This window comes from Streptomyces sp. ISL-43, assembly GCF_018614195.1.
GTDB lineage: Bacteria > Actinomycetota > Actinomycetes > Streptomycetales > Streptomycetaceae > Streptomyces.
This window is the reverse complement of sequence record NZ_JAGGOT010000042.1, coordinates 88,362-142,553: the sequence shown is the minus strand read 5'-3', so window position 1 is coordinate 142,553 and position 54,192 is coordinate 88,362. Positions and strand designations below refer to the sequence as shown.

Genomic DNA, 54,192 nt, shown 5'->3' with positions numbered 1-54,192 from the left:
TTGGGGAACGGCTCTCATGGGGCAAGTCTGGTCGCGGAGAGGGGGGACCCCCCTGGTGGGGGCGGGGTGCGGGGGGGGGGCGGGGGGGGGGGGGGCGCGGGGCCGGGGTGGGGGGAGCCCAGGCCGTGCAGGGCTGCCAGCACGGTGTGCGCCTCGGTCATGACGCGGGTGACGAGCTCCGCACACGACGGAAGATCGTCGATCACGCCCGCGACCTGGCCCGATGCCATGACACCGAGGTCCGTACGGCCCTCGACCATGGAAGCCTTGAGGAGCATGGGGGTGTTCGCGGCGAGCAGCACCTGGCTCCAGGACAGGTCCTTGCCGTGTTTCATCGCGAGGCCGTCGCGGACCATCTGCGCCCAGGACAGGCCCGAGAGCTTCTTGAAGCCGGCCGCGTGCCGCACCGCCTTGGCCAGCGCCTTCGCCCGGCCCGCCCGCTCCAGGGACGCGACCAGCTCGCTGCGGAGCATCCGGTGCGGGAGCCCGTCGACGGCCGTGGTGACGGTGACGTCCTTGACGCCGGCCTTCAGGTACTCGGCCTTGACCGCGTCCGGGACGGTCGAGTCGGAGGTCAGCAGGAACCGGGTGCCCATGGCGATGCCGGCGGCACCGTAGGCCAGCGCCGCGACCAGGCCGCGGCCGTCGCTGAAGCCGCCCGCCGCGATCACCGGGATGTCGACCGCGTCCACCACCTGCGGCAGCAGCACCGTCGTGGCCACGTCGCCGGTGTGCCCGCCGCCCTCGCCGCCCTGGACGATCACCGCGTCCGCACCCCACGCCGCGACCTTCTCGGCGTGCCGGCGGGCCCCGATCGAGGGGATCACGACCACGCCCGCGTCCTTGAGCCGCGCGATCAGCTCCTTGGACGGGGCGAGCGCGAACGATGCCACCCGGACGCCCTCGTCGATGATCAGCTGGGCGCGCTCGGCCGCGTCCCCGGCGTCCGCCCGCAGATTGACCCCGAACGGGGCGTCCGTACGGGACTTGACCTCGTGGACCGCGGCCCGCAGCTGGTCCATCGTCATCGTCGCCGAGGCCAGGATGCCGAGCGCGCCCGCGTCCGCCGCCGCCGACACCAGGCGCGGACCCGCCACCCAGCCCATGCCCGTCTGCACGATCGGATGCCGGACCCCGACCAGCTTGGTGAACGCCGTCTCCATCGGATCAGACCCGCACTTCCCGGTCGCGCAGCCCCTTGGGGTCGATGACCTCCCGGATCAGCCGCAGCTCCTCGGCACCCGGCTCCCGGGTGTACGGAACCTCGTCCGAGGCGGCCAGTTCGAAGCCGGTGGCCGCCCGGACCTGCTCCACCGTGACGCCCGGGTGCACGGAGACCAGGCGCATGGAGTGGTCCGGGCCGGTGAAGTCGAAGACGCCGAGGTCGCTGACCACCCGGGGGAGCCGGTGGAAGCGGGTCACCCCGGCCGCCTCGGCGCGGTCGTAGCCCACTCCGCTCACCATGTCGACGCGCTCGACGAACACCCGGGTCGAATGCCTGGGGATCCAGTAGCTCACCGGATTGTTCAGGGTGTTCACGGGAGCGCCGCGCACCCCGAGGAGCTGGCGGGCCGGCTGCTCCCAGTCGCCGATGCAGGAGATGTTCTGGTTGCCGAACCGGTCGATCTGGCTGGCGCCCATCATCACGTGCCGGCGCCCCCCGGTGACCATGGTCAGATGGCGGCGGTACGGAAGCCAGCCCTCGGCCGTCCCGTCGAGGCCGACCAGCATGGCTTCGCCGTCGGTCAGCAGCAGGTCGGGGGAGAAGGTCCGCTTCGCCAGCCGGGCCCCGAAGGAGGGCACCAGGCCCATCGGGCTGGCCAGCACCTCGCCGTTGTCGCGCCAGGCCTCGGCGCAGGCGATCACGCAGTACTCCGCTCGGCTGATGGTGGTGGTCGTGCCGCTCACTGCTGCTCCTCGTGCCAGGCCTGGACGGCCGACCGGTAGGCGTGCTCGCTGCCGCCGGAGAGGAAGCGCTCGGCGAACTCGGGCCAGGGGGTGGTCGCGTACAGCTTCTGGAAGGCCTCGTCCCGGTCGTAGTCGGGGACGCAGGAGGTGAAGTGGGCGCCGTTCGGCGTCTCCACGACCCCGGTGACCGAGTGGCGGCTGACCAGCAGGGACTGCGGGGGGCCGGCCTTGGAGAGCTCGGCGGTCTCGACGAGCTGCTCGCAGCTGACGTACGCGGCGTCGGCGGCCTCGCAGAACAGGTCGTCGAAGTACGGGTCCGGGCCCAGGTACTGGGCGTTGCCGTGCCGGTCGGCGCGGTTGAGGTGGACCAGGGCCGCGTCCATGCGCAGCGCGGGGACGGCGACGAACTCCTCGCCGTCGGCGTAGGGGGAGGTGACGGTGCGCAGCCCGGGATTGACGCGCATGACGTCGGAGCCGAGGCCGGCGCGGACGGGGAGGAAGGGCAGCCGGTTGGCGGCGGCGTGCAGGCCCCACATGAACATGGCCTCGTCGAGCTCGGTGAGGGGGAAGGCGCCGCTCTCGCGGGCAGCCCGGTAGTGGGGCTCCAGGGGGATGGAGTCGAGGGTGACGAAGGGGGTGACCAGCTTCGCGATCTTCCCGGCGGCCGCGAGCAGGCCGACGTCGGGGCCGCCGTACGAGACCACCGTGAGGTCCGTGACCTCGGAGCGCAGCAGCGCGCGCACCAGGGCCATGGGCTTGCGCCGCGAACCCCAGCCGCCGATGCCGATGGTCATCCCGCTGCTCAGCCGCCCGACCACCTCGTCGGCGGTCATCGTCTTGTCGCTCTGGCCGGTCATGCCGGTCCCTCCTTGCCGAAGGTGTCGCGGACCCGGTCGGCGACACCGCTGAGATTGGCCTCGAAGGTGAAGCCCTGTTCGAAGCGGTAGCTGCGGCGCACGTCCACGGGGTCGATGCCGTTGATGGCCGCCTTGGCGAGCCGGATGAGATAGCCGTCCTTCTTGGCGATCTCGGCGGCCAGCTCCAGGGCGGCCCCCCGCAGTTCTCCGCGCGGGACCACCTTCCAGACCGAGCCGTGCGCGTGCAGTTCGGCGGCGGTCGCGGTGCGCGAGGTGTAGTACAGGGTGCGCATCATGTGCTGCGGTACGAGCCGGGCCAGGTGGGTGGCGGCGCCGAGGGCGCCCCGGTCCAGCTCGGGCAGACCGAAGGTCGCGTCGTCGGAGGCGACGATGGCGTCGGCGTTGCCGACCAGGCCGATCCCGCCGCCGAGGCAGAAGCCGTTCACGGCCGCCACGACCGGCACTTCGCACTCGTACACGGCGGCGAAGGCCTCGTAGCAGCCCCGGTTGGCGCCGATGAGCGAGGCGTGGCCGGTGTCGCGCTGCATCTCCTTGATGTCGACGCCGGCGTTGAAGCCGCGGCCCTCGGCGGCGAGGACGACGCACCGGACCTCGGGATCCCGGCCGGCCGCGCGCAGGGCGTCGGCGAGGTCGTACCAGCCCTGCACGGGCAGTGCGTTGACGGGCGGGAAGTCGACTGTGACGAGTGCGATGCCCTTGTCGGGGCTTGAGGTGGAGACACCCATGAGCGGATCAGCTACCTTTCCACCAAACATTTGTTAGGTGAGGAAGGTAGCAGCCGATGGAGCTCAACGGGAGGGTTGTGGTCGTCACCGGCGGAACCCGGGGCGTCGGCGCCGGGATCGCGCGGTCGTTCCTCGCGGCGGGCGCCGAAGTCGTCGTCTGTGCGCGCCGGCCGCCGGAGGAACCGGTGGCGGTGGACGGCCGTTCGGCGTCCTATGCCGCCCTCGACCTGCGCGATCCGGCCGCCGTACAGGACTTCTTCGGATCGGTCGCCCGGCGCCGCGGCCGCCTCGACTGCCTGGTCAACAACGCCGGCGGGACCCCGTACCGGCTGCTCGGCGAGGGCGAGGCGGAACGCCACGCGAGGGTCGTCGAGCTGAACCTGGTGGCCCCGATGACCGCCTCGCTCGCCGCGTACCCGTGGCTGCGGGAGGCGCGCGGCTCGGTCGTGATGATCGGCAGCGTCAGCGGCACCCGGCCCTCGCCGGGGACCGCGGCCTACGGGGCGGCGAAGGCGGGACTGGAGAACCTGGCCCGCTCCATGGCCGTCGAGTGGGCCCCCGAGGTACGGGTCAACTCGCTGGTCCTGGGCATGGTGCGGACCGAGCTCTCGCACCTGCACTACGGCGACGAGAGCGGAATCGCGGCGGTCGGCGCGACCGTCCCGCTGGGGCGGCTGGCCGAGCCCTCGGACGTGGGCGACGCGGCGGTCTTCCTGGCCTCCGACCGGGCGGCGTACGTGAGCGGCGCGAGCCTGCTCGTGCACGGGGGCGGCGAGCGCCCGGCGTTTTTGGATGCGGCAACTGCGAACAAGGAGAGCTGACAGTGCGACACGAGGTCGCCGTAACAAGTAGGCCAGGAAAGGAGTCAGTTATGGCCTCCGGCCAGTGATCAAGGCCGGTTCCCACCCCCGGGTGCGTCGCTGGCAACGGCGGGGTGCTGAGCGCGGGGATTCAAGCCCAAGAGTTTGCGGGCCATCGCGAACCACAGGTGAGGGAAAGGTCGGAAGGAAGAACGAAAGTGAACCCCCATAGTTACGCATCGTTAACTCCACGTCGCGTCATGGTCTGCAATCGGCGGCGGAAAGGTCCCGCGTTGAGAGGCATGAAGCGGGTGCTGGGGCTTGTCACCTCAGCGCTGGATCACCGCTGACCTCGGTGCAAAGGGGGCTTCCTCACCGGCCGCATCTTGTTGCGGCGGAACGTGGAAACCCCGTAAGGGTCCGGCTTCGGCCGGTAAGCCGGAGGTAACGAAGGCCCACTTCCCTTGCGGGACAGGATGTTCCGGGAAGCGAATGCTGTCAGGTGAAAACCAAGAGGAAACGAGCGGACTACGGGGACTCCTCCACCGCCCATAACTCGACAGATACCGGCGAATGCCGGGCCCGAAAGGGAGCCGACGCGGAACAGGTAGGCCGAAGAAGTGGAACTTCTGGAAGCATTAACTGGGGCGCAAGTTAGATACTGGAGGTGGAATGGAAACGCTGGAAACTATCGGAGTGGCTATTCCTGAACCAGGGAACGGAACCTCAGACGAGTTCGATCGGTACTGGGCTGACATCGACTGGCCCGAGACCGAGCGGAACGTCGTGCGTCTGCGACAGAGGATCTTCAAGGCGTCTCAGGAGGGGGACCTCAAACAGGTTCGGAACCTCCAGAAACTCATGCTGCGCTCCCACTCGAACACGCTCTCCAGCGTGCGCAGAGTGACCCAGCTCAGCACGGGCAAGGCGACAGCCGGCATTGACGGCGAGCGTGCTCTGACCCATCGGGGCAGGGCGAAACTGGTTTCGGAGATTGCTGCCGAGTCTGGGCTCAGGGTCAAGCCGGTCCGCCGTGTGTACATCCCGAAGGCGAACGGGAAGGAACGGCCGCTCGGTATCCCAACGATCAGGGACCGGGTCCACCAGGCCAGGGCGAAGAACGCCCTCGAACCTGAGTGGGAGGCCCGTTTCGAGGCGCGGAGCTACGGCTTCCGTCCCGGGCGGAGCTGCCACGATGCCATCGTGACGATCTTCAACGTCTCTGCGAAGAAGCGCGCGCGGAGGCTGTGGGTCCTCGATGCGGATCTGTCAGCGGCCTTCGACCGGATCGACCATCGGCACCTGATGAGGGCGATTGGGGACTTCCCCGGTAGGGGCATGGTCCTGCGATGGCTCAAAGCGGGGGTCATGGAGGGCGGAGGGTTCGCCCCGACGGAGGAAGGCACTCCGCAGGGGGGAGTCATCAGCCCGCTCCTTCTCAATATCGCCCTGCACGGGATGGAAGAGGCGGCAGGAGCACTTTCGGACAAGCAGACAGTCGCGGGTCGGAGGGCTCCAGTTCTGGTGAGGTACGCCGATGACTTTGTTGCGCTGTGCGCGACGAGGGAAGAGGCGGCGGGTGTCAAGTCGCGTCTGGAGGAATGGTTCAAGCCCCGGGGGCTGGCCTTCAACGAGGAGAAGACCAAAGTGGTCCACCTCGAAGAAGGCTTCGACTTCCTCGGTTTCAACGTCCGCCGGTACAACGACAAAATGATCATCAAGCCTAACCGGGATGCCGTGAGGCGAAGAAAGCGCGAGATTAAAGAGATCGTCCGGCGCATGGCGGGGGCTCCGGTAGCGGACCTTATCTACCGGCTGAACCCGATCATCCGAGGATGGTCGACTTACTATCGCGGCGTCGTCTCCAAGGGCACATTTGGAAAAGTCGACGAATATATGTGGAAACTGTTGTGGCGCTGGGCTGTGCGAAGGCACCGCAAAAAGGGCCACAAATGGATCGCCGCCCGGTACTGGGGGGCCTTCCTTCCAGGTAGTCGTAACCAGTGGATATTCGGCGACCGGGAGACCGGGAACAGACTCCACCGGTTCTCCGAGACCAAGATCGTCAGGCGTGTGGCAGTCAAGGGCCGGGCATCGAAGGACGACCCGAGTCTGACCACGTATTGGGCGGGCAGGCGAAGAAGTCGCCCGCACCCACAGGCCGACGGCAAGACCCGCGTCCTCCTGGCGGTGCGACAGAAGGGCCTGTGCCCGCACTGCGGTCACGACTTGGTAGCCGGTGACAGCTACGAACCTCAGAGCGCCCGCGAATGGGTGCGCTGGTTCACGGCGTCGACGCGGGGGACGCACGTCCACCACGTCATTCATCGGAGCCAGGGCGGCTCGGACGACAAGAAGAACCTTGAACTCATTCACGCGGAATGCCACCGGCGGCACCATGCCGCCGGAGGACACCAAACCCAGAGACTGGAGAAACAACCATGACTGAGCACGCCGATGGCCCGCTTGAGCCGGATGCGTTGAGAGGCGCACGTCCGGTTCTGAGGGGGGACCGGTCCGGGCGACCGGCCGGTCCTACCCGACTGGGACTTGCCGAAGGCCGTGTGGTCATCGTGACGGGCGCGGGACGGGGACTGGGCCGGGCCCACGCGCTGGCCTTCGCCGCGGAGGGCGCGCGCGTGGTGGTGAACGACCTCGGAGTCGGTCTCGACGGCCGGCCGGAACCGGACGGCCCGGCGGCGCTCGTGGTCGCCGAGATCCAGGCGCTGGGCGGGGAAGCGGTGGCCCACGGCGGGGACATCGCGACGACGCAGGGCGCGGCCTCGCTGGTCGAGACGGCCGTCTCGGCCTTCGGACGCCTGGACACGCTGGTCAACAACGCCGGGTTCCTGCGCGACCGAATGCTCGTGAACCTGTGCGAGGACGACTGGGACGCCGTGACGCGCGTGCACCTGAAGGGGCACTTCCTGCCGCTGAAGCACGCGGCGGCCTACTGGCGGGCGGAGGCGAAGGAAGGCCGCCAAGTGGCCGCGCGGGTCGTGAACACGTCCTCGGGGGCGGGGCTCCTCGGCTCGGTGGGCCAGGGCAACTACAGCGCGGCCAAGGCCGGGATCCTCGGACTGACACTGGTGTCGGCGGCGGAGATGGGCCGTTACGGGGTCCAGGTGAACGCGATCGCCCCGGCCGCGCGGACCCGGATGACGGAGCGGGCCTTCGCGGACACCATGGCCGCCCCGGAAGCCGGGGCCTTCGACGCGATGGCTCCGGAGAACGTGTCACCGCTGGTGGTCTGGCTGGGCTCCGACGCGTCGGCCGGGGTCACGGGCCGGGTCTTCGAGACCGAGGGCGGACGCATCACGGTGATGGAGGGCTGGCGGCCGGGACCCACGGCGGACCGCGGCGCGAGGTGGACCCCGTCGGACGCGGGGGAGGCGGCGGTGAAACTCCTCGCGGAGTCCGAGCGGCCGCAGCCGGTGTACGGGGCGCGGTGACCGGAGGGGGCCCGGGCTCCTGGCTCGTGGCCCCCGGCTTCGGCCCGCGGCCCCGCGCCGGCCGCGTACGAGCGCGGCCGGCGCGGGGCCGCTGCGTGAGCGCCCCAACGTGTCAGCGCGTCAACGCCTCAACGTGTCAGCGCGTGACGGGCTTCGGGGCGGGTGCGGCCGGCACCACCTCGAAGTCGTACTCGTGGATCGTCCGCGCGAAACCGCAGACGCCGTCCTTGCCGGCGTACCGGCCGTAGTCGAAGGCGAACCCCTGCCCGGCCTTGGACTTGACGTCGGCCCGGACGCGCATCTTGACGTCGGCGCGGGCGCCGGGCTTCAGGGTCCCGCCGATCGTGGCGAACTTCGAGGCGTGGGGCATCGTCTGCCACTTCTTCGCGGCCTTGTCGTACCACTGCGTCGTGATCTTGAGCTCCGCGTACGTGTCGCTCGCGGAGGCCGAGGCGTCCACGTTCGCGCCCACCGCCTTCAGCGGGCTCGCGGAGGTGTTGACCGTGCGGAAGGTGAAGGCGGACCAGGTCCCCGCGACGAGCCGGGTCGGGAACCCCACCAGCTCGGAGGTGGTCCGCTCGTCGGTCACCGTCCACTGCGCGCAGGAGGCGAAGGGATCGGCGGCGACCGGCGTCGCCGCGGCCGGCTGGGCGACGGCGGCGGGCGCCGCGATCAGTACGGCAGGTGCCACGACGATCGTCGCGGCAAGGGTCGCCAGGGTGCGGCGCATGTTCATGGAGCTCTCTTTGCTGGTGTTCCGGCAGTGCTCCGGGCTGGGCCCGGGGGCTCGTGCGCGGTGGCGCAATCGCGAGCCGCAACTAAGACCTCCGAACCGCCGCGGAGGTTGCCCGGAGCAAGCAGATTCCTATCCAGCGGCCTTTCCCGGTGACCGGGAAAACGGCCTCCCGGCGCCGGAGGCGGGCCGTCTAGCCTCGCCGCACCGAATCCGCCCCTCCCGCAAGGAGCGCACATGCTCTCGGACCGCCACCGGCTCCGCGTCGCTGAACTGCTGCGGTCCGCCGAACACGGGCGGACGCCCGTCGCACCGCTCAGCACCCGCTTCCCCGGCATCGACGCCGAGGACGCGTACGGGATCCAGCTCCTCAACATCCGCCACCGCCTCGCGAACGGCGAGCGGATCACCGGCCACAAGGTCGGCCTGTCCTCCCCGGTCATGCAGGCCATGATGGGCGTGGACGAGCCCGACTACGGGCACCTGCTGGACACCATGGAGCTGCGCGGCGACACGCCGGTCCCCGCCGCCGCGTACTGCGCGCCGCGCGTCGAGGTCGAGGTCGGCTTCGTCCTCGGCGCCGACCTGCCCGGCGAGGGCTGCACCGCCGCCGACGTCCTGGCCGCGACCGAGCGGGTCGTCCCCGCCCTGGAGCTCATCGACAGCCGGATCGCCGACTGGCGCATCGCCATCGCCGACACCATCGCCGACAACGCCTCCTCCGCCGGATACGCCATCGGGGAAGGGCGCGATCCGCGCGAGCTCGACCTCAAAGCGATCGACGCCACCTTGACCAGCGGCCCCGAAACCCTGGCGAGCGGCCGCAGCGACGCCGTGCTCGGCGACCCCGCCGCCTCCGTCGCCTGGCTGGCACGCACCGTCGCCCGCTTCGGCGTCGGACTGCGCAAGGGCCACCTGATCCTGCCCGGGTCCTGCACCCGCGCCGTGGACGTGACCGCCGGGCGGACGTACACCGCCGACTTCACCGGGCTCGGCCCGGTGTCTCTCTCCTTCTGCTGAAGCTCCGAGGTGATCACGATCAAGACGAAAGCGACCGCCGCCATCGTCGGCTCCGGGAACATCGGAACCGATCTGCTCTACAAACTCCAGCGCTCCCCGTACATCGAACCCCGCTGGATGATCGGCGTGGACCCCGACAGCGAGGGCCTCGCCCGGGCCCGCCGCGCCGGACTCGACGCCTCCCACGAGGGCGTCGACTGGCTGCTCGCCCAGGACGAGCTGCCGGACCTGGTCTTCGAGGCCACCTCCGCCTCCGTGCACCGCGCGAACGCGCCGCGCTACGCCGAACTCGGCATCAAGGCCGTCGACCTGACCCCGGCCGCCGTCGGCCCCGCCGTCGTGCCGCCCGCCAACCTGACCGCCCACCTCGACCGGGCCAACGTCAACATGATCACCTGCGGCGGCCAGGCCACCATCCCCATGGTGTACGCCGTCTCCCGCGTGGTCCCCGTCGCCTACGCCGAGATCGTGGCCTCGGTGGCCTCCGCATCGGCCGGCCCCGGCACCCGCGCCAACATCGACGAGTTCACGCGCACCACCGCCCGGGGCATCGAGGACATCGGCGGGGCCGCCCGCGGCAAGGCCATCATCATCCTCAACCCCGCCACGGAGACATCAGCGACCGGCGCCGCGGGCCCGGTCATCATGCGCGACACCGTCTTCTGCGCGATCCCCGCCGACGCCGACCGCGAGGCCATCACCGCCTCCGTCAAGCGGACCGCCGCGGACGTGGCCGCCTACGTACCCGGCTACCGGCTGCGCGCCGAGCCGCAGTTCGACGACCCCTCGCCGCTCAGCGGCGGGATGGCCCGGGTCGCGATCTTCCTGGAGGTGGAGGGCGCCGGCGACTACCTGCCGCCCTACGCCGGAAACCTCGACATCATGACCGCCGCCGCCACCAAGGTCGGCGAGGAGTTCGCGAAGGGACTGCTCGCGTGAGCACACGTACGGATACGACGTACTCCGGCACCCTGGACATCCGGATCACCGACTCCTCGCTGCGCGACGGCTCCCATGCCAAGCGGCACCAGTTCACCGGCGAGGACGTACGGTCCGTCGTGGCCGCCCTCGACGGCGCGGGCGTCCCCGTCATCGAGGTCGCGCACGGCGACGGACTCGGCGGATCCTCCTTCAACTACGGCTTCTCCAAGACCCCCGAACAGGAACTCATCAAGATCGCCGCCGACACGGCCCGGAACGCGAAGATCGCCTTCCTGATGCTGCCGGGCCTCGGCGTGAAGGACGACATCCGCGCCGCGCACGCGGGCGGCGGGCAGATCTGCCGGATCGCCACCCACTGCACCGAGGCCGACATCTCCGTCCAGCACTTCGGGCTCGCCCGCGAGATGGGCCTGGAGACCGTCGGATTCCTGATGATGGCCCACTCCACCACCCCGGAGAACCTCGCCCGCCAGGCCCGGATCATGGCCGACGCCGGCTGCCAGTGCGTGTACGTGGTCGACTCCGCCGGCGCCATGGTCATGGACGACGTCACCGACCGGGTCGCGGCGCTCGTCGCCGAACTCGGCGACGACGCCCAGGTCGGCTTCCACGGCCACGAGAACCTCGGCCTGGGCGTGGGCAACTCGGTCGCCGCCGTCCGCGCCGGCGCGCTCCAGATCGACGGCTCGACCCGCCGCCTCGGCGCGGGCGCGGGCAACACGCCCGTCGAGGCCTTCGCCGCCGTCTGCCTGAAGATGGGCATCCGCACCGGCATCGACGTCCTGAAGATCATCGACGCGGCCGAGGACGTGGTCCGCCCCGTCATGGACGAGGAGTGCCGACTCGACCGCATGGCCCTCCTCATGGGCCACGCCGGCGTCTACTCCAGCTTCCTCAAGCACGCCTACCGCCAGGCAGAGCGCTACGGGGTCTCCGGCGCGCACATCCTGCTGCGCGCGGGCGAACGCGGGCTCGTCGGCGGCCAGGAGGACCAGCTCATCGACATCGCCGTCGAACTCGCCGCCGGGCGCTGAGCCGCGCGCTTCACCACCGCGCCTCGAACACCGGCGGCCACCGCCGGGAGGCGCCCCCGACGAGGGGGCCGGGGAGGAGCCCCGGCAACCCGTACCCGCCGAACGGCACTGCGCACCACCCCGCCGTCACCCCAACGAAGTGGAGGGCCACCCATGACCTTGACGACCCCGGCAGAGGAAGCGCCCCGTGTCATCGAAGCGGCCGCCGTGCCGACCCGGTTCGCCCGGGGCTGGCACTGCCTCGGCCTCGCCGCCGCCTTCAAGGACGGCAGCCCGCACGAGGTGCAGGCCTTCGGCACCAAGCTCGTCGTCTTCCAAGGGCAGTCCACGACGGGAGGAGGCGGCGGCGAGCTGAGCGTCCTGAACGCCTACTGCCCCCACATGGGCGGCAACCTCGCCCACGGCACCGTCAAGGGCGACACCGTCGCCTGCCCCTTCCACGACTGGCGCTGGTCCGGCGACGGCCGCTGCGCCGCCGTCCCCTACGCCCGCCGCGTCCCGCCGCGCGCCAAGACCCGCGCCTGGACCGCCCTGGAACGCAACGGTCAGCTCTACGTATGGCACGACCCGCAGGGCAACCCGCCCCCGCCCGAGGTCACGATCCCCGTCATCGAGGGCGTCGGCGACCCCGAGTGGAGCGACTGGAGCTGGAACTCCCTGCGCGTCGAGAACTCCAACTGCCGCGAGATCGTCGACAACGTCGTCGACATGGCGCACTTCTACTACGTGCACTACGCCTTCCCGCACTACTTCAAGAACGTCTTCGACGGGCACGTCGCCACCCAGTACATGGAGTCCACCCCGCGCGGAGACGTCGACCTCGGCACCCTCTCCACGGGTGGCGGCCTGCGCTCCGACGCCTCCTACCACGGCCCCTCGTACATGATCGACAAACTGTGGAGCGACGTCGGCGGAGGCACCGAACTCGAATCCGTCCTCATCAACTGCCACTACCCGATCGACGAGAACAGCTTCATGCTCATGTACGGGGCCATCGTCAAGAAGCTCCCCGGCATGAGCGGCGAGCAGGCCGCGGAGGCGGCCCGGCTCACCTCCGAAGGCCTCGCCGTCGGCTTCGAGCAGGACGTCGAGATCTGGAAGAACAAGACCCGCATCGACAACCCCCTCCTCACCGAGGAGGACGGCCCCGTCTACCAGCTCCGCCGCTGGTACGAGCAGTTCTACGTCGACACCGCCGACGTCAAGGACGAGATGGTCCGCCGCTTCGAGTTCGAGATCGACACCACCCGGGCCACCGCCGCCTGGAAGGCCGAAGTCGCCGAGAACCTCGCCCGCCGCGCGGCCGGGGCCCGGTGATGACCCCGGTCGTGTGCGGGGAGTGCGGCACCCGGGTGCTGTGCGAGAAGTTCAGCCCCGCCCACACCCAGGTCCAGTGGACGGACGAGGCCGCCGCCGTCTGCCCGCGCATCGCCGCCGAGGTCGCGGCGGGCGGGCTCAGCGCCCGCGTCCGCTCCTGCGGAGCCCTGCGCGAGGGCATCGAGGCGGCCGTCCTGGAGGGCCGCCTGGAGGTGCCGGCCGATGTCTGACACCGACGGGCTTACGTCGCCCCGCGCGGCACCGCCCCGGAGCGCGGCCCCGGCTCCGGCTCCGGCTCCTGCTCCGGGTTCGGCCCCTGCTCCGGCCCCTGCTCCGGCTCCGGCCGTGGGCGGAGCCCCCGGCGCGGTGCCGGTCCGCGTCACGGAGCGGGTCCAGGAGACCCCCGACGCGGTCTCCCTCGTCCTCGACGCGCGACTCCCGTACCGCCCCGGGCAGTTCCTCACCGTCCGGATCCCGGGCGGGGCGGCCCGCTGCTACTCCCTGGCCGGCTCGCCGCACACCGGCGACCCGCTGCGGATCACCGTCAAGCGGGTCCCCGGCGGCGCGGGCTCCGGCTGGCTCTGCGGGAGCGTGGCCGTCGGCGACGAGCTGGAGGTCCTGCCGCCCGCCGGCACCTTCACCCCGCCCGACCTGGACCGGGACCTGCTGCTGGTGGCGGGCGGCAGCGGGATCACCCCGGTGCTCTCCATCGCCAAGTCGGCCCTCGCGGCCGGCCGGGGCCGGGTCGCGCTGGTGTACGCCAACCGGGACCCCGGGGCGGTGATCTTCCGCGACGAGCTGTGGGGGCTGGCCGAGGAACACCCCGGGCGGCTCACGGTCCTGCACTGGCTGGAGAACCTCCAGGGGCTGCCGACCGCCGCGCAACTGGGCCCGCTCGTGGCCCCGTACGCGGACCGCGAGGCCTACCTGTGCGGGCCCGCCCCGCTGATGGACGCCGCCGGGACGGCCCTGCGCGCGGCCGGCGCCCCGGACGGCTCCGTCCACCGCGAGCGGTACTTCTCCCTGAGCGGCGACGTCTTCGCCCCGGCGCCGGCCCCGCCGGAGTCCCGGGCGGATCCCGGAGACGGGGGCGCCACCGCCGAGGTGGATTTCGACGGGGCCGTGCACACCGTGGCCTGGCCGGCCGGGACCCCGCTCCTCGACGCGCTGCTCGCCGCGGGCGTCCCCGCTCCGTACTCCTGCCGCGAGGGCGCCTGCAGCGCCTGCTGCTGCCGGGTGCTGGAGGGCGAGGTCAAGATGGTCCGCAACGAGGTCCTGGACCGCGAGGACCTGGCCGACGGCTACGTCCTGGCCTGCCAGGCACTGCCCCTCGCCGACCGGGTCCGGATCACCTACGACGGAGACTGAGCCGCGCCCAAGGAAAAGGATCCGGGCCCGGCCCCCTGGCGAGGGGTCGGGCCCGGATCCTTCATTCGTGCGATGGAGTACCACTACCCACTACATCCACTCGCTGAACCGCAGCCACCCCATCATGTTGTCCATCGCCTGCGAGGAGACGGCCGGCTCCGGATCCCGGGCCGGCGCGGCGGCGGCCCGCCCCGGCCGGCCCGGCCCGTACAGCTCCCGCCACACCGCCCGCGCGCAGGCCAGTACCGCCGGTGCCAGCCGGGCCGGCTCCCGGTCGCCGCGGCCCGAGGACACCGACACGGCGGCGACGGCCCGCCCGGCACCCCGTAGCGGCGCGGCCACGCAGGAGATGCCCCGGAAGCTCTCCTCCCGGTCGTAGGCGACCCCGCGCTCGCGGACCGCCGCCAGCTCCGACCGCAGGGCGAGCGGCCGGGTCAGCGTGCGGGCGGTGCGCGGCCGCAGCCCCTGCGCGAGGACGTGTTCCACGGCGGCCGGATCGCTGAACGCCAGGATCGCCTTGCCGGTGGCCGTGCAGTACGCGGGCATCCGGCCACCGACCCGGGAGGGCACCGTGGTGGCCTCCGAACCGCCGATCCGCTCCAGGAACACCACCTCGGCCCCGTCGAGCACCGACAGGTGCACCACCCGGCCCGTCTGCTCGTGCAGCTCGTGCAGCAGCGGCAGCGCTGCCCGGCGCAGCCGGTTGTGGTGGGAGGCGAGCGCGCCCAGTTCCAGCATGCGCATGCCCATGCGGTAGTCCCGGCCCTCGCGGTCCAGCCAGCGCAAGTGCACCAGCTGGTCGAGGATCCGATGGGCGGAAGAGCGTGGGATTCCGGAGCGGCGCACGACCTCGGTGAGCGACAGCCGCGGCTGTGGACCCTCGAAGGCGTTCAGCACCCTCGCGGCCTTCTCCAGCAGCGACAGCGGTGCGGGCGCTGTCTCCATGGCCTGGTCGAGCATCGAGAAAACCCCCTGAGTGAGGCGTTGGGGCGACCCTGCCACGCGCCCCCGGCCGGAGGGAAGCACCCGGAGAGGTGTATTTCATTCAGTAATACTTCGAGTAGTCGTTTCGAGTCGTTCCGGAAGCCGAGAGGGGCTTCCCACTCAGCGGGAACAGCTCGTTCCGCGCCCGGATCGCCCGGCGTACGTTCCTCGCCATCGATCCCGAACACCCGAAGATCCTTTGATTTGAGAAGGGGACACCATGAGTGACGAAGAGGTCCTCGCAGCGGTCCGCGCCCTCGCCCCCGCCCTGCGCGAGCGCAGCGCAGAGGCCGAAGCGCAGCGCAAGGTTCCCGAGGCGAGCATCAAGGAACTGGCCGCCACCGGATTCTTCCGGCTGCTCCAGCCCAAGGCGCACGGCGGCCGCGCGGCCCATCCGGCCCTCTTCTACGCCGCCGTCAAGGAGATAGCCAAGGCCTGCGGCTCCACCGGCTGGGTCGCCTCCGTCGTCGGCGTCCACCCCTGGCACGTCGCCCTCTACGACCCCCGCGCCCAGGAAGAGGTCTGGGGCCAGGACCAGGACACCCGGATCTGCTCCTCCTACGCCCCCACCGGCAAGGTCACCCCCGTCGACGGCGGATTCACCGTCAGCGGGCGCTGGCACTTCTCCTCCGGCTGCGACCACGCCGACTGGGCCCTGCTCGGCGGACTCGTCACCGACACCGAAGGCCGCCCCGTCGACATGCGGACCTTCCTGGTCCCGCGCTCCCAGTACCGCGTCGACGAGGTCTGGGACACCGTCGGCCTGCGCGGCTCCGGCTCCAACGACATCGTCGTCGAGGACGTCTTCGTCCCCGAGCACCGCGCCCTCAGCTTCGGCCCCGTCACCGCCCTGCAGGTCCCCGGCCACCGGATCAACCCCGAACCGCTCTACCGGCTCCCGTACGCCTCCGTCTTCACCACCACCATCTCCACCCCCGTCGTCGGCATCGCCGAAGGCGCCTACGACGGCTACGTCGCCGCGACCCGCGAACGCTTCCGCATCTCCTACGGCCAGCAGGTCGCCGAAGACCCCTTCGCCCAGGTCCGCATCGCCCGCGCCGCCAGCGACATCGACGCCTCCTGGCTCCAGCTCCAGCGCAACATCAGCGAGCTCTACGCCCTCGCCGAACGCGGCGAGGAACTCCCGATGCCGCTGCGCACCCGCGCCCGCCGCGACCAGGTCCTCGCCACCGAGCGCTGCGTCGCCGCCGTCGACCTCCTGATGGAGAACGCGGGAGGCGGCGCCATGCGCACCGGCGCCAACCCCGTCCAGCGCGCCTGGCGCGACGTCCACACCGGCCGCGGCCACGCCGCCAACGACCCCGAGCGGGCCCTGGTCCTCTTCGGCCAGGGCGCACTCGGCCTCGACATCCAGGACACGATGTTGTGAGCGCGCGGGCCCTCTCCTACGAGAACACGTCCAAGACCGCCCCTGCCGGCGGCCTGACCCTGCACTACCACGAGGCCGGCCCCCTCGACGGCCCCGTCGTGATCATGCTGCACGGCGGCGGTCCCGGCGCCTCCGGCTGGTCCAACTTCGGCGGCAACCTGCCCCACTTCGCCGACCGCTTCCGCACCCTGCTGGTCGACCAGCCCTGCTACGGCCGCTCCGACAAACCCGAACCCGACCGCGACTACTTCAGCTTCAGCGCGAACGCCGTCCTCGCCCTCATGGACGAACTCGGCATCGAGCGGGCGAACTTCATCGGGAACTCCCTCGGCGGCGGCACCGCCACCCGACTCGTCCTGGACCACCCCGGCCGCGTGGACAAACTCCTCCTCATGGGCCCCGGCGGCATCTCGCTCAACCTCTTCTCAGCCGACCCCACCGAAGGCATCAAGCGGCTCTTCGAGTTCAGCCTCGCCCCCGAGCCCACCCGCGAACAGATGCGGACCTTCCTCACCACCCTCGCCCACGACCCGGCGATCGTCACCGACGCCCTCGTCGAGGAGCGCTACGCCCAGGCCACCGACCCCGAAGCCAAGCTCGGCAACGCCCGCATGGGCGCCTCCTTCGCCAAGTGGCCCGAGGCCACCATGCTCTGGCGCGAAGCCCACCGCATCAGCCGCCCGGTGCTGCTGACCTGGGGCCGCGAGGACCGCGTCAACCCGGTCGACGGGGCCTTCCTGGCCCTCAAGACCATCCCCGACGCCCGCCTGCACGTCTTCCCGCACTGCGGGCACTGGGCGCAGACCGAGGCCGCCCACGAGTTCAACCGCCTCGCCACCGACTTCTTCCTCCACTGACCCGCCTCAACGGAGACCCCATGGACATCCGCGCACTCGGCTACCTCCGCATCGAGACCGCCGACCTCGCCGCCTGGCGCACCTACGTGCTCGACATCCTCGGCATGGTCGAGGCCGAAGGCACCACGGAGAGCCGCCTCAACGTCCGCATCGACGACCGCACGCACCGCTTCCAGTTCGTCGCCGGCGCCCACGACCGGCTGCTCGCCGCCGGCTTCGAAGTGGCGAACGCCCGCGCCCTGCACGAAGCCGCCGCCGAACTGGAGAGCGCCGGCCACGCCGTCAAACAGGGCGACGACGCGACCCTCGCCGACCGCCGCGTCCAGGGCCTCATCCACTGCGAGGACCCCAGCGGCAACCCCCTGGAGATCTACTGGGGCCAGGCCCAGGACCACGGCCCGCTCGGAACCCCGTACGGCAACCGCTTCGTCACCGACGGCCCCCACGGCAACCTGGGGCTCGGCCACGTCGTCCTGCCCGCCGCCCGCACCGAGGCCACCCTCGACTTCTACGAGAACCTCCTCGGCTTCCAGCTGCGCGACTCGATGCGGCTGCCTCCGGTCGCCGTCCCCACCGGCGAGAGCGGCCGGGACTTCCACTGGATGCACTTCCTCAGCCCCAACCGCCGCCACCACAGCCTCGGCCTCTACCCGGGCGCGCTGCCGCCCGGCATCGTCCACTTCATGGTCGAGCTGGAGACCCTCGACGACGTCGGCTACTGCCTCGACCGCATGAACAAAGCCGGCATCCCCATCGCCTCCACCCTCGGCCGGCACTCCAACGACCACATGGTGTCCTTCTACGCCCAGGCCCCCGGCGGCTTCCAGGTCGAATACGGCTGGGACGGGCTGCTCGTCGACCCCGCCACCTGGACCGCGAAGGAGATCACCGCGGACAGCTTCTGGGGCCACCAGTGGAACGGCTGACCACCTCCTCGCCGGCCCGGGACGGGCACGGCCCCGCCGGGCGGGACCCGGTGGACCCCGCCGCCTTCCGGGAGGTCCTCGGAGCCTTCGCCTCCGGCATCACCGTCGTCGCGGCCCTCGCGGACGACGGCCGTCCGGCGGGGCTGGCCTGCCAGTCCTTCGCCTCCCTCTCCCTCGACCCGCCGCTGGTCCTGCTCTGCGTCGGGAAGGGCTCCTCCAGCTGGCCCAAGGTGCGGGCCGCCGGACGGTTCGGCGTCAGCATCCTCGCCGAGGAGCAGCGCGCGGTGTGCGAAGCCCTCGGCCGGCGGGGCGAGGAGAAATTCGCGGACGTCGACTGGGAGCTCTCCGCCCACGGAGCCGTCCGCGTCACCGGCGCCCTCGCCACCGTCGACTGCGCCCTCGAAGACGTGCACGAGGCGGGCGACCACTACCTCGTCACCGCCCGGGTCCTCGAACTCACCGCCCGCGACGGCGGATCACCCCTGCTGTACTACCGCAGCGACTACGCCACGGGAGCCTTCGGATGACAAGTGAGCACGCCTACGACGTGGTGGTCGTCGGCTCCGGCGCCGCCGGATTCGCCGCCGCCGTCACCGCCCGGCTGCGGGGCCTGAGCGTCCTCGTCGTCGAGAAGACCGACAAGTACGGCGGCTCCACCGCCCTGTCCGGCGGCGCGATCTGGGTCCCCGGCACCTTCCACCTCGACCGGGCCGGCCTCGCCGACAGCCGGGAGAAGGCCCGCGCCTACCTCGACGCCACCGTCGGCGACAGGGTCCCGGACGCGCGCAAGGACGCGTACCTCGACCACGGGCCGCGCATGGTCAAGGAGTTCCACGACCGCACCGAGATCCGCTTCATGTACACCCCCGGCTACTCGGACTACTTCCCCGAGGCCCAGGGCGGCATGGCCCAGGGCCGCTCCATCGAGCCGTGCATCGTCGACTTCAAACGGCTCGGCGACCTGGCCGGTTCCATGCGCCGTGCCGGACTGCCCACGTACGGGCTGACCATGACCTCCTACGACTTCCGCTTCCTGAACATGGTCGGCCGGACCTGGGCCGGCAGGAGGAGGTCCGTCCGGGTCGGCCTGCGCGCGGTCAAGGCGCTGGCCACCGGCAAGCGGCTCCTCTCCCTCGGCGAGGCGCTCATCGCCCGCATGCGGCTCTCCCTGGACCGGCTCGGCGGCGACCTGTGGCTGTCGGCGCCGCTGACGGGCCTGGCCACGGACCCGGCCGGGCGGGTGACGGGCGTACGGGTCCTGCGCGGAGGGCGCGAGGTGACCGTGGCGGCCCGGGGCGGAGTGGTGCTGGCCTCGGGCGGGTTCTCGCACGACCAGGCGCTGCGCGAGAAGCACCTGCCCGCGCCCACGTCCACGGCGTGGACGCACGCCTCGGAAGGCCAGAGCGGCGACGCCCTGCGGCTCGGTGAGGAACTGGGGGCCGCCACCGACCTGCTGGACAAGGTGTGGGGCGCGCCGTCGGTGTGCCCGCCGGGGGAGAAGCCCTTCTTCCTCGTCGCCGACCGGGGCATCCCGGGGATGGTCATCGTCAACGAGGCGGGGGAGCGGTACGCCAACGAGGCCCTGCCCTACCACGCGTTCGTGGACCGGATGTACGCCGCCGACCGGCCCGGGGCGACGACCGTACCGTCCTGGCTCGTCCTGGACGCCCGCTCCAAGTCCCGGTACCTCTTCACCGGCCTCTTCCCCGGCCGGCCCTTCCCGAAGAACTGGCTGGAGAGCGGCTTCGTGAAGAAGGCCGACACCGTCGGGGAACTGGCCCGCGCGATCTCCGCCCCCGGCCTGCCCGCCACGATCGGCCGCTTCAACACCTTCGCCGCGGCGGGCGTCGACCAGGACTTCGGGCGGGGGGAGAGCGTCTACGACCGCTACTACGGCGACCCGACGCTGCCCAACCCGAACCTGGCGCCGATCGAAAAGGGCCCCTTCTACGCGGTCCCCGTGCACCCGGGAGACATCGGCACCAAGGGCGGACTCGTCACCGACACCGACGGGCGGGTGCTGCGCGAGGACTCTTCGCCGATCGAGGGCCTCTACGCCGCGGGCAACTGCTCGGCGGCGGTGATGGGGGAGACCTACCCGGGGCCGGGCGCGACGATCGGGCCCGCGATGGCCTTCGGCTGGGCCGCCGTCAACGCGATCGCGCGGTCGCCGGCGCACTGACGGCCGCCGGCGTGAAGGCGCCGGCGGAGGGGTGTGTGCCGGCCGCGAGGGCCGGGCACACCGCCCCCATGAGCGGAGTCGTAGCCTTCCTGATAGTCCTGGCCATGACCGTCCTCGGCTGGGGCGTGATCTTCATCGTGGCCAACCGCCAGGCCGCGGCGAAGCCCGGGCCGCGTGGCGGCGGCGACAGCGGAGGCGGCGACGGGGGCTGCGGCGGGGGAGACGGCTGCGGGAGCGGCGGCGGAGGGTGCGGCGAATGAGCGCTCGTGTCGTTCGCGTTGCTCATGTCGCGCACGTCGCTCCCCTTGCTCCCGTTGCCCTCCTTTCTCCCGGCGCTCAGGTGTCGCAGTCCAGCACCGTGTGACACAGCCCGCAGCGGGCCCGGAGCGGCCCGCGGCCCGCCGGCAGACGCAGCCGCTGTTCGCACACCGGGCAAGGGAAGCTCACCCGCAGCCCGTCGGCGTGCTCCTCGAAGCGGTACGCCGCCCCGTGCCCCGGCGGGGCCGGAGCCGCCCTGCGGTCCCGGGCGTAGCGCCACCGCTCCGACCGGCCGGCGGCCGCCAAGGGGGCCCGGCGCAGGTCCCGTCGGGCCAGGGCGCGGCCGCGCACGTACGCCTCGTACGCCTGCGGACTGGTGAACCACGCCGAGAGGTCCTCGCCGCCGAGGAACCGCCCGCGCTTGGCGAGGACGAAGCCGAACTCCTCCGGGGTGAGGTAGCCGAGCTTCTGGTGGCTGAGCTCGTCCTCCCGGTAGGCGTCGAGCAGCAGCCAGCCCACCCCGAGGTAGGCGGCGGCGGTGTCGGTGAGGATCTCGTCGCCGGCGGTGGTGGGGAAGCGCAGGTCCAGTCGGTGCAGCAGGACGTGCGTGACCTCGTGGGCGAGGGCGGCCGCCAGATCGCGGCGGTGCGTGCGGAAGCGGTCGTTGACCTCGACGAAGTACTCGGGCCCGGCGGCCAGTTCCACGCCGGCCGCGTCCCGCATCTCGCGGAAGCTCACCACGACGCGCGCGTCGGGCAGCCGCAGTGCCCGGACCATCGCGGAAGCCACCCGGTGCGCGCCGAGGTACAGGTCGTCGGCGTCGCCGAACGCGGCGTCGGCGGGGGCGAAGGGCGTGTCGTAGGCGCGGACCCCGTCGTCGGAAAGCCGCCGGAACAGTGCGGTAATGGCCTCCCGGACCGTCTCCAGATGCGGAAATCCGTGCTGGACCGGGCTGCTGTGCCGACCGTTCTGCGTCATGAGGCGCCTCCTGCCGGAAGTTGTCCGAAAACGCGTTCTTGATGGCGTCCCCGTGTGCGGTGTGTCATGTCCCCGTCATTCACCCGATGACGCGCACGGCCCAACCCCCCACGAAAGGCAGTGTGTCGACTGTGTCCACCCTTGCCAGTGCCCTCAAGCGCACCCTCGCCGTCGGCGCGGTGGCCCTCGCGGCCGTCAGCCTCCAGCCCGGCTCCGCCACCGCCTCCCCGGCCCCCGTCGTCGGCGGAACCCGCGCCGCCCAGGGCGAGTTCCCCTTCATGGTCCGCCTCTCCATGGGCTGCGGCGGCGCCCTCTACAGCCAGCAGATCGTCCTCACCGCCGCCCACTGCGTGAGCGGCTCCGGAAACAACACTTCCATCACCGTCACCGCCGGGGTCGTCGACCTCAACAGCTCCAGCGCCATCAAGGTCAAGTCCACCAAGGTCCTCCAGGCCCCCGGCTACAACGGCACGGGCAAGGACTGGGCCCTCATCAAGCTCGCCAAGCCCATCAACCTGCCCACCCTCAAGATCGCCGACACCAAGGCCTACGACAACGGCACCTTCACCGTCGCCGGCTGGGGCGCCACCCGCGAAGGCGGCGCCCAGCAGCGCTACCTGCGCAAGGCCACCGTTCCCTTCGTCTCCGACGCCTCGTGCCAGGCCTCCTACGGCAGCTCCCTGGTCCCCGCCGAGGAGATCTGCGCCGGCTTCGACGCGGGCGGCGTCGACACCTGCCAGGGCGACTCCGGCGGCCCCATGTTCCGCCGCGACAGCGCGAACGCCTGGATCCAGGTCGGCATAGTCAGCTGGGGCGAGGGCTGCGCCCGCCCCGACTACCCCGGCGTCTACACCGAGGTCTCCACCTTCGCCGGAGCGATCAAGAGCGCGGCCGCGAGCCTCTGACACCCCGCTCCGACCCGTACCCGCACCTCGCTCACCCCCGTCCTTCCGGCCCATGTGCGGTGCGCATGGGCCGGAAGGACGAGGCGCTATGCCCCGAATGTACGTAAGGTCGACCGGAGTACCGCGAGGCCGCGACAGCGCCGTTCCGGCCCCGCGGCAAGCTCCCGGCGATCCGCCGCGCGGTTGCGGGCCCCGGGGGCCGAAGGTCCCATGGGAGGAACCCACCAGCCGGGAAAGCTGGTGAGACCGGGAGGCCCGGGAGGCCCGGGAGAACCGGCAGGACCGGGAACGCACAGGCAGCGGGCGACAGTGGGGCAGGCAGCACATGGCGATCAGAGTGGTCATCGCGGACGACCAGGAGATGGTCAGGACCGGATTCCGGATGATCCTCGAGAGCCAGCCGGACATCGAGGTCGTCGCGGACGTCGTCGACGGCGAAGCCGCCCTCGAAGCCGTCGCCGCACACCGGCCCGACGTCCTGCTCCTCGACATCCGCATGCCCAAACTCGACGGGCTCGAAGTCACCCGCAGGCTCTCCGGCAGCGACCGCCCCCGCATCGTCATCGTCACCACCTTCGACCTCGACGAGTACGTCCACGCGGCACTCCACGGCGGAGCGTCCGGCTTCCTCCTCAAAGACGCGAGTCCGGCCATGCTGGTTGAAGCGGTCCGGGCCGCGGCCGTCGGGGACTCCCTCGTCTCACCCGCCATCACCGTCCGGCTGCTCCGCGAAATGGCCCCCCGAACCCCGGCCGCCCAGGCGGCCCGCCGCCCGGCAGAGCCGCTGACCGACCGGGAGCGCGAAGTCGTACGCTGCCTCGCGCGCGGCCTGACCAACGCCGAGATCGCCGGCGAACTCTTCGTCTCCCTCTCCACGGTCAAGACCCACCTGGCCAACGTCCAGGCCAAACTGGACGCCCGCAACCGCGTCGAAATCGCCGCCTGGGCCTGGGAAAGCGGCCTGGCGGGCACCCCGGCGTGAGCGAAGCCCGCCTTGGCGTGCGTTTGCCTCCGGGGGTGCGGCCCGGCAGGGGTCCGGGCGTGCCGGGAGCTCGCTTCGGTGCGTGGCTGGGTCCGGGGGTGCCGCCTGGCCGGCATCCCGACGCGCTCTCGATCGTGGCGCCCACCGCCGACGGGCGCGTCACCGACCGTGCCCACCGCTACGGGCGTTCCGCTGCCGATGCTCTCCGCCTCCGCCGCGTTCCCATCGCCGGCCGCACCCGCCCCGGCCGTCCTCCGGACAATGCCGGGCGAATTCAGCCCCGCCGGCGTTCGAGGCGCGGGGTCAGGGGCGGCGCCCCGGGAGGCCGACGCGCAGCGCTCCCGACCACACCGGCCCCCACGGGTGCGGGCAGCGCCCCCGGGAACGCGCCCCGCCGAAGCCCCCGCGCCCCGGGCGGAGCCACGCGAACCACCGGTGGAGCCACCCGCGCGGGGCGGCGTACGGCCAGGCGGCACGCGTGAGCCCGCTCGCGCCATGGGCCCGCCGTCACCCCTACGCCGCGGACTGGATCCGCGTTTTCCTCTCCGTCACCCTCCTCGCCCTCGTCACCTTCGAGGGCGTCGTCCTCGCCCGCCGGCCCAGCGTCCCGCACGCCGCCGTCTGGGTGTCCGGCATCCTCGTCTGCCTCAGCGCCGCGCCCTGGCCCGGGATCCCGCTCCTCGCGCGCGCCTGGTTCGCCGCCGCCGTCACCTGGACCGTCACGCTCCTGCTGATCTTCGGCAACCACCCCATCGTGGTCTGGGGCGGCGGCGAGGCCATCGCCCTCCTCTTCTTCCTCAGCCAGGTGCTGCTGCGCGCCCCCGTCCGTACCGCCGCCGTCCTCGGCCCCCTGCTCGGTCTCGGCTGCATGGCGGTGCCCGTCCGCGACACGGACCCGGGCCGGTTCACGCTGCTCTTCTCCGTGCTCGCCGTCGTCGTAGGCGCGTTCTCGCTGTTGCTGCGCCTGCAGTCCGGCCAGCGCCTGCGCGAGCTGCGCGCCGTCCGCAGCGCCGAGCGCCTGGAGCTGGCGCGCGAGCTCCACGACCTGGTCGCCCACCACGTGACCGGTATCGTGGTCGAGGCGCGGGCCGCCCGTTACACCAAGGTCTCCGCCGAACGCGCCGGCGAGATCTTCGGCCGCATCGAGAACGCCGGGGACGAGGCGCTCGGCTCCATGCGCCGCCTCGTCAAGATCCTCCGTGAGGGCGCCGAGGACGGCAGCGCGGGCCCGGGCCCGGGCGCAGGATCAGGGGCCGGCATCGCCCCCGTCGCCGGCCTTCGCGAGATCCGGGGGCTGACGGAACGATTCGCCGTGACCGGCCCGCCCGTCGTCCTCTACATCGAGGACGGCCTGGAGACCAGGCTCCCCGCCGACGTCGCCGCCACCGCCCACCGCATCGTCCTCGAAGCCCTCACCAACATCGGCAAGCACGCCGCGACCGCCACCGCCGTCCGGATCGGCCTGCGCACCGTCCCGCCGGGCCTGGAAGTCCGCATCGCCGACGACGGCGGCCGCTCCGCCAGGCTCTCCGAGAACGCCCGCGGCGGCGGCTACGGCCTCGTCGGCATGGCCGAACGGGCCGAAGCCCTCGGCGGCTCCCTCACCGCCGGCCCCGCCCCCGAAGGCGGCTGGCTGGTCACGGCGATCCTCCCGCTGTAACCGGCCCCCGGGCCGGCCCGTGGCGTTCGGCGCCGCACCCCGGACCGCCGCCCGAGTGCGTCCGCCGGCACGATCCCGGCCGATCCGTACAGATCGACCGGACCCGGACACGGCACCGCGGGCAGGAAGGCACCGGCCGTCTCACTGGTCGACTGGCCGAGGAAACACTTCCGCGCGCCACGTATTCTCGGGAACCATGAACACCAGCGACATCGACGAGAACGTCACCGCCGAGCTGGCCCGTCTGAGGGACAGCATCGACAACATCGACGCGGCCGTGGTGCACATGCTCGCCGAGCGCTTCAAGTGCACCCAGCAGGTCGGCCACCTCAAGGCCCGCCACCAGCTGCCCGCGGCCGACCCGGGCCGCGAGGCCAGCCAGATCGCCCGGCTGCGCCAACTCGCCGAGAACGCCAAGCTCGACCCCGCCTTCGCCGAGAAGCTCCTGAACTTCATCATCGCCGAAGTAATTCGTCACCACGAGACGATCGCCGCGGGCGAGGAGTAGCCGCCCTGGGGCCCGGCGCCGTCATCCGGCAGCATGGGCCCCATGTCCGCATTGACGCGCAACGAAGCGCAGCTCCGAGCCCAGCTCCTCGACGTCCGGCACTACGCGGTCGCCCTCGACCTCACCACCGGCGACGAGACGTTCGAATCCAGCACCGTCATCCGGTTCACCGCCCGCACCGCCGGAGACACCTTCCTCGAGCTGAAACCGGACGAACTGCGCTCCGTCGAGCTCGACGGACACCCCTTGGACCCGGCCGGCCTCACCGACGGCCGCCTCCCGCTCACCGGCCTCACCGAAGGCCCCCACGAGCTGCGCGTCGAAGCCCGCATGCGCTACTCCCGCACCGGCGAAGGCCTCCACCGCTTCACCGACCCCGCGGACGGGGAGACGTACGTCTACACCCAGATGTTCATGGACGACGTCCAGCGGGTCTTCCCGGCCTTCGACCAGCCCGACCTCAAGGCCGTCTTCGAGTTCACCGTCACCGCTCCCGAGGCCTGGACCGTCCTGGCCAACGGCATCACCACGCGCGTCGGCTCGCGTGACGGCGACCGCGCCGAGGGCGGTGCCGGTATCTGGAAGTCCGCGCCCACCCCCGTCATCTCCACCTACCTCGCCGCCGTCGCCGCCGGCCCCTGGCACAGCGTCCGAACCGAACACGCAGGCCTCCCCTTCGCCATCCACTGCCGCCGCTCGCTGGCCCCCCACCTCGACGCGGACGCCCGGGAGATCCTCGACCTCACCATGGCCTGCTACGACCGCTACCACGAGAAGTTCACCGAGCCCTACCCCTTCGACTCCTACGACCAGGCCTTCGTACCCGAGTTCAACGCCGGCGCCATGGAGAACCCCGGCCTGGTCACCTTCCGCGACGACTACGTCTTCCGCTCCGCCGTCACCGACGCCGAACGCCAACGACGGGCCGTGACCATCGCGCACGAGATGGCCCACATGTGGTTCGGCGACCTCGTCACCCTCAGCTGGTGGGACGACATCTGGCTGAACGAGTCCTTCGCCGAATACATGGGCTACCAGACCCTCATCGAAGCCACCCGCTTCACCGAGACCTGGACCGGATTCGGCATGGAACGCAAGCCCTGGGGCTACGACGCCGACCAGCGCCCCTCCACCCACCCCGTCGCCCCGGACGCCGCCGCCGTCCCCGACACCGCCTCCGCCCTCCTCAACTTCGACGGCATCTCCTACGCCAAGGGCGCCTCCGCGCTGCGCCAACTCGTCGCCTGGCTCGGCGAGAAGGACTTCCTGGCCGGCATCAACACCCACTTCGCCCGCCACAAGTTCGCCAACGCCTCCCTCGCCGACTTCGTGGACTCCCTCGCCGCCCACACCGACAGGGACGTCCACGCCTGGGCCGAGATCTGGCTGCGCACCACCGGCATCGACACCCTCAGCCCGCGCGTCGAGGAGAACCACGGAGGCTGGACCCTCACCGTCGACCGCACCGGCAGCCGCCCCCACCACATCGCGGCCGGCCTCTACGACCACGGCCCCGACGGAGACCTCGAACCGCGCGAGGTCCTCGCCCTCGACGTCCCCTCCGACGAGGTCGTCTCGGTCGGCGGCCCGCGCCCCGCCCTCCTCGTCCTCAACGACGGCGACCTCACCTACGCCAAGGTCCGCCTCGACGAGACCTCCCTGGAAACCGCCCTGCGCGGCATCTCCCGCATCCCCGACCCGCTCACCCGCGCCGTCGTCTGGAACTCCCTGCGCGACATGGTCCGCGACGGGGAACTGGCCGCCGCCGACTACCTGGCCACCGCCGAAGCCCACGTGCCCGAGGAGACGGAGCTGGACATCGTCCAGAACGTACTGGGCTTCGCGCGCACCCAGATCGCCACCCGCTACCTCACCCCCGAACACCGCACCGGGGCCCTCGCCACCCTCACCTCGATCGCCCGCGCCCTGCTGCGGCGCACCGAGGACGGCTCCGACCCCGGCCTGCGGCTGGTCGCCGTCCGGGCCCTCATCGACAGCGCGACCCGGCCCGAGATCCCGGCCGCCTGGCTCGCCGAAGGCACCGTCCCCGGCGGCCCCGAACTCGACCCCGAGCTGCGCTGGCGCATCCTCGCCCGCCTGTCGGTCCTGGGCGCGGTCGGTGAACCCGAGATCGCCGAAGCCCTCGCCGCCGACCCCAGCGCCACCGGTCAGGAAGGCGCCGCCCGCTGCCGGGCCGCCCTGCCGACGGCCGAGGCCAAGGCCGCCGCCTGGGACCGGCTCTTCCACGACGACACCCTGTCCAACTACCTCTTCACCGCCACCGCCCAGGGATTCTGGCAACCCGAACAGGCAGATCTCGTACGGGAGTACGTGCCCCGCTACTACCCCGAAGCCGTCGCCCTCGGCGCCCGCCGCGGCCCCGCCATCGCCGACGCCGCGGGCCGCTGGTGCTTCCCCGACCACGAGATCACCGAAGCCAACCTCCAGGCCGGCCGCGCCTGTCTGGAGGACCCGGACATCACCCCCCTCCTGCGCCGCAAGCTCGTGGACCAACTGGACGACCTGGCCCGCGCCCTCCGCACCCACCCCTGACCGCCAGGGGCCCTGCCCTCCTACGAGAGCAAGCAGGGCCCCATCCCCACCACCTCCCCAGCGGGGGAGGGCTCGGTCCCGGGCCGGGGCCCGCGGCCGGGGCCCGGGGCCCGGGGCTCGGGGGAGCCGGCTTCCGGGGCGGGCGGGGCCGTGAGGTGTCCGCCGACGCCAGGCCAGAGCAAGCGTGGCTGGAAATCACCTACGCCACAAACCCGGGCGGTTACCCCATTCGAGTCGGATCGTTGTACCACTCGGGTGCCCCACCCCATCTCAGCGGCAAACGCCCGCCGCCGATCCGTTTCCGTGAGGACAACCCCATGACAGCGTCCCCCGGCACAGGCAGCGGCAGAGCCCCGCTCGCCGGTGGAATCCACGGCGCGGAGGCCCTGCGGCCACTCCTCGACACCGTCCTCGACGCCCTGCGTACCGGAGCCCGCGCACGCGGCGGCCCCCTCCCGGCCGGCGGCCCCGACGCGGTGACCGACCGCGTCGAAGCCGCACTGGGCGAAGTACTCCCCGAGCACGGGCACGGAGACCACGAAGCGCTGCGGACCCTCGTGCACACCCTCGCCGCCGGCGCCGCAGACCCCGCCGATCCGCTGTGCGCAGCCCACCTGCACTGCCCGCCGCTCGCCGTCGCGGTCGCCGCGGACCTCGCCGCCGGCGCCCTCAACGCCTCCCTCGACTCCTGGGACCAGGCCCCCGCCGCCTCCACGATCGAAGCGCTCCTCACCCGCGCCCTCGCCGCCGAGTTCCACGACACCCCCCGCCCCGACGCCGTCCTCACCACCGGCGGAACCGAAGCCAACCAACTGGCCCTGCTCCTCGCCCGCGAACGTCACGGCCCGCACCTCACCGTCCTGCACGGCGCCAACGCCCACCACTCCATCCCGCGCGCCGCCTGGCTCCTCGGCCTGCCCCCCGCCCGCGCCCTCCCCACCCCCACCGGGATCCTGACCCCCGCCACGCTTGCCGAGGCCCTCGCCGCCACCCCCGGCCCCGTCCTCGTCACCGCCACCGCCGGCACCACCGACGCCGGCCTCATCGACCCCCTCGGCCCCCTCGCGGACCTCTGCGACCAACACGGCGCCGACCTGCACGTCGACGCCGCATACGGCGGCCTCCTCGCCCTCAGCCCCCGCCACCGGCCCAAACTCGCCGGCCTGAACCGCGCCCGGTCGATCACCCTCGACCTGCACAAACTCGGCTGGCAACCCATCGCCGCCGGAATCCTCACCGTCCCCGACACCGCCCTGCTGGCACCGCTCGCCCACCAAGCCGACTACCTCAACGCCCAGGACGACACCGAAGCCGGCCTACCCGACCTCCTCGGCCGCTCCCTGCGCACCACCCGCCGCGCCGACGTCCTCAAGATCGCGGCCACCCTGCGTTCCCTGGGCCGCGACGGCCTCGCCCAGCTCATCGACCGCACCTGCGCACTCGCCGAGCGACTCGCCCGGCTCCTCGAAGCACACCCCGCCTTCGAACTCCACGCGGCGCCCACCATCAGCACCGTCCTCTTCCGGCCCATCCACGCCGACGACACCCGGATCGCCGCCCTGCGCCGCACCCTCCTCCTCGACGGCAGCGCCGTACTGGGCCGAGCCACCGCCGACGGCCGCCTGTGGCTCAAAGCCACCCTGCTCAACCCCCACACCACGGCGGGGGACCTGGACGCCCTCGTGAACCTTCTGGAAGGCAGCAGCCACCGATGACCGCCTTGCTCGATGCACCCCACGACCTCGTCGGAATCGGCATCGGACCCTTCAACCTCTCCCTCGCCGCCCTCGCCCACGGCCTGCCCCACCAAGGTGCCGGGGAACTCGCCACCGCCTTCTACGACCAGCGCCGCGACTTCCGCTGGCACCCCGGACTCCTCATCGACGGAGCCACCCTCCAAGTCCCCTTCCTCGCCGACCTCGTCACCCTCGCCGACCCGGCCAGCCCCTGGTCCTTCCTCAGCTACCTCAAGTGCAAGGAACGGCTCTTCCCCTTCTACTTCGCCGAGCGCTTCCACATCCAGCGCGCCGAATACGACGCCTACTGCCGCTGGGTCGCCGGCCGCCTGCCCGGACTCCACTTCGGCCACCAGGTCGACGCCGTCCGCTGGAACCCCGAACGCGGCCTCTTCGAAGTCGACTTCACCCAGCTCGACGCCGAGGGCGAAGCCGAAGCCCTCGGGCGCACCTACACCCGCAACCTCGTCCTCGGCATCGGGACCGCCCCCTACGTCCCCGAACCGCTGCGGCCCCTCGCCGAAGCCCCCACCGTCCCGGTGATCCACTCCGCCGATTACCTCGACAACCGGCAGCGCATCCTCGGCGCCGACCACGTCACCGTCATCGGATCAGGCCAGTCCGGAGCCGAGGTCTTCCTCGACCTGCTCCGCTCCCGCCCCGCCGGCCGCGAACGCCTCACCTGGCTCGCCCGCACCCCCTCCTTCGCCCCCATGGAGTACTCCAAGCTCGGCCTGGAACACTTCACCCCCGACTACACCCGCTACTTCCACGCCCTGCCCGAACCGGTACGCGACCGCCTCGTCCCCGCCCAGTGGCAGCTCCACAAGGGCATCGACGCCGACACCATCGCCGCCATCCACGAGGAGCTCTACCGCCGCACCCTCGACGGAGGCTGGCCCGACGCCGTCCTCACGCCCGGAGTCAGCGTCCGCACCGCCGGCCGCGTCGCCACCACCAAGGTCGAACTCCACCTGGAACACGTGGAACAAGGCACTCGCTCCCGCCTCACCACCGACGCCGTAGTCCTCGCCACCGGCTACCGAGAACGCCCCCTCACCAGCCTCCTCGCCGGCCTCGACCCCTACCTGCGCAAGGACTCCTCCGGCCGCCCCCGCATCGACGACCGCTACCGGATGATCCTCGACCCCACGGTCACCGGCAGCATCTTCGTCCAGAACGGCGAACGCCACACCCACGGCGTCGGAGCCCCCGACCTCGGCCTCGCCGCCTGGCGCAGCGCCGCCATCCTGAACACCCTGACGGGCAAGGAGCCCTACCCGCAGCCCACCCGCACCGCCTTCACCACCTTCGGCCTCGAACAGCGGGAGCACACACGCCCCCAACCTGCCGGCGAACTGCTCCCGCTGGTCGAGCACCCGTAGGAAGAAACGTTTAGAAGACGGGTATCCCGGCCCGGGTCAGCCGCCAGTCCACGGACGCGAACTGCGCCGGGTCCACCGTCCCCTTCGCCTTCACCCACTGGATGATCGTGTTGCGGATCTCCTCGGAATTCGCCCACAGCTGCTTGGCCTGCGGGACGTGCGGGAAGTTGCCGCCGCCCGAAGCCCGGTAGTTGTTCACCGCCAGCACGAACTGCGCCGCCGGATCCACCGGCTTGCCCTGGAACGACAGCCCCGTGATCCGCGAACCCACCGCCTCCGAGACGTCGATGTCGTAGGTCAGCCCGTACACGGCGTCGTAGTTGTAGTCCGGCGTGCTCTCCGAGTTCGTCAGCTTCGCCGGATCCACCACCTCACCGGGAGCCGTCCGCACGTAGTACTTCGCGGAGTACTCCAGATACGCCTTCAGCTGCGCACCCGTCAGCAGGCGTGCCTCCAGCGTGTTCTCGAAGGGATACAGGCCCGCCGCATCCTTGATCGTCACCTGTCCGGCCGGGATCGACGCCGTCCGCGAGAAACACGAAGCCTGCGACAGCACCGGCAGCGCCGCCCACTCCGTACCCGCCAGCGCGCCCTTCACCGTCTCCGCCTGCACGTGGTTGATCAGATCGATGATCGCCACGTCCTTGACCGGGCCGTCCGCCGAGGACATCGCCTGCGTGGACGTACCGATCACCTGGTTCACATAGGCCACGACCTTGGCGTGCTCGTCCGACAGCAGCCCCACTATCTTCGGGTCCTCCACCGCCGTGTTCGAGTTCAGCACCCGAGCCGACACCTTCGCCACCGACCAGCAGCCCTTCGCCCAGGTCAGCTCGAAGTCGAACAGCGTCAGCCGCTGGCCCCACTTCAGCGGCTCCGACAGCACGACGTCCTTGCCGGTCGCCTTGTTCTTCACCCGGTACTCCGGGATCTCCGTGTGCGCGTGCCCCACCAGGATCGCGTCGATCCCCGGCACCTGCTCCGCCACCAGACCAGCCGCGTTCTCGATGTGCGGAAGCTGGTCCCCGTAACTCGACGTACCGCTCGACCCCGAATGCGCCGACACGATCACCACATCCGCGCCCAGCGACCGCAGCCGCGGCACGTACTTCGCCGCCTGCTCCTCAAGGCCCGGGAACGTCATCTTCCCCTGCACGTTCGCCTTGTCCCAGATCGCGATCCCCGGATTCGTCAGACCCAGCACCGCCACCTTCACGTCCCGCCCGTGCGGCGTACGCAACCGGTGCATGCTGTACGGCGGGAACGCCGGCCGCAGCGTCTTCGCATCCAGCGCGTTCGCCCCCAGCAGCGGGAAGTCGCACTGCTCCTCGAACTTCCGCAGCACCGGAATGCCGTAATTGAACTCGTGGTTCCCCAGCGCCGCCGCGTCGTAGCCGATCGCGTTCATCGCCTGCGCCATCGGATGCACCGGACCGCGCCGCGCGGTGATCGGATCCACCTTCGCGTAGTAGTACGACAGCTGCGTGCCCTGGATGGTGTCGCCGGCGTCGATCAGCAGGGTGTTGCACCGCCCCTTCTGCTCACGCACCTCATTGACCAGCGTGGAGATCTTCGCCAGGCCGACGTCGTTGTGCGCCTTGTCGTCGAACTCCTTGTCCGTGAAGTAGTCCCAGTTGAAGACGTTCCCGTGCAGGTCCGTCGTCCCCATCACCGTGAACGCGTACGTCTTCGGCCGCGCGGCCGAAGCGGCCCCGGCGACCCCGTCAGCCGCGGCGGCCGGGGTGCTCGTGGCCCCCGCCAACGCCACGGCGGCACCCGTGGCAGCCGAAGTGCCCAGAAAAGTCCTACGGTCGAATGCCATGCCATCTCCCCTTTTGAGGCGTGAACAACGCGCGTAGATTCTGACCCAGCAGTAACAAGCCGCAACACCCCCCACAGGTTTCGATCCGATGACCACACGCGTACGAGCGCCAGTGCGACAGTGAAGCCATGACCCAGGACGCATCGCACCAGCCCTACGGAACCCCCGAAGTCCCCCGCGTCGCAGTCCGCGGCGAAGCCCGCCTCGAAGTCGACCCCGAGATCGCCCGCATCGGCATCACCGTCAGCGCCCGCGGCACCGACCGGCGCACCGCCCTCGAAGACCTCACCCGCCGCAACAACGCCGTCCTCGACCTCGTGAAGAGCTACGGCGACCCCGTCGAAAAGCTCGAAACCGGCGCCTTCTCCATCACCCCCGAACTCACCCGCCACGGCCGTAACGAACGCATCCGCGCCTACCACGGACGCGTACACCTCACCGCCGAACTCAACGACTTCACCACCCTCGGCGAACTCACCACCCGCCTCGCCGACCTCGAACTGACCCAGGTCGACGGCCCCTGGTGGGCCCTGCGCGCCACCTCCCCCGCCCACGGGGAAGCCCGCCGCCAGGCCGTACTCGAAGCCGTCCAGCGCGCCCGCGAATACGCGGCCGCCCTCGGCGCGAACCTCGCCGCCCTCGTCGAACTCGCCGACCTCGGCGCCGAGAACGCCGCCCCCTTCCAGGCGGCCGGCGGGATGCGCACCATGGCCTTCAGTGCCACGGAGGACGCAGGCGCCCCCGCCCTCGACCTCGAACCCCAGCGACAGACCGTCTACGCGCAGGTGAACGCGCGCTTCACCATGACCCCTCCCCAGCTGTGAAATCCTGAACGACCGGCGCCCCGGGGGTGCTCATCAGAGCACCCCCATGCACATTCAACAATTGTCAACAACCTTTTGCTCAAAGGTTGTTGGGTGGACACCCGGAACCAATTTCCTACTCCCTGGTAGGGGCATACGCTCGCCCCATGCGCCGAGCGAAAATCGTATGTACCCTGGGCCCCGCCACCGACTCATACGACCAGATCAAAGCCCTGGTCGAAGCCGGAATGGACATCGCCCGCTTCAACCTCAGCCACGGCACCTACGCCGAACACGAGGAGCGTTACCAGCGCGTACGCAAGGCCTCCGACGAAACCGGCCGCAGCGTCGGCGTCCTCGCAGACCTTCAAGGCCCGAAGATCCGCCTGGGCCGCTTCCGCGAAGGACCCGTACTCCTTGAACGCGGCGACGAATTCACCATCACCGTCGAAGACCACGAAGGTGACCGCCACACCTGCGGCACCACCTACAAGGGCCTTGCCGCCGACGTCACCACGGGCGAACGCATCCTCGTAGACGACGGCCGCGTCACCCTCCAAGTCACCGCAGTCGACGGACCCCGAGTCCACACCCTCGTCATCGAGGGCGGCATGGTCTCCGACCATAAGGGACTCAACCTCCCCGGCGTCGCAGTCTCCGTACCCGCCCTCTCCGAAAAAGACATCGAAGACCTCCGCTGGGCCCTGCGCACCGGCGCCGACGTCATCGCCCTCTCCTTCGTCCGCAGTGGCCGCGACATCGAAGACGTCCACCGCATCATGGACGAAGAAGGCCGACGCCTCCCCGTCATCGCCAAGGTCGAAAAGCCCCAGGCGGTCGAAAACATCGACGACATCGTCGCCGCCTTCGACGGCATCATGGTCGCCCGTGGTGACCTCGGCGTCGAAATGCCCCTGGAACAAGTCCCCATCGTCCAGAAGCGAGCCGTCAAACTCGCCAAGCGCAACGCCAAGCCCGTCATCGTCGCCACCCAAATGCTCGACTCGATGATCGACAACTCCCGGCCCACCCGCGCCGAAGCATCCGACGTCGCCAACGCCATCATCGACGGCACGGACGCCGTCATGCTCTCCGGAGAGACCAGCGTCGGCAAATACCCCGTCGAAACCGTCCGCACCATGGCCCGCATCGTCGAAGCCGCCGAGGAAGACATCCTCGCCAAGGGCCTCCCCCCACTCACCGACCGCAACAAGCCCCGCACCCAAGGCGGAGCCGTAGCCCGCGCGGCCGCCGAAATGGGCGACTTCCTCGGCGCCAAATTCCTCGTCGCCTTCACCCAGAGCGGAGACACCGTCCGCCGGCTCTCCCGCTACCGCTCACCCATCCCCCTCCTCGCCTTCACCCCCGACCCCTCCACCCGCTCCCAGCTCAACCTCACCTGGGGCGTCGAAACCTTCCTCGGCCCCCACGTCGACTCCACCGACGCGATGGTCGCCCAAGTCGAGGAAGAGCTCCTGCGCATCGGCCGCTGCGTACCCGGCGACGTCGTCGTCATCACCGCCGGCTCGCCCCCCGGTGTCACCGGATCCACCAACCTGGTCCGCGTCCACCACATCGGCGACGCGGTCCGCTGACGCCGCCCGCAGGCCTACAGCACCTCACGTATAAGACGTACCGCGTCGGGCAACTCCAACCGGCTCTCACCCGTACTCGGGAAGTGCCCGCCCGACGCGGTCACCCGCGCCTCGGCGCCCAGTTCCCGTACGAACCGCAACACATGCTCACCGGTCTGCGCCCCGGTCACGGGGTCATCCGCCGCGTGCAGCACCCGGAACTCCCGCGCCGCCTTGCGGATCTTCCGCCAGTCGAACTCCGGCGTGAAGAACGGCGCCAGCGCGTCATACCCCACCTCGCCCGACATCGACGCGACGAACACCACGCCTGCGAACGCCCCTTCGGCCTCCGTGTCGTGCCGCTGCAGCAACCGCAGCACATTCACCCCGCCCAGGCTGTGCCCCACCAGCACCGTCTCGGCCGCGGGCGCCTCCTCCGCACCCGCCGCGGTCTCCGCCTCCAGCGCCGTCAGCCACGCATCGGCCTCCGGCGCGAACGGCTCGGGGAAGTTCGCAATCCGCACCTCGTGCCCCTCGGCGGCGAACTCCTCACCCACCGCCGAATACCAGTGCTCCCCGCCGCTCATCCCGTACCCGTGCGCGATCACGATCTTGCCCATGGCTCCGCCCCCTGATCCAGTGCCGGTCCATCCGATCCTTCAATCGAAACGCTACGCCGCGTTTCGATAAAACGCCAGGGCTTATCGTGATGCCGTGTCAATCACTCCTTCGGGCACCCCCCGCACCGGCGGCCGCCTCCGCAACGAAGACGCCCACCACTCCGTCCTCGAAGCCACCGCCGCACTCCTCGTCGAGAACGGCTACGGAGCCCTCACCATCGAAGGCGTCGCCAAACGGGCCAACGTCGCCAAGAGCACCGTCTACCGCTGGTGGAAGTCCAAACCCGCCCTCGTCATGGACGCCTACGCCCACGAAACCACCATCCGCGTCCCCGAACCCGACACGGGCACCCTCGCCGGCGACCTCACCGCCTTCGTCGCCGACCTCTACCGCATCGGCCGCGACCCCGTCCGCACCAGAGCCCTCACCGGCCTCATGGCAGAAGCCCAGCTCGACCCCGCTTTCGCCGAACCCTTCCGCGCGTGGGTAGCCACCCGCCGCGAAGTCGTCGCCACCCTCCTCACCCGGGCCATCACCCGCGAGGAACTCCCCGCCACCACCGACCTCGCCCACGCCACCGACCTGGTCTTCGGCCCCTTCTGGTACCGCCTCCTGATCGCCCACGCCCCCCTCGACCCGGCCGACGCGGAAGCGCACGTGGCCACCGTCCTCCACGGCCTCGCGACCCGCACGTGAAAGAAGCCCAGAGCCTGCGCCGGCGCCCGCTTCGCCGCAGAGGCCATTTGTGACCTCCCTACAAGGCGTAGGCGTGATTTCCGGCGTAGGCGCCGCTCGTGAGCGGCTGCGCACCCTGGCGAAAATGATCATGATCGGCGATCAGGCCGGTCATGACATCGCGTACGGAGGAAGTACATGCACAGTGGATCCTCGGTCTTCGCCGGGACGATGGCCGACCTCACATACCCGCAGGTGGAGGCGGCCGCCGCCGCGGGCACGTGCGTCCTGCTGCCCACGGGTGTCATCGAGCAGCACGGCCCCCATCTGCCGCTGGGCACCGACGCCTACGGCGCCTACCAGCTGTGCCGGATGGTGAAGGACGAGCTCGACCGGCACCAGGTACCGGCGCTGATCGCCCCACCCGTGTTCTGGGGCATCAATCAGGTTTCAGGCGCCTTCGCCGGGAGACCCGTTCCTGTGGCGCTTCTACCAGCGCATGGCCCACGCCATGGCCACTACCGTGAACCGCTCGCTCACCGCCCAAGCAGGGGGCGTGCGGGCGTGGCCGCCCCGCTCGCCGGCCGGGGCCCCGCTGGAGCGGTGACCTGCGCTAGTACTTCGGCCCGATGTGGGTGTCCATGAGCGCGACGGACGCCTTGCGGGCGATGGACACGTTCAAGGGGGCGCTGCCGCGTGCCAGGACCGTCCACTGGACGCCGACCTTGGTCAGGGTGTCCGTGCAGAGCTGACGGATGTCGTCGGACTTGTTGGTGAAGAAGTACCGGGGGTACTCGTAGCGCTTGCCGTTGCGGACGGTCCAATTGGTGATCCGACACCCGTCGGAGTGAATGAGCCCCCGGATGAACTCCCAGGGGTGAGCGTCGACGATGTCCTGCTGCCACGGTTCGAGGATGATCCGCCGCTCGTGTTTCTTGCCCGGCCCGTGCTGTGGGAACAGGCAAGTCCAGTGCCGCCCGTAGCTGGTGACGGATACGTGGCCCTGGCGCTGGAGCAGGTAGACCTTGTCGCCGGGGCGGACGGCTCGGACCGCCACGCGGCACTGTTCGATGAGGCCGGGCCAGGCATCTGCGCAGGCGATCCGGAGCTGGTATCCGCCGCGAGGTTGGGGGCTGATGCACCCGTCACCGAGGTAGAGGCCGAGGAGGTACGCGTACGAGGCCTCGTCGGTGGGGGCTGTGCAGGGGGCAGACTGGTTGAGCATGCGGGGGAGGGGCTCAGCCCGAGACTGCCAGGAGCGGATCGCGGCGCGGGATATGCCGGTTTCCTTGCTGACGGAGTTCAAGCTGCGGCCATCAGTGAGCAGGCTGAGCGCGTGCAGGCGTGTGGTGAGGTCGTACATACGGACGACGCTGCTGCGTCTGTGGCACTCGCGGGGTCGATTTTCGCGAGCTTCGCCGGAAAGAGTGATGGTCACGCGAAGCCGCGTGACCATGGAATCGAAGTTATGTGCCCCAGGTGGGATTCGAACCCACACTGTCCGCTGTTTGAGAGCGGCCTCTCTGACCAATTGGAGTACTGGGGCCTAAGAAACGAAGGCTCGTAGGAGCCCTGCGCGAGACCACCTTACAGGAGCTAGGTAGGCTCAGGGGAGCTGTTAAGCCCCGCAACGAGGAGCCTCCGTGACCGCCGAGCACGAGTCGACGCCCACGCCCGACGCCGACCAGTCGCACGTTCCGCCGCTGACGACGCGCGTCGTCATCGCCGAGGACGAGGCGCTCATCCGTCTCGACCTCAAGGAGATGCTCGAGGAGGAGGGCTACGCCGTCGTCGGTGAGGCCGGTGACGGGCAGACCGCCGTCGAGCTGGCTCGGGAGCACCGCCCCGACTTGGTGATCCTCGATGTGAAGATGCCCGTCCTGGACGGGATCTCCGCCGCCGAGAAGATCGCGGAGGAGTCCATCGCCCCCGTGCTGATGCTCACCGCGTTCTCGCAGCGCGACCTCGTCGAGCGGGCCCGCGACGCCGGGGCCATGGCGTACCTGGTGAAGCCCTTCAGCAAGAGCGACGTCGTCCCCGCCATCGAGATGGCCGTCTCCCGCTTCGCCGAGCTCCGCGCGCTGGAGAAGGAGGTCGCCGACCTCTCGCTGCGCCTGGAGACCCGCAAGCTCGTGGACCGCGCCAAGAGCATCCTGCAGACGCAGTACGGGCTCTCCGAGCCGGCCGCCTTCCGCTGGATCCAGAAGACCTCCATGGACCGCCGGATGTCCATGCAGCAGGTCGCCGAGGCGGTCATCGAGGACGCCGAGGAGAAGAAGACCGCCGCCGGCAAGGGCGAGTAGCTCCGAAGCGCGTACACGAATGAGGCCCGCCCCCGGATCCAGGATCCGGGGGCGGGCCTCACTCGTACGGGGGAGTGCTCAGTCCTCGCCGAGGTACGCCTTGCGGACGTCCTCGTTCACGAGGAGCTCGCGGCCCGGGCCCGACAGGACGACCTTGCCGATCTCCATCACGTGGCCCTGGTCGGCCAGCGAGAGCGCGGCCTGGGCGTTCTGCTCGACCAGCAGGATGGTGGTGCCCTGCGACTTGAGCTCGGCGATGGTCGCCATGATCTTCTGCATCATGATCGGCGAGAGGCCCATCGACGGCTCGTCGAGCATGAGCAGCTTCGGCCGGGACATGAGCGCGCGGCCCATGGCCAGCATCTGCTGCTCGCCGCCCGAGAGGGTGCCGGCGGCCTGCTTGCGACGCTCGCCCAGGATCGGGAAGAGGTCGTAGGCGCGCTGGACGTCCTTCTGGATGCCGTCCTTGTCCTTGCGGAGGAAGGCGCCCAGGAGGAGGTTGTCCTCGATGGTCATGCGCGGGAAGATGTGCCGCCCCTCGGGGGAGTGGGCGAGTCCGAGCGCGACGATGTCGTGCGCGGGGGTCTTCTTCAGCGACTTGCCCTCGAACTTGATCTGGCCGCCGCGCGGTTTGATCAGGCCCGAGAGGGTGCGCAGGGTCGTCGTCTTGCCGGCGCCGTTGGTGCCGATGAGGGTGACGATCTGACCGGCGTCGACGCTGAACGAGATGCCCTTGACGGCTTCGATCTTGCCGTAGGCGACACGGAGGTCTTCGACCTCGAGGAGTGCGGTCACCGGTCTTCTCCGTCCGTGCTGGTGGTGCTGTGTGCCTCCGCCGCTTCGACCTCCGCGACTTCTTCGGCGCCGGGGGCGCCTTCGAAGGGCTCGCCGAGGTAGGCGGCGATGACGCGCTCGTCGCCCTGGACCTCGGCGGCGGTGCCTTCGATGAGCTTCTCGCCCTGGACGAGGCACGCGACGCGGTCGCAGAGGTTGAAGATGAAGCGCATGTCGTGCTCGATGACGAGGACGGCGATGCCCTGGTCCCGGATGGCGAAGATGAGCTCTTCGGTCGCCCGGGTCTCCTGCGGGTTCATGCCGGCGGTGGGCTCGTCCAGGAGGATGAGGCCGGGGTCGCTGGCCAGCGCGCGGGCGATTTCGAGCTTGCGCTGTTCACCGTAGGGGAGGTTGCGGGCGAGGTGTTCGGCCTTGTGGGCGAGGCCGATGAACTCCAGGAGTTCCATGGACTTCGCGCGGCTCGCCGCTTCTTCCCGGCCGAAGCTGGGGAGGCGCAGGAGGGAGGCCCAGAGGCCGACCTTGGTGCGGGTGTGGCGTCCGACGAGGACGTTTTCCAGGACCGTCATGTTGTTGAAGAGACGGATGTTCTGGAAGGTGCGGGCGACACCGGCCGCGGTGACCTTGTACGACTTGGGGGGCAGGACCTTGTCCTTGTACCGGACTTCGCCCTCGGTGGGGATGTAGAGGCCGGTGAGGCAGTTGAAGAAGGTGGTCTTGCCGGCGCCGTTGGGGCCGATGAGGCCGACGATCTCGCCGCTGCGCACGGTGAGGTCGACGTTCTTGACGGCGGTGAGGCCGCCGAAGCGCATCGTGACGCCGCGTGCGTCGAGGACGGTCTCCGCCGTGGTGGCGGCGGGGGATTCGGTGGTGGTGGTCGTCATGGGTCAGACCCCTGCCTTGCCGAGGACCGTGGGCGCGCTCATGGACTCGTGGAGTTCGAGCTGGTTGCGCTTGTTGGGGATGAGGCCTTCGGGGCGCAGTCGCATCAGGACGATGAGGGCGAAGCCGAAGACGAGGAGCTGGTATTCGCCGAGGAACTGGAGCTTGTTGGGGATCAGGAAGAGCAGTGATCCGCCGACGAGGGGTCCGGAGATGGTTCCCATGCCGCCGAGGACTACCGCGGCGAGCAGGAACGCGGAGTTCGGGGGTACGGCGTTGGCGAAGGTGTACTGGTCGGGGGTGACCGTGTACTGGACGTGTGCCTGGACGGCTCCGGCCAGACCCGCGAGGGTGGCGCCGAGGGCGAAGGCGATGAGCTTGACGCGGAAGCCGTTGATGCCCATGGCTTCGGCGGCGGTCTCGTCCTCGCGGATGGCGACCCAGGCGCGGCCGATGCGGGATTCCGCGCTGCGGCGGAAGACGAGGATCACGATGAGGGTGATCAGCAGCATCAGCAGGAAGTAGTTGGCGAAGCGCCCGATGGTGAATCCGGCGATCGTGTGCGAGGCGCCGAAGTCGAATCCGAAGAGGTTGACGTTCGGGATGTTCGCGATGCCGTTGGGGCCGTTGGTGATGTCGGGGCCGGAGACGCCGTCGAGGTTGTTCATGGAGATGCGGAAGATCTCACCGAAGCCGAGCGTCACGATGGCGAGGTAGTCGCCGCGCAGTCGCAGGGTGGGTGCGCCGATGAGGACACCGAAGACCATGGAGGCGGCCGCGCCGATGAGGAGTGCGCCCCAGAAGGGGAGGTGCACGCCGAAGGGCGAGTTCGGTGAGCCGGAGACCAGGGCCGCGGTGTAGGCGCCGACGCCGAGGAAGGCGACGTATCCGAGGTCGAGGAGGCCGGTGAGGCCGACGACGATGTTCAGGCCGAGTGCGACGGTGGCGAAGATCAGGATGTTGACGCCGAGGTTCGCGTACTGGTCGTCGGTCTGGGTGAGGGGGAAGGCGGCCGCTGCCGCGAAGGCGCCGACGAGGGCGACGTTGCGGTGGCGGTTGGTGAGGGTGGTGACGCGGGCCAGGAGGCCCGCCTTGTTGAGCGCGGCCGAACCGAACCCGGCGGTGATCAGGAAGCCGACGAAGAGTTCCTGGTACGGGGTGGTGATGCCGTAGGTGAAGACGGTGAGCGCGAGGCCGAGGACGGCTGCGATCAGGAGGATCTCCGCCCAGGCCGGGAGGGTACGGGCGGGGGTGATGGGGCCGGAGGTGAAGGCGGCCTTGATGGTCGTCCAGCGGTTTCCGGCTTCGTGCTTGAACTTCTCCCACGCGGTGTCGTCGGGGTCGGGGCCTTCGAGTGCGGGGCGCTCGAAGGGGAGCGCGAAGGCGCCGATGACGGCGAGGAGGCTGACCAGGGCGGCGACGCCGGCTCCGGGTTCGAGGTCGACGATGGCGCCGAGTTCGCCGACGATCGAGACGACGGTGTACCAGGTGGTGACGAACGCGGCGAGCGCGGCGAGTTTGATCGCGGCGTCAGCGCCGGCGGGGGTGAGCCAGCGCAGGCCCTTGGTCCCGTAGGAGGCGAGGCCGAAGAGGGCCGTGAGGGCGCCGCCGATGAGGACGAGCCACTGGAGGCCGCCGGGGTAGCCGTAGACGGTGAGGTCTCCGGGGTAGGCGGTGGTCCAGGTCCAGGCGAGGAACGCCGAGACGACGGTGAGGGCTCCGCCCGCGGTGGCGAGGGCGCGGGCCGTCTTCTCGGGGAGGGGGATGAAGCCCTTGGCCGGTGCGGTGGTCTTCGCGGTGTCCGCGGAGTTGGTCGTCATGGATGTCACACCCTGTCCGCCACGCGCTGGCCCAGCAGGCCTTGAGGCCGGAAGAGGAGCACGAGGATGAGAAGTACGAACGCCCAGGTGTTACCCCAGGACTGGCCGCCGAGCTGTTCGAAGCCGGGGATGTCGGCGACGTAGACGGTGGTCAGGGTTTCGGCGAGGCCGAGGACGAGGCCGCCGACCATGGCGCCGTAGATGTTGCCGATGCCACCGAGGACGGCGGCGGTGAAGGCCTTGAGGCCGAGCAGGAAGCCCATCTTGAACTGGACTTCGCCGTACTTGAGGCCGTATGCGACGGCTCCGATGGCGGCGAAGACGGCTCCGAGCGCGAACGCGGTGGTGATGATGCGGTCGGTGTTGATGCCCATGAGCTTCGCGGTGTCGGGGTCCTGGGCGGTCGCCTGCATGCCGCGGCCGGTGCGGGTCTTCTTGACGAAGAAGCCGAGGAAGGCCATGGAGATGGGGGCGGCGATCAGGAGGAAGACGTCACCGGTCTGGATGGTGACGCTGCCGAGGTGGAAGGGTCCGCCGGGGATCTCGGGGAAGATCAGGGAGGATTCCGCTCCCGGGTACCAGGCCCATACCGCCTGCTGGAGGGCGATGGAGAGCCCGATGGCGGTGATGAGCGGGGCGAGCCGGGGGGCGCTGCGCAGGGGTCGGTAGGCGAAGCGTTCGGCGCCTACGGCGATCAGGGTGGCGACGATGACCGCGCCAATGATCATGAGCGGGAGGGCGATCCACATGGTGGTGCCCCCGGGGAGCATCAGCCAGACGGTGAGGGCCCCGAATCCGCCGGTCATGAAGATTTCGCCATGCGCGAAGTTGATGAGCTGGACGATGCCGTAGACCATCGTGTAGCCAATGGCGACGAGCCCGTACATGGATCCCAGTAGCAGGCCGTTGACCAGCTGTTGCGGCAGTTCGTGCACCGCAGGTCCTCCGAGTCTTTCGACGGATGTGACACCGCGCGGGGCGCTTTTTGTGCGCGCCCCGCGCGGCAGGTGTGGTGGTGCTCCGGTGGCCGGCCGTTCGAGCGGTACTACCGGCTACCGGATGGTGACGGGTGGAGGTCAGCCGCCGAGGGTGCCGGACTCGACGGACTTCCAGTCGTTGCCCTCGACCTTGTAGACGGTGAGCTGCTTGTTGGTGGCGTCACCGAACTCGTCGAAGGAGACCTTGCCGGTCACACCGTCGAAGGACACGCCCTGGACGGCTGCGAGGACCTTGGCGCGGGCGTCGGCGGGGAGCTTGCCGTTGTTGCCGTCGACCGCGGCCTTGACGGCCTCGATGATCGCCCAGGCGGAGTCGTAGGAGTAACCGCCGTAGGCGGCGAAGGGCTCCTTGTAGCCGGCCTTGGTGTAGTTGGCGACGAAGTCCTTGGCGGACGGCAGGCTCTCGACCGGGGCACCGACCGAGGTGGCGAGGTCGCCCGCGGAGCCGGCGCTGGCGAGCTCGACGTACTTCTTGTCGTAGATGCCGTCGCCGCCGATGAGCGGGATGTTGGTGCCGGAGGCCTTGATCTGCTTGCTGAGCGGGCCGGCCGCGGGGTACTCGCCGCCGTAGTAGACGGCGTCGGCGCCGGAGCTCCTGACCTCGGTCACGATCGCGGAGAAGTCCTTGCTCTCCGGGTCGATGTGGCCTTCGCCGACGACCTGGCCGCCGAGCTTGGTGAACTCGCCCTTGAAGGTTCCGGCGAGGCCGGCGCCGTAGGTCTTCTTGTCATCAATGATGAAGACCTTCTTCTTGGCCGCCTTGTTGAAGAGGTACTGAGCCGCGAACGGGCCCTGGACGGCGTCCGTGGTGGCGGTGCGGAAGTAGCTCTTGTAGGTGCGGACCTTCTCGCCGGCCGCCCACTTCGGCCCCTGGGTGAGGGAGGGGCTGGTGTTGGCGGGCGAGATCTGGGCGAGCTTGGCGTCGTCGAAGACCTTCTGCATGGACTCCGAGACGGAGGAGTTCAGCGGGCCGACGACACCGAGGACGTCCTTGTCGGCGACGAGCTTGGTGGCGTTCTGCTGGCCGGAGGAAGCCTGGGCCTGGTCGTCGAGGGCCTGGATCTTGAAGGTGACGCCCTTGACGTACTTCTTCTCGTTGGCCTGCTTGGCGGCGAGGTCGGCAGAGTTCTTGATACCGAGGCCGAGGGCCGAGAGGTCGCCGGTCAGGGGGGCGTCTACGCCGATGACGACCGTGGTGTCGCCACCGTCGCCGGTGCCGCCGGCCTTGTCGTCACGCGAGCCACAGGCGGTGAGAGTGAGGGCGCCCGCGGCGAGCGCGGCGGTCACGGCAATGAGAGAACGCTGACGCACGATCAGTCCTTTCCTGGCACTGCGTCCCCCGTGGGACGCACCGTGTCGAACGCGGGGAACCGAACTGAAAGGAATCCGGCTGGTCGCGGTGACTGGCCGTGACTCTAGGCGGGTCTTAGGACGTTATGGAGGGCTGAGGCCAATGATGTGACTCTCTTGTTATGCCACGGCGTAATGCATAGCGGATCTCTGGGGGTGGAACGGGGGAATTCCGGCCGTTTCGTCTTGTCCGTATGGTGAGACGCGTGAGGACCGTCAGTGGGTTTGAGTACTGTCCCGCCAGGACTCTGGGCCCTTTTGGTCATGACGGCGCCGGGGTGTCCGCGTCTCGCGTTGCGGGACAGGCCCTGGTCAGAGCGGTGGAAAGATCCCTGGCATAACGGTCACCGGGGATGTAGCTGTGCTCTTCTTTCTGGAATTTATTACTCAGGGTTACTTCCAGGAAGGGGAGTCCGGAATTCCGTGCTACATGCATGCAGTCGGCCACCCGTATCCGTACGACGAGGTCGCGCGCCTCGCCCGCCGAGACCCTGGCCGGAAGCAATGGCTCGATCTCGACGGTCAGCGCCCTCGAAGGCTGCGACAGCCGCTCCAGCGTGATGGCCGGCCCGGACGCGGCGCGCACACGCACGGTGAACACGAAGGCGCTGCCGTCGGGGGTCGGCTCGACCGGTGCGACGTAGGCGAGGGAGAAGACCTGCGACGGCGCGGGCGGCGTGTACGGGACGGGCCGCGGCCGGGCGGCGTAGAGCGCGGCGCCGCCGGCGACCAGGGCCGACACGCAGGTCAGGGCCCCGATGGCCAGGACGGCCCGCCGGTGGCCCGCGTAGAGCTCGCGGGCCCACCGGGAGCCCGGGGGCGTACGGGGACCCGGGCGCGGGCTCTCGTGGCCCTCGGTGCCCTCTCCGGGCTCGACCGGGCCGATGCCCCCGCTCACTGCCAGGGACCGCCGGTCGGGACGCCCGAGCGGTAGCGCTCGGCGCAGCGGCGCTCCGCCTCCCGGGCGGTGAGCGCGCGGGCGGCGGCAGGGCCCTTGGCGCGCTGCTCGGCGCGGGCGTCGGCGAGGACGGCGAGCAGGATCTCGTTCTGGCCGCCGGACAGGCCCATGGCCTGGTAGTCGAGGTGGACGGCGTCGCGGCCCTCGCCGGCGTCGAGGATCACGCCGGCCCAGTGGGTGATCAGGTCGGTGCACAGCCGCTGGGGCGGGGTGGGTTCCGGGGTCGGGGCGGGCCCGGACCGCGTGGCCCCGGCCGAGGGGGCGGCGCCGGCGCAGCCGAGCGGTGCGGCGGCCAGCAGCGCCACCGTCGCCGCCGCGGCCAAGGCGCGCCGCGGCGCCGGTCCGGATCCCATGCGGGAACGCTAGACCGACGCCGCTGCAAGGGCAACGGCTAGTTGTTGCCGTCCTGTTGCGGGTTCACGTCGCGCAGCAGGCAGGTGAGGCGGGCGGTGCAGACCCGGCGGTCCTGCTCGTCGGTGATGACGACCTCGTAGGTGGCGGTGCTGCGGCCCTGGTGCACGGGGGTGGCGACCCCGGTGACCAGGCCGGAACGCGCACCGCGGTGGTGCGTGCAGTTCAGGTCGACGCCGACGGCGATCTTGGTGATGCCGCCGTGCATCATCGCGCCGACCGAGCCGATGGTCTCGGCGAGGACGGCGGAGGCCCCGCCGTGCAGCAGCCCGTAGGGCTGGGTGTTGCCCTCGACCGGCATGGTGGCGACGACGCGATCGGCGGACGCTTCGAGGATCTGGATGTCCATCCGCCTGCCGAGGTCGCCCGCCGAGAACAGCGAGGGCAGGTCGACGCCCAGGGCCGTGTACTCGTCGAGGACCTCTTGCGGGAACTTCACCGCGTGCTGCTCGCCCATGGGCCGACTCCGTTCGTCAACGTTCGTTAACCATCTTGTCCTCAGGTCGTTCTATCAGGCCGTCTCGAAGCGCACGACGACGGACTTGCTCGCCGGGGTATTGCTGGTGTCCGCGGTGGAGTCGAGCGGCACCAGCACGTTGGTCTCGGGGTAGTAGGCGGCGGCGCAGCCGCGGGCCGTCGGGTAGTACACGACGCGGAAGCCGGGCGCGCGCCGTTCGACGCCGTCGCGCCACTCGCTGACGAGGTCGGTGTACGAGCCGTCGGCGAGCCCCAGCTCGGCGGCGTCCTCGGGGTTGACCATGACGACGCGGCGGCCGCCGGTGATGCCGCGGTAGCGGTCGTCGAGGCCGTAGATCGTGGTGTTGTACTGGTCGTGGCTGCGCAGGGTCTGCAGGAGCAGCCGGCCCGCCGGGACGCGCGGGTACTCCACGGGCGCGGCGGTGAAGTTCGCCTTGCCGGTCTTGGTGGGGAAGCGGCGCTCGTCGCGCGGGGCGTGCGGCAGCTGGAAGCCGCCGGGGTGGGCGACGCGGGCGTTGAAGTCCTCGAAGCCGGCGACGACCCGGGAGATCCGGTCGCGGATGGCGGCGTAGTCCTTCTCGAACTCCTCCCACGGGGTCTTCGAGTCCTCGCCGAGGACGGCGCGGGCCATGCGGGCCACGATCGCGGGCTCGGAGAGCAGGTGCGGGGAGGCGGGGGCGAGGTTGCCGCGCGAGGCGTGGACCATGCCCATGGAGTCCTCGACGGTCACGAACTGCTTGCCGGCGGCCTGGACGTCCTTGTCGGTGCGGCCGAGGGTGGGCAGGATCAGGGCGCGCCGGCCCGTGACCGCGTGGGAGCGGTTGAGCTTGGTGGAGACGTGCACGGTCAGGGAGGCGCGGCGGATCGCGGCCTCGGTGACCTCGGTGTCGGGGGTGGCGCCGACGAAGTTGCCGCCCATGGCGAAGAGCACCTTGGCCTCGCCGTCGCGCAGGGCCCGGATGGAGCGGACGACGTCGAATCCGTGCTCGCGGGGCGAGGTGATGCCGAATTCCTTGTCGAGGGCGTCGAGGAAGGCGGGCGAGGGGCGCTCGAAGATCCCCATGGTGCGGTCGCCCTGCACGTTGGAGTGGCCGCGCACGGGGCAGACGCCGGCCCCGGGGCGGCCGATGTTTCCGCGCAGGAGCAGGAGGTTGACGACTTCGCGGATGGTGACGACGGAGTGCTTGTGCTGGGTCAGGCCCATCGCCCAGCAGACGATGGTGCGCTTCGAGGCCAGGATCATGGCCAGTGCGCGCTCGATCTCGGGGCGGGTCAGGCCCGTCGCGGTGAGGGTCTCGGCCCAGTCGGCGTCCTTGGCGGCGGCCGCGAACTCCTCGTACCCGTGGGTGTGTTCGCGGATGAACTCCTCGTCGGTGGCGCCGTCGGCCTCGAGGACGAGCTTGTTCAGGAGGCGGAAGAGGGCCTGGTCGCCGCCGATGCGGATCTGGAGGAAGAGGTCGTTCAGCGCGGTGCCCTTGAGCATGCCGAAGGGGCTCTGCGGGTTCTTGAACCGCTCCATGCCGGCCTCGGGCAGCGGATTCACCGAGATGATCTTCGCGCCGGCGGACTTGGCCCGCTCCAGCGCGGTCAGCATGCGCGGGTGGTTGGTGCCCGGGTTCTGGCCGGCCACGATGATCAGGTCGGCCTGGTGGAGGTCTTCGAGGGAGACGCTGCCCTTGCCGATGCCGATCGTCTCGTTCAGCGCGGAGCCCGAGGACTCGTGGCACATGTTCGAGCAGTCGGGGAGGTTGTTGGTGCCGAATTCGCGGACGAAGAGCTGGAAGAGGAAGGCCGCCTCGTTGCTCGTGCGGCCCGAGGTGTAGAAGAGGGCCTCGTCGGGGGAGCCCAGGGCGCGCAGCTCCTCCGCGATGATCGCGAAGGCCCGCTCCCAGGTCACCGCCTCGTACCGGTCGGCGCCCTCGGGCAGGTACATCGGCTCGGTGATCCGCCCCTGCTGGCCCAGCCAGTAGCCGGAGCGGGTGGCGAGATCGGCCTGCGGGTGCGCGGTGAAGAACTCCGGGGTGACCCGGCGCAGCGTGGCCTCCTCCGCGACGGCCTTGGCGCCGTTCTCGCAGAATTCGGCGGTGTGGCGCTTGTCGCCCTCGGGCCAGGCGCAGCCGGGACAGTCGAAGCCGTCCTTCTGGTTGACCTTGAGGAGGGTGCGGGCGGTGCGGGCCAGTCCCATCTGCCGCTGCGCGACCTTCAGCGTGTGGCCGATGGCGGGCAGGCCCGCGGCCGCGTGCTTGGGGGGCGACACCTGCGGTGCGTCCTGTACGGGATCCCCTGCGGGCGGCTTGGCGGCCATGTCGCTCCCCTTCGAGCAGTCGTGCGGTCCTGCGTGGCAGCGGCGGTGCTGCGCGAAAACCGGATACACCCCGATCCTGTCACGGACCGCCGACATCGCCGACGCCGGAATTGTCAGTGCGGCGGCCTAGGATCGGGGGCGTGGCAGATTCAGCATCGAAGAAGACCGACCAGCCGACCGCAGCGGACCGCCCCCGCCTGATGCTCATGGACGGGCACTCCCTGGCGTACCGGGCGTTCTTCGCGCTGCCCGCGGAGAATTTCACGACCGCGACGGGGCAGCCGACCAACGCCATCTACGGGTTCGCCTCGATGCTGGCGAACACGCTGCGCGACGAGGCGCCCACGCACTTCGCCGTGGCGTTCGACGTGTCCCGCAAGACGTGGCGCTCGGCGGAGTTCCCGGAGTACAAGGCGAACCGCTCCAAGACCCCCGACGAGTTCAAGGGGCAGGTCGAGCTGATCGGCGAGCTCCTCGACGCGATGAGCGTGCCGCGCTTCGCGGTCGACGGCTTCGAGGCCGACGACGTGATCGCGACGCTGGCCACGCAGGCCGAGGCCCTCGGCTTCGACGTGCTGATCGTCACCGGTGACCGGGACTCCTTCCAGCTGGTCTCCGAGCACACCACCGTGCTCTACCCCACCAAGGGCGTCTCCGAGCTCACCCGCTTCACCCCCGAGAAGGTCGAGGAGAAGTACGGGCTCACGCCCCAGCAGTACCCGGACTTCGCGGCGCTGCGCGGCGACCCGTCCGACAACCTCCCCGGCATCCCGGGCGTCGGCGAGAAGACCGCCGCCAAGTGGATCACCCAGTTCGGGTCGTTCAAGGAGCTCGTCGAGCGCGCCGAAGAGGTCAAGGGCAAGGCCGGGCAGAACTTCCGGGACCACCTGGAGTCCGTGAAGCTCAACCGTGTCCTGACCGAGATGGTCAAGGACGTCGCCCTCCCCAAGACCCCCGCCGACCTGGCCCGCGCCCCCTACGACCGGACCGCCGTCACCGGCGTCCTGGACGTACTGGAGATCCGCAACCCCTCGCTGCGCGAGCGGCTGCTCGCCGTCGACCCGGGCGCGGCCGAGGAAGCGGCCCCGGCCCCGGCGGCGGCCGCCGTAGAGCTGGACGCCTCCGTGCTGGGCGCCGGCGAGCTCGCGCCGTGGCTCGAGAGCCACGCGGGCGCCCCGCTCGGCATCTCCACCGTCGACAGCTGGGCGCTCGGCACCGGCAACGTCTCCGAGATCGCGCTGGCCTCGGCCGGCGGCGCGGCCGCCTGGTTCGACCCGTCCGAGCTGGACGAGGCCGACGAGCGGGCCTTCGCCGCCTGGGCCGCCGACGCCGCCAAGCCCAAGGTCGTGCACAACGCCAAGGGCCTGATGCGGGTCTTCCCCGAGCACGGCTGGACCCTGGCCGGGGTCGCCATGGACACCGCGCTCGCCGCCTACCTGGTCAAGCCCGGCCGGCGCTCCTTCGCGCTGGACGTGCTGTCCATGGAGTACCTGCACCGGGAGCTGGCGCCCGCCGCCGCCGACGGGCAGCTCGCCTTCGGGGCCGACGACACCGCCGAGGCGGAGGCCCTGATGGCGCAGGCCCGCGCCGTCCTGGACCTCGGGGACGCCTTCACGGTCAAGCTGACCGAGGTGGGCGCCGCCGAGCTGCTGCACGACATGGAGCTGCCCACCTCCGAGCTGCTGGCCCGGATGGAGCGGGCGGGCATCGCCGCCGACCGGAGCCACCTCGAGGCGATGGAGCAGCAGTTCGCCGCGGCGGTGCAGCAGGCGGTGAAGGAGGCGCACGCGGCGGTCGGGCACGAGTTCAACCTCGGCTCGCCCAAGCAGCTCCAGGAGGTGTTCTTCGGCGAGCTGGACCTGCCGAAGACGAAGAAGACCAAGACCGGCTACACCACGGACGCGGACGCGCTGGCCTGGCTGGCCGCGCAGACCGACCACGAGCTGCCGGTGATCATGCTCCGCCACCGGGAGCAGGCCAAGCTGCGCGTGACCGTAGAGGGCCTGGTCAAGACGCTCGCCGCCGACGGCCGGGTGCACACCAGCTTCAGCCAGACCGTCGCCGCCACCGGACGCCTGTCCTCCACCGACCCCAACCTGCAGAACGTGCCGGTGCGCACCGACGAGGGCCGGGCCATCCGCCGCGGCTTCGTCGTCGGCGAGGGGTTCGAGTCCCTCATGACCGCCGACTACAGCCAGATCGAGCTGCGCGTCATGGCCCACCTCTCCGAGGACGAGGGCCTCATCGAGGCGTTCCTGTCGGGCGAGGACCTGCACACCACCGTCGCCTCCCAGGTGTTCGGCGTCGAGCGGTCCCAGGTCGACGCCGAGATGCGGCGCAAGATCAAGGCCATGTCCTACGGCCTGGCGTACGGGCTCTCCGCCTTCGGCCTCGCCCAGCAGCTGGGCATCGAGCCCGGTGAGGCGCGGGGCCTGATGGAGACGTTCTTCGAGCGGTTCGGCGGGGTCCGGGACTACCTGGGCCGCGTGGTCGAGGAGGCCCGCGCCACCGGGTACACGGCGACGGTCTTCGGCCGCCGCCGCTACCTCCCCGACCTCAACAGCGACAACCGCCAGCGCCGCGAGGCCGCCGAGCGGATGGCGCTGAACGCGCCGATCCAGGGAACCGCCGCCGACATCGTCAAGGTCGCCATGCTGCGCGTGGACAGGGCGATCACCGAGGCCGGGCTGAAGTCGCGGATCCTGCTCCAGGTCCACGACGAAATCGTGCTGGAGATCGCCCCCGGGGAGCGGGAGAAGGCCGAGGAGCTGGTGCGCCGCGAGATGGGCGCCGCCGTCGACCTCAGGGCCCCGCTGGACGTGTCCGTGGGCGTCGGCCCCGACTGGGAGTCCGCCGCGCACTGATCCCCGCACGCCGCACGCCGTACGGTCCGGGCCGCGCCCGTCCTCGCCTACCCGGCCGGGACGGGCGTTCGCGTTTCCTCGTCGGAGTCGCAGTCCGCGCGGATGCGGCCCCGCCGGTGGCGCAGGCGCACGAGGACCCCGTACAGCAGCAGGGCCACGGCGAGGCCGCCGCCCGCGCCGAAGCAGATCGTCGGGATGATGTCGAGCGGGGTGCGGATCCGGTCGAAGAAGGTGAAGAAGCGCAGCACCCGCATCGTGACCCCGGCCGCCACGCACACCAGGACCAGCGTGAGCGCGCCCCACACCTCTGCCCGGCCGAGCGCCGGGACGGACGCGGGAGCCGGTGAGGGCGGCAGCCGGCGCAACGCGGTCACCGTGAACCAGAGCAGCGCGCAGGCCGCGAGCGCCGAAGTCCCGTACTGCAGATACGAGTAGAGGGGCAGGCCGAAGGCGAGCGGCTCGCCCAGCTCCGGCAGCGTGCGCGTCCCGAAGCGGTCGATGTGCGTGAAGCCGTCCCACACCACGTGCGTGAGCGAGCCGGCGACCGCCGAGAGGTAGAACCAGAGGGCCAGCGCGGGCAGTCGGCGCCCGCGCCACTCCTCGCCCCGTACGAAGGTGTGCACCCGTCCCTGCCGGCGGCGCGGCAGGAGCGCGATCAGCGGCTCGCGCAGCAGCAGCCAGCACGCCGCGAGGACGGCGGTCAGCACCGCGTCGGCGGTCAGGACGCCGGGCAGGGAGTGCGTGAAAGTGCCGTACGGCCTGAGGCCGGAGACGACCGCGTCCGCGAAGTAGAAGGTGTCCGGAGCGAACGACCCGAGGACCAGGGCCGAAGCGACGAGGGGGCCCCGCGCACGCCCGGTCCGGCGGACGCCCGGAAGTACGGCGGCCGCGTGGCTGAGGGTGAACGGCATGAGACCTCGGCTCGACTGGACTGTTCGATCAGTGCGTCCAGTATGGGCGAGCTGCTCGAAGCGTGGGGAAGCCGTGAAATCCCCAGGGGGATTCGTGTCGTGCACAGAGAGTTGACGTAGGGTCACGCGGACGTCGAGGGGGAGGGGGCCGGCTCATGACGGCTCGGATTCGGATGGCGGCGCGCATACCGGCCCGGTTCGGGCGGGTTGCGCGCAAGGGCGGAGCCGCCGTACTGGTCTCCGCACTGGTGGCCGCCGCGATGACCGCCTCGCAGGGGCCGGGGGCCGGCCACGGCCGGCCGGTGGCCGCGGCGGGCGAGGGCGCCGCACGCGTTCCCGTCCCCGACGGATCCGCCGGCGACACCTCCTACTTCACCGCCCTCCCGCCGCTCGTGAGCCCCGAACCGCCCGCCGTGCTCCTCTCCGAGGACGGACCGGCGCCGCGGCCGCCCGCGGAGCAGGCCGCCGCGGAGGGCGGGACGTCCAACGAACCCGTGGCCATGGGCGGGGCGGAGGGCGCGCAGGGGATACCGGCGAGCGTGCTCGCCGCGTACCGGAACGCGGAACGGGTGGTCGGCGGCCGCGACCCCGGATGCGGCCTGCGCTGGCAGCTCCTCGCGGCGATCGGCAAGGTCGAGTCCGGACAGGCGCGCGGGGGCCGGGTCGACGCCGCCGGTACGACGCTGCGGCCCATCCTGGGACCCGTGCTCGACGGCAACGGCTTCGCGAACATCCCGGACACGGACGCCGGGGCCTACGACGGGGACGCGCGGTACGACCGGGCGGTCGGGCCGATGCAGTTCATCCCGTCCACGTGGGCCTCCTGGGGCCAGGACGGCAACGGCGACGGCAAGCGCGACCCCGACAACGTGTACGACGCGGCGCTCGCCGCCGGGCGCTACCTGTGCGCCGGCACGCGGGACCTGCGGACGGACGCGGACCTGGACCGGGCGGTGCTGTCGTACAACCAGTCCTCGGCGTACCTGCGGACGGTGCGGTCGTGGTTCACGTACTACCTGAAGGGGACGCACGAGGTCCCGGACGGCGGCGGCAACGGCAGCACGGTGGTGACGGCCCCGAAGCCGACGCCGACGCCCACGCCCAAGCCGACGCCGAAGCCGACGCCCAGCCCCACGCCCAGCCCG

General features: G+C 70.9%; 49 protein-coding genes and 1 tRNA gene. 29 read left to right on the top strand and 21 right to left on the bottom strand.

The window, feature by feature from the left end; all coding sequences use genetic code 11:
* Positions 1–14: 14 nt before the first annotated feature.
* The 4 genes from J7F03_RS24515 to J7F03_RS24500 are packed head-to-tail and all read right to left on the bottom strand — an operon-like array spanning position 15 to position 3,511.
* On the bottom strand, positions 15–1,163 hold the full coding sequence (locus J7F03_RS24515; RefSeq protein ID WP_251072393.1) for a nitronate monooxygenase family protein: 1,149 nt from the start codon (positions 1,161–1,163) through the stop codon (positions 15–17).
* 4 nt (positions 1,164–1,167) lie between these two features.
* Entirely contained in the window at positions 1,168–1,908 is a 741-nt protein-coding gene (locus J7F03_RS24510; protein ID WP_214952936.1) for a CoA-transferase subunit beta, read from the bottom strand.
* Positions 1,905–2,765, bottom strand: coding sequence for a CoA transferase subunit A (locus J7F03_RS24505; protein WP_214952934.1), 861 nt, complete (start codon positions 2,763–2,765; stop codon positions 1,905–1,907). The genes J7F03_RS24510 and J7F03_RS24505 overlap by 4 nt, the downstream gene beginning before the upstream one ends.
* Positions 2,762–3,511 (bottom strand): enoyl-CoA hydratase family protein, encoded by a 750-nt coding sequence (locus J7F03_RS24500; protein ID WP_214952932.1) that lies wholly within the window; start codon positions 3,509–3,511, stop codon positions 2,762–2,764. Before J7F03_RS24500 ends, J7F03_RS24505 begins: the two co-directional genes overlap by 4 nt.
* A 56-nt stretch (positions 3,512–3,567) precedes the next feature.
* Here J7F03_RS24500 and J7F03_RS24495 point away from each other — a divergent pair, with 56 nt between their 5' ends.
* The 3 genes from J7F03_RS24495 (at position 3,568) to J7F03_RS24485 (ending at position 7,763) form a co-directional block, all read left to right on the top strand.
* Entirely contained in the window at positions 3,568–4,332 is a 765-nt protein-coding gene (locus tag J7F03_RS24495; RefSeq protein WP_214952930.1) for an SDR family oxidoreductase, read from the top strand.
* Between the two features lie 651 nt (positions 4,333–4,983).
* Positions 4,984–6,756, top strand: a complete 1,773-nt coding sequence (gene ltrA / locus J7F03_RS24490; RefSeq protein ID WP_214952928.1) for a group II intron reverse transcriptase/maturase — start codon at positions 4,984–4,986, stop codon at positions 6,754–6,756.
* Positions 6,757–6,854: 98 nt separating this feature from the next.
* Positions 6,855–7,763 (top strand): SDR family oxidoreductase, encoded by a 909-nt coding sequence (locus J7F03_RS24485; RefSeq protein ID WP_251072416.1) that lies wholly within the window; start codon positions 6,855–6,857, stop codon positions 7,761–7,763.
* A 136-nt stretch (positions 7,764–7,899) separates the two neighbouring features.
* Here J7F03_RS24485 and J7F03_RS24480 read toward each other — a convergent pair whose 3' ends face one another.
* Positions 7,900–8,499, bottom strand: a complete 600-nt coding sequence (locus J7F03_RS24480) for a hypothetical protein (protein ID WP_214952924.1) — start codon at positions 8,497–8,499, stop codon at positions 7,900–7,902.
* 234 nt (positions 8,500–8,733) lie between these two features.
* Here J7F03_RS24480 and J7F03_RS24475 point away from each other — a divergent pair, with 234 nt between their 5' ends.
* The 6 genes from J7F03_RS24475 to J7F03_RS24450 all read left to right on the top strand — a co-directional run bounded on the left by J7F03_RS24475 (position 8,734) and on the right by J7F03_RS24450 (position 14,177).
* A complete protein-coding gene (locus J7F03_RS24475; protein WP_214952922.1) occupies positions 8,734–9,516 on the top strand; it encodes a 2-keto-4-pentenoate hydratase in 783 nt (260 codons plus the stop codon).
* A gap of 12 nt (positions 9,517–9,528) precedes the next feature.
* The gene (locus J7F03_RS24470; protein ID WP_214952965.1) at positions 9,529–10,455 is read left to right on the top strand and encodes an acetaldehyde dehydrogenase (acetylating); all 927 of its coding nucleotides are present in this window, start codon (positions 9,529–9,531) and stop codon (positions 10,453–10,455) included.
* On the top strand, positions 10,452–11,492 hold the full coding sequence (gene dmpG / locus J7F03_RS24465) for a 4-hydroxy-2-oxovalerate aldolase (RefSeq protein ID WP_214952920.1): 1,041 nt from the start codon (positions 10,452–10,454) through the stop codon (positions 11,490–11,492). Before J7F03_RS24470 ends, dmpG begins: the two co-directional genes overlap by 4 nt.
* Before the next feature lie 153 nt (positions 11,493–11,645).
* On the top strand, positions 11,646–12,809 hold the full coding sequence (locus J7F03_RS24460; protein ID WP_214952918.1) for a Rieske 2Fe-2S domain-containing protein: 1,164 nt from the start codon (positions 11,646–11,648) through the stop codon (positions 12,807–12,809).
* Positions 12,809–13,039, top strand: coding sequence for a ferredoxin (locus J7F03_RS24455; RefSeq protein WP_214952916.1), 231 nt, complete (start codon positions 12,809–12,811; stop codon positions 13,037–13,039). Before J7F03_RS24460 ends, J7F03_RS24455 begins: the two co-directional genes overlap by 1 nt.
* Before the next feature lie 115 nt (positions 13,040–13,154).
* Entirely contained in the window at positions 13,155–14,177 is a 1,023-nt protein-coding gene (locus tag J7F03_RS24450) for a ferredoxin--NADP reductase (protein WP_308379943.1), read from the top strand.
* A 90-nt stretch (positions 14,178–14,267) separates the two neighbouring features.
* Here J7F03_RS24450 and J7F03_RS24445 read toward each other — a convergent pair whose 3' ends face one another.
* Positions 14,268–15,137: an IclR family transcriptional regulator gene (locus J7F03_RS24445; RefSeq protein WP_214952912.1), complete on the bottom strand. Its 870-nt coding sequence runs from the start codon at positions 15,135–15,137 to the stop codon at positions 14,268–14,270.
* A gap of 244 nt (positions 15,138–15,381) precedes the next feature.
* On the opposite strand from J7F03_RS24445, the gene hsaA reads away from it, so the two are divergent.
* The 6 genes from hsaA to J7F03_RS24415 all read left to right on the top strand — a co-directional run bounded on the left by hsaA (position 15,382) and on the right by J7F03_RS24415 (position 20,776).
* Positions 15,382–16,551 carry a 3-hydroxy-9,10-secoandrosta-1,3,5(10)-triene-9,17-dione monooxygenase oxygenase subunit gene (gene hsaA / locus J7F03_RS24440; protein ID WP_214952910.1) on the top strand — a complete coding sequence of 390 codons (1,170 nt, stop codon included), beginning with the start codon at positions 15,382–15,384 and terminating at the stop codon, positions 16,549–16,551.
* On the top strand, positions 16,548–17,408 hold the full coding sequence (hsaD, locus tag J7F03_RS24435) for a 4,5:9,10-diseco-3-hydroxy-5,9,17-trioxoandrosta-1(10),2-diene-4-oate hydrolase (protein WP_214952908.1): 861 nt from the start codon (positions 16,548–16,550) through the stop codon (positions 17,406–17,408). Before hsaA ends, hsaD begins: the two co-directional genes overlap by 4 nt.
* 20 nt (positions 17,409–17,428) lie before the next feature.
* The gene (locus J7F03_RS24430) at positions 17,429–18,334 is read left to right on the top strand and encodes a VOC family protein (RefSeq protein ID WP_214952906.1); all 906 of its coding nucleotides are present in this window, start codon (positions 17,429–17,431) and stop codon (positions 18,332–18,334) included.
* A complete protein-coding gene (locus J7F03_RS24425) occupies positions 18,322–18,861 on the top strand; it encodes a flavin reductase family protein (RefSeq protein ID WP_308379942.1) in 540 nt (179 codons plus the stop codon). Before J7F03_RS24430 ends, J7F03_RS24425 begins: the two co-directional genes overlap by 13 nt.
* Complete coding sequence (locus tag J7F03_RS24420; protein WP_214952904.1) at positions 18,858–20,516, top strand: FAD-dependent oxidoreductase; 1,659 nt, start codon at positions 18,858–18,860, stop codon at positions 20,514–20,516. The genes J7F03_RS24425 and J7F03_RS24420 overlap by 4 nt, the downstream gene beginning before the upstream one ends.
* Before the next feature lie 68 nt (positions 20,517–20,584).
* The gene (locus J7F03_RS24415; RefSeq protein ID WP_214952903.1) at positions 20,585–20,776 is read left to right on the top strand and encodes a hypothetical protein; all 192 of its coding nucleotides are present in this window, start codon (positions 20,585–20,587) and stop codon (positions 20,774–20,776) included.
* A gap of 76 nt (positions 20,777–20,852) precedes the next feature.
* Here J7F03_RS24415 and J7F03_RS24410 read toward each other — a convergent pair whose 3' ends face one another.
* Positions 20,853–21,752 (bottom strand): hypothetical protein, encoded by a 900-nt coding sequence (locus J7F03_RS24410; RefSeq protein WP_214952901.1) that lies wholly within the window; start codon positions 21,750–21,752, stop codon positions 20,853–20,855.
* An 86-nt stretch (positions 21,753–21,838) separates the two neighbouring features.
* Here J7F03_RS24410 and J7F03_RS24405 point away from each other — a divergent pair, with 86 nt between their 5' ends.
* The 7 genes from J7F03_RS24405 to J7F03_RS24375 all read left to right on the top strand — a co-directional run bounded on the left by J7F03_RS24405 (position 21,839) and on the right by J7F03_RS24375 (position 31,481).
* Positions 21,839–22,657 carry a serine protease gene (locus J7F03_RS24405; RefSeq protein ID WP_214952899.1) on the top strand — a complete coding sequence of 273 codons (819 nt, stop codon included), beginning with the start codon at positions 21,839–21,841 and terminating at the stop codon, positions 22,655–22,657.
* A 325-nt stretch (positions 22,658–22,982) separates the two neighbouring features.
* Positions 22,983–23,639: a response regulator transcription factor gene (locus J7F03_RS24400; RefSeq protein ID WP_214952898.1), complete on the top strand. Its 657-nt coding sequence runs from the start codon at positions 22,983–22,985 to the stop codon at positions 23,637–23,639.
* Positions 23,640–24,117: 478 nt separating this feature from the next.
* Entirely contained in the window at positions 24,118–25,299 is a 1,182-nt protein-coding gene (locus J7F03_RS24395; protein ID WP_214952896.1) for a histidine kinase, read from the top strand.
* Positions 25,300–25,495: 196 nt separating this feature from the next.
* Positions 25,496–25,807 (top strand): chorismate mutase, encoded by a 312-nt coding sequence (locus J7F03_RS24390; RefSeq protein ID WP_214952894.1) that lies wholly within the window; start codon positions 25,496–25,498, stop codon positions 25,805–25,807.
* Between the two features lie 42 nt (positions 25,808–25,849).
* On the top strand, positions 25,850–28,360 hold the full coding sequence (pepN, locus tag J7F03_RS24385) for an aminopeptidase N (protein ID WP_214952892.1): 2,511 nt from the start codon (positions 25,850–25,852) through the stop codon (positions 28,358–28,360).
* 317 nt (positions 28,361–28,677) lie between these two features.
* On the top strand, positions 28,678–30,075 hold the full coding sequence (locus J7F03_RS24380; RefSeq protein WP_214952890.1) for an aminotransferase class V-fold PLP-dependent enzyme: 1,398 nt from the start codon (positions 28,678–28,680) through the stop codon (positions 30,073–30,075).
* Complete coding sequence (locus J7F03_RS24375) at positions 30,072–31,481, top strand: lysine N(6)-hydroxylase/L-ornithine N(5)-oxygenase family protein (RefSeq protein WP_214952888.1); 1,410 nt, start codon at positions 30,072–30,074, stop codon at positions 31,479–31,481. The genes J7F03_RS24380 and J7F03_RS24375 overlap by 4 nt, the downstream gene beginning before the upstream one ends.
* A 10-nt stretch (positions 31,482–31,491) precedes the next feature.
* Here J7F03_RS24375 and J7F03_RS24370 read toward each other — a convergent pair whose 3' ends face one another.
* Positions 31,492–33,303 (bottom strand): bifunctional UDP-sugar hydrolase/5'-nucleotidase, encoded by a 1,812-nt coding sequence (locus J7F03_RS24370; protein ID WP_214952886.1) that lies wholly within the window; start codon positions 33,301–33,303, stop codon positions 31,492–31,494.
* Positions 33,304–33,431: 128 nt separating this feature from the next.
* Between J7F03_RS24370 and J7F03_RS24365 the strand changes: the two genes are divergently transcribed.
* Positions 33,432–34,127 (top strand): SIMPL domain-containing protein, encoded by a 696-nt coding sequence (locus J7F03_RS24365; RefSeq protein ID WP_214952884.1) that lies wholly within the window; start codon positions 33,432–33,434, stop codon positions 34,125–34,127.
* 146 nt (positions 34,128–34,273) lie between these two features.
* Complete coding sequence (gene pyk, locus J7F03_RS24360; protein WP_214952882.1) at positions 34,274–35,701, top strand: pyruvate kinase; 1,428 nt, start codon at positions 34,274–34,276, stop codon at positions 35,699–35,701.
* A gap of 14 nt (positions 35,702–35,715) precedes the next feature.
* On the opposite strand, the gene J7F03_RS24355 is transcribed toward pyk, so the two are convergent.
* Positions 35,716–36,300 carry an alpha/beta fold hydrolase gene (locus J7F03_RS24355; RefSeq protein ID WP_214952880.1) on the bottom strand — a complete coding sequence of 195 codons (585 nt, stop codon included), beginning with the start codon at positions 36,298–36,300 and terminating at the stop codon, positions 35,716–35,718.
* Positions 36,301–36,394: 94 nt separating this feature from the next.
* Between J7F03_RS24355 and J7F03_RS24350 the strand changes: the two genes are divergently transcribed.
* Both J7F03_RS24350 and J7F03_RS42725 read left to right on the top strand, forming a co-directional pair.
* Positions 36,395–36,997, top strand: a complete 603-nt coding sequence (locus tag J7F03_RS24350) for a TetR/AcrR family transcriptional regulator (RefSeq protein ID WP_214952878.1) — start codon at positions 36,395–36,397, stop codon at positions 36,995–36,997.
* A gap of 177 nt (positions 36,998–37,174) precedes the next feature.
* The gene (locus J7F03_RS42725; RefSeq protein WP_214952876.1) at positions 37,175–37,621 is read left to right on the top strand and encodes a creatininase family protein; all 447 of its coding nucleotides are present in this window, start codon (positions 37,175–37,177) and stop codon (positions 37,619–37,621) included.
* Here J7F03_RS42725 and J7F03_RS24340 read toward each other — a convergent pair.
* Positions 37,590–38,339 (bottom strand): helix-turn-helix domain-containing protein, encoded by a 750-nt coding sequence (locus J7F03_RS24340; protein ID WP_214952874.1) that lies wholly within the window; start codon positions 38,337–38,339, stop codon positions 37,590–37,592. The two genes, J7F03_RS42725 and J7F03_RS24340, sit on opposite strands and share 32 nt — an antisense overlap.
* A 108-nt stretch (positions 38,340–38,447) precedes the next feature.
* Positions 38,448–38,522: transfer RNA gene (locus tag J7F03_RS24335), tRNA-Leu, on the bottom strand.
* A 97-nt stretch (positions 38,523–38,619) separates the two neighbouring features.
* Between J7F03_RS24335 and J7F03_RS24330 the strand changes: the two genes are divergently transcribed.
* Positions 38,620–39,279 carry an ANTAR domain-containing response regulator gene (locus tag J7F03_RS24330; protein ID WP_214952872.1) on the top strand — a complete coding sequence of 220 codons (660 nt, stop codon included), beginning with the start codon at positions 38,620–38,622 and terminating at the stop codon, positions 39,277–39,279.
* Positions 39,280–39,357: 78 nt separating this feature from the next.
* Here the strand turns inward: J7F03_RS24330 and J7F03_RS24325 are convergent, their stop codons facing one another.
* From J7F03_RS24325 to J7F03_RS24285, 9 genes are all read right to left on the bottom strand, one after another.
* Positions 39,358–40,074, bottom strand: coding sequence for an ABC transporter ATP-binding protein (locus J7F03_RS24325; RefSeq protein WP_214952870.1), 717 nt, complete (start codon positions 40,072–40,074; stop codon positions 39,358–39,360).
* A complete protein-coding gene (locus J7F03_RS24320; protein WP_214952868.1) occupies positions 40,071–40,955 on the bottom strand; it encodes an ABC transporter ATP-binding protein in 885 nt (294 codons plus the stop codon). The genes J7F03_RS24325 and J7F03_RS24320 overlap by 4 nt, the downstream gene beginning before the upstream one ends.
* A 3-nt stretch (positions 40,956–40,958) precedes the next feature.
* Positions 40,959–42,782 carry a branched-chain amino acid ABC transporter permease gene (locus J7F03_RS24315; protein ID WP_308379940.1) on the bottom strand — a complete coding sequence of 608 codons (1,824 nt, stop codon included), beginning with the start codon at positions 42,780–42,782 and terminating at the stop codon, positions 40,959–40,961.
* Complete coding sequence (locus J7F03_RS24310; RefSeq protein ID WP_214952864.1) at positions 42,779–43,708, bottom strand: branched-chain amino acid ABC transporter permease; 930 nt, start codon at positions 43,706–43,708, stop codon at positions 42,779–42,781. The genes J7F03_RS24315 and J7F03_RS24310 overlap by 4 nt, the downstream gene beginning before the upstream one ends.
* Positions 43,709–43,849: 141 nt before the next feature.
* A complete protein-coding gene (locus J7F03_RS24305) occupies positions 43,850–45,082 on the bottom strand; it encodes a branched-chain amino acid ABC transporter substrate-binding protein (protein WP_214952862.1) in 1,233 nt (410 codons plus the stop codon).
* A 301-nt stretch (positions 45,083–45,383) separates the two neighbouring features.
* Positions 45,384–46,019, bottom strand: coding sequence for a Tat pathway signal sequence domain protein (locus J7F03_RS24300; protein ID WP_308379939.1), 636 nt, complete (start codon positions 46,017–46,019; stop codon positions 45,384–45,386).
* On the bottom strand, positions 46,016–46,432 hold the full coding sequence (locus tag J7F03_RS24295) for a hypothetical protein (protein WP_251072392.1): 417 nt from the start codon (positions 46,430–46,432) through the stop codon (positions 46,016–46,018). The genes J7F03_RS24300 and J7F03_RS24295 overlap by 4 nt, the downstream gene beginning before the upstream one ends.
* 38 nt (positions 46,433–46,470) lie before the next feature.
* Entirely contained in the window at positions 46,471–46,947 is a 477-nt protein-coding gene (locus tag J7F03_RS24290; RefSeq protein WP_214952860.1) for a PaaI family thioesterase, read from the bottom strand.
* A 54-nt stretch (positions 46,948–47,001) separates the two neighbouring features.
* Positions 47,002–49,272 carry an FdhF/YdeP family oxidoreductase gene (locus J7F03_RS24285; protein WP_214952858.1) on the bottom strand — a complete coding sequence of 757 codons (2,271 nt, stop codon included), beginning with the start codon at positions 49,270–49,272 and terminating at the stop codon, positions 47,002–47,004.
* 140 nt (positions 49,273–49,412) lie between these two features.
* Between J7F03_RS24285 and polA the strand changes: the two genes are divergently transcribed.
* Positions 49,413–52,136 (top strand): DNA polymerase I, encoded by a 2,724-nt coding sequence (gene polA, locus J7F03_RS24280; RefSeq protein WP_214952856.1) that lies wholly within the window; start codon positions 49,413–49,415, stop codon positions 52,134–52,136.
* A 47-nt stretch (positions 52,137–52,183) separates the two neighbouring features.
* On the opposite strand, the gene J7F03_RS24275 is transcribed toward polA, so the two are convergent.
* Positions 52,184–53,047 carry a DUF4184 family protein gene (locus J7F03_RS24275; protein WP_214952854.1) on the bottom strand — a complete coding sequence of 288 codons (864 nt, stop codon included), beginning with the start codon at positions 53,045–53,047 and terminating at the stop codon, positions 52,184–52,186.
* A gap of 173 nt (positions 53,048–53,220) precedes the next feature.
* Here J7F03_RS24275 and J7F03_RS24270 point away from each other — a divergent pair.
* A partial coding sequence (locus tag J7F03_RS24270) for a lytic murein transglycosylase (RefSeq protein WP_214952957.1) occupies positions 53,221–54,192 on the top strand: 972 nt, incomplete at its 3' end.

What these genes read in the sequence shown, in the direction of transcription:
- J7F03_RS24515 (WP_251072393.1), bottom strand. Translation starts at nt 1,163, where the DNA reads ATGGAGACGGCGTTCACCAAGCTGGTCGGGGTCCGGCATCCGATCGTG.
- J7F03_RS24505 (WP_214952934.1), bottom strand. Translation starts at nt 2,765, where the DNA reads ATGACCGGCCAGAGCGACAAGACGATGACCGCCGACGAGGTGGTCGGG.
- J7F03_RS24500 (WP_214952932.1), bottom strand. Translation starts at nt 3,511, where the DNA reads ATGGGTGTCTCCACCTCAAGCCCCGACAAGGGCATCGCACTCGTCACA.
- J7F03_RS24495 (WP_214952930.1), top strand. Translation starts at nt 3,568, where the DNA reads ATGGAGCTCAACGGGAGGGTTGTGGTCGTCACCGGCGGAACCCGGGGC.
- ltrA (WP_214952928.1), top strand. Translation starts at nt 4,984, where the DNA reads ATGGAAACGCTGGAAACTATCGGAGTGGCTATTCCTGAACCAGGGAAC.
- J7F03_RS24480 (WP_214952924.1), bottom strand. Translation starts at nt 8,499, where the DNA reads ATGAACATGCGCCGCACCCTGGCGACCCTTGCCGCGACGATCGTCGTG.
- J7F03_RS24475 (WP_214952922.1), top strand. Translation starts at nt 8,734, where the DNA reads ATGCTCTCGGACCGCCACCGGCTCCGCGTCGCTGAACTGCTGCGGTCC.
- J7F03_RS24460 (WP_214952918.1), top strand. Translation starts at nt 11,646, where the DNA reads ATGACCTTGACGACCCCGGCAGAGGAAGCGCCCCGTGTCATCGAAGCG.
- J7F03_RS24455 (WP_214952916.1), top strand. Translation starts at nt 12,809, where the DNA reads ATGACCCCGGTCGTGTGCGGGGAGTGCGGCACCCGGGTGCTGTGCGAG.
- J7F03_RS24445 (WP_214952912.1), bottom strand. Translation starts at nt 15,137, where the DNA reads ATGCTCGACCAGGCCATGGAGACAGCGCCCGCACCGCTGTCGCTGCTG.
- hsaA (WP_214952910.1), top strand. Translation starts at nt 15,382, where the DNA reads ATGAGTGACGAAGAGGTCCTCGCAGCGGTCCGCGCCCTCGCCCCCGCC.
- J7F03_RS24430 (WP_214952906.1), top strand. Translation starts at nt 17,429, where the DNA reads ATGGACATCCGCGCACTCGGCTACCTCCGCATCGAGACCGCCGACCTC.
- J7F03_RS24420 (WP_214952904.1), top strand. Translation starts at nt 18,858, where the DNA reads ATGACAAGTGAGCACGCCTACGACGTGGTGGTCGTCGGCTCCGGCGCC.
- J7F03_RS24415 (WP_214952903.1), top strand. Translation starts at nt 20,585, where the DNA reads ATGAGCGGAGTCGTAGCCTTCCTGATAGTCCTGGCCATGACCGTCCTC.
- J7F03_RS24410 (WP_214952901.1), bottom strand. Translation starts at nt 21,752, where the DNA reads ATGACGCAGAACGGTCGGCACAGCAGCCCGGTCCAGCACGGATTTCCG.
- J7F03_RS24405 (WP_214952899.1), top strand. Translation starts at nt 21,839, where the DNA reads ATGACGCGCACGGCCCAACCCCCCACGAAAGGCAGTGTGTCGACTGTG.
- J7F03_RS24400 (WP_214952898.1), top strand. Translation starts at nt 22,983, where the DNA reads ATGGCGATCAGAGTGGTCATCGCGGACGACCAGGAGATGGTCAGGACC.
- J7F03_RS24390 (WP_214952894.1), top strand. Translation starts at nt 25,496, where the DNA reads ATGAACACCAGCGACATCGACGAGAACGTCACCGCCGAGCTGGCCCGT.
- pepN (WP_214952892.1), top strand. Translation starts at nt 25,850, where the DNA reads ATGTCCGCATTGACGCGCAACGAAGCGCAGCTCCGAGCCCAGCTCCTC.
- J7F03_RS24380 (WP_214952890.1), top strand. Translation starts at nt 28,678, where the DNA reads ATGACAGCGTCCCCCGGCACAGGCAGCGGCAGAGCCCCGCTCGCCGGT.
- J7F03_RS24375 (WP_214952888.1), top strand. Translation starts at nt 30,072, where the DNA reads ATGACCGCCTTGCTCGATGCACCCCACGACCTCGTCGGAATCGGCATC.
- J7F03_RS24370 (WP_214952886.1), bottom strand. Translation starts at nt 33,303, where the DNA reads ATGGCATTCGACCGTAGGACTTTTCTGGGCACTTCGGCTGCCACGGGT.
- J7F03_RS24365 (WP_214952884.1), top strand. Translation starts at nt 33,432, where the DNA reads ATGACCCAGGACGCATCGCACCAGCCCTACGGAACCCCCGAAGTCCCC.
- pyk (WP_214952882.1), top strand. Translation starts at nt 34,274, where the DNA reads ATGCGCCGAGCGAAAATCGTATGTACCCTGGGCCCCGCCACCGACTCA.
- J7F03_RS24355 (WP_214952880.1), bottom strand. Translation starts at nt 36,300, where the DNA reads ATGGGCAAGATCGTGATCGCGCACGGGTACGGGATGAGCGGCGGGGAG.
- J7F03_RS42725 (WP_214952876.1), top strand. Translation starts at nt 37,175, where the DNA reads ATGCACAGTGGATCCTCGGTCTTCGCCGGGACGATGGCCGACCTCACA.
- J7F03_RS24340 (WP_214952874.1), bottom strand. Translation starts at nt 38,339, where the DNA reads ATGTACGACCTCACCACACGCCTGCACGCGCTCAGCCTGCTCACTGAT.
- J7F03_RS24320 (WP_214952868.1), bottom strand. Translation starts at nt 40,955, where the DNA reads ATGACGACCACCACCACCGAATCCCCCGCCGCCACCACGGCGGAGACC.
- J7F03_RS24295 (WP_251072392.1), bottom strand. Translation starts at nt 46,432, where the DNA reads ATGGGATCCGGACCGGCGCCGCGGCGCGCCTTGGCCGCGGCGGCGACG.
- J7F03_RS24290 (WP_214952860.1), bottom strand. Translation starts at nt 46,947, where the DNA reads ATGGGCGAGCAGCACGCGGTGAAGTTCCCGCAAGAGGTCCTCGACGAG.
- J7F03_RS24285 (WP_214952858.1), bottom strand. Translation starts at nt 49,272, where the DNA reads ATGGCCGCCAAGCCGCCCGCAGGGGATCCCGTACAGGACGCACCGCAG.
- J7F03_RS24275 (WP_214952854.1), bottom strand. Translation starts at nt 53,047, where the DNA reads ATGCCGTTCACCCTCAGCCACGCGGCCGCCGTACTTCCGGGCGTCCGC.